We start from the raw sequence: 56,240 nt of genomic DNA, 5'->3' as shown, positions 1-56,240 counted from the left end.
ACTTTGCCGTGGCCAACGGCTGCAACGTCATGGTCACCCCGCTGATGAAGGGCGACGAGGAAGTGCTGGACCTGAAGAACAAGTTCCAGGCCGCCCTCGACAACAACCCGGACGTGCCACGCCCGCGACTGATGGTGCTGCGCCACACCCACGTGCACAGCCCGTCGGAGCCGGAAGGCTGGAAAATCGGCGCCCAGGCCATCTCGCGCTTCTACCGCACCTTCGATGCCTGGTTCGGCAACAAGACCACCCCGGTCAACGGCTTCCTCGAACCGAGCCCTGAGTCGAAGTTCGCCGAAGTGCCGGCGTTCCAGCTGGAGAACATCCGCAAGAACACCATGATCGGCACCCCGGAAGAGATCATCGCCCGTATCAAGTACTACCAAGAGCTCGGTGTCGACGAGTTCAGCTTCTGGTGCGACAACAGCCTGCCCCACGCCGAGAAGAAGAAATCGCTCGAGCTGTTCATCAAGGAAGTGGTGCCGGCCTTCGCCTGAATTCCCATTGCCTGAGACATTGCGGGACGCGCCCGCTCCCGTGGGCCCCTGTGGCCCGCGTGAGCGGGCTTTTTTTTGAAACCTGCACGGGCCCTGCAGGAGCGGGCTTGTGCCGCGAAGAGGCCAGTACAGACACCCCTGAATTCAAGGGATCAGGCCACCTTTCGTCCCCCCGCAAGAGAAATTTCAAGCCACCTCTTGCACAACAAATATTATGGTATACCATCAGACAACAAGAGCTGATAACCCTCACCAGGAGCCACCCATGAGTTTCGAAATCCGCAAGATCGTCACCTACTCCGAAGAGACCCGCATCGAAGGCGGCAAGTCCACCGACAAGCCGGTGACCATGGTCGGCCTGGCCGTCGTGATCAAGAACCCATGGGCCGGTCGCGGTTTCGTTGAAGATCTGAAGCCGGAAATCCGCGCCAACTGCTCGGAGCTGGGTGCCCTGATGGTCGAGCGCCTGACCGCAGCCATCGGCGGTGCCGACAAGATCGAAGCCTACGGTAAAGCTGCAGTGGTCGGCGCCGACGGCGAGATCGAGCACGCCTCGGCGGTGATCCACACCCTGCGCTTCGGCAACCACTACCGCGAAGCGGTACAGGCCAAGAGCTACCTGAGCTTCACCAACAAGCGCGGCGGCCCAGGCACCTCGATCCAGATCCCGATGATGCAGAAGGACGACGAAGGCCTGCGCTCGCACTACATCACCCTGGAAATGCAGATCGAAGACGCCCCCCGCGCCGATGAAATCGTCGTGGTCCTGGGCGCTGCCGACGGCGGCCGCCTGCACCCGCGCATCGGCAACCGCTACATCGACCTGGAAGAACTGGCTGCCGAAAAAGCCAACGCTCAATAACAACAACCAAGACGGGCCGGGGCGTGGCGTGCTTACCCGCCGCGCCCGACCTTCAAGGAGCGCCCTCCATGATTCAGCCTGTCGCTGAACGTACACCTGCCGGCACCAGCTACCTGTCCGTCGGCCAGGGCCAACCCGTGGTACTGATCCACGGCGTGGGCCTGAACAAGGAAATGTGGGGCGGGCAGATCGTTGGCCTGGCCAACGACTACCGCGTCATCACCTACGACATGCTCGGCCACGGCCAGAGCGCGTTGCCGGCCGCCGACACCGGCCTGGAAGGCTACGCCGCCCAGCTCGCCGAACTGCTCGACCACCTGCAGATTCAGCAAGCCAGCGTGATCGGCTTCTCCATGGGTGGCCTGGTCGCCCGTGCATTCGCCCTCAACTACCCGCAGCGTCTGGCTGCACTGGTAGTGCTCAACAGCGTGTTCAACCGCACCCCCGAGCAGAGTGCCGGCGTCATCGCCCGCGCCGCCCAAGCTGCGGAGCTCGGCCCCGACGCCAACGTCGACGCTGCCCTCGACCGCTGGTTCAGCCGTGAATACAAGGCCGCCAACCCGGCCCAGGTCGCTGCCATTCGCCAGGTGCTGGCGAACAACGACCCACAGGGTTACCACACCACTTACTCGCTGTTCGCCACCCAGGACATGTACCGCGCCAGTGACCTGGGCAACATCCAGGTGCCGACACTGATCGCCACCGGCGAACTCGACTCGGGCTCCACCCCGGCCATGACCCGCCAGCTCGCTGCCAGCATTCCTGGCGCACAAAGCGTGGTCCTCGCCGAGCAACGGCATATGATGCCCGTGGAAGCCCCGCGTGAAGTCAACAAGATGCTGCTGGACTTCCTCGCCCAAGCCCGCACCCTCACCGAATCCGCCAAGGGGATTGTTGCATGACCCTCGTTCGTTTCCAGATGTGCATCGACGGCCAATGGCTCGATGCCCAGAGCGGCAAGACCTTCGACAGCCTCAACCCGGCCACCGCCCAGGCCTGGGCGCAACTGCCCGACGCCGCCGAAGCCGATGTCGAACTGGCCGTGCAGGCCGCCCAGCGTGCCTTCGACAGCAAGGAGTGGCGCAGCATCACCGCCACCGCACGCGGCAAGCTGCTGCGTCGCCTGGGTGACCTGATCGCCGAGAACAAGGAACACCTGGCCCAGCTGGAAAGCCGTGACAACGGCAAGCTGATCCGCGAAACCCGCGGCCAGGTCGGCTACCTGCCGGAGTTCTTCCACTACACCGCGGGCCTGGCCGACAAGCTCGAAGGCGGCACCCTGCCCCTCGACAAGCCAGACCTGTTTGCCTACACCGTGCATGAGCCGATCGGCGTGGTCGCCGCGATCATCCCGTGGAACAGCCCGCTGTACCTGACCGCGATCAAGCTGGCCCCGGCCCTGGCTGCCGGCAACACCATCGTGATCAAGCCTTCCGAGCACGCCTCGGCAACCATTCTCGAGCTGGCCCGCCTGGCCCTCGAAGCCGGCTTCCCACCGGGCGTGGTCAACGTGGTCACCGGCTACGGCCCAAGCACCGGTGCGGCGCTGACCCGCCACCCGCTGGTGCGCAAGATCGCCTTCACCGGCGGCGCCGCCACTGCCCGCCACGTGGTGCGCAGCAGTGCCGAGAACTTCGCCAAGCTGTCGCTGGAGCTGGGCGGTAAATCGCCGAACATCATCTTCGCCGACGCCGACCTGGACAGCGCCATCAACGGCGCCGTGGCCGGCATCTATGCTGCCTCCGGGCAGAGCTGCGTGGCCGGCTCGCGCCTGCTGGTGCAGGACGAGATCTTCGACGAATTCGTCGAGCGCCTGATCGCCCGTGCGAAGCGCATCCGCATCGGCAACCCGCAGGACGACGCCAGCGAAATGGGCCCGATGGCCACCGCACAGCAGCTGGCCGTGGTCGAAGGCCTGGTCGCCGCCGCCAAGGCCGAAGGCGCCAAGCTGCACATGGGCGGCAAGCGTGCCGAGGTCGAGGGTGACGGCTGGTTCTACGAGCCGACCCTGTTCGAGTGCGACAGCAACTCGATGACCATCATGCAGGAAGAGGTATTCGGCCCGGTCGCCGCAGTCATCCGCTTCAAGACCGAGGAAGAGGCCCTGGCCATCGCCAACGACTCGCAGTTCGGCCTCGCCGCCGGCATCTGGACCCGCGACCTGGGCCGTGCCCACCGCCTGGCCCGCGACGTGCGTTCGGGGATCATCTGGGTCAACACCTACCGCGCGGTATCGGCCATGGCACCGATCGGCGGCTTCAAGAACAGCGGCTACGGCCGTGAGAGCGGCATCGATTCGGTGCTGGCCTATACCGAGCTGAAGACCGTGTGGATCAATCTGTCCACCGCGCCGATGCCCGACCCGTTTGTGATGCGCTAAGAGGTAGCACGAGATGATCGAACCTGGCATCTACAAAGACGTGATGGGCTCGTTCCCGTCCGGCGTCACCGTGGTCACCACCCTGGACGCCGACGGCGGCATCGTCGGCATCACCGCCAGCGCGTTCAGCGCGCTGTCGATCGAGCCGGCGCTGGTGCTGTTCTGCCCCAACTACGCATCGGACACCTACCCGATCCTGCGTGACAGCAAGCAGTTCGCCATTCACCTGCTGTCCGCCGACCAGACCGCCGAAGCCTATGCTTTCGCCGGCAAGGGCAAGGACAAGGCCAAGGGCGTCGAATGGCAGCTGAGCGAACTGGGCAACCCGCTGCTGACCAAGGCCACGGCGATCATCGAGTGTGAACTGTGGCGCGAATACGACGGCGGTGACCACGCGATCATCGTTGGCGCGGTGAAGAACCTGGTGCTGCCGGCCGAGCCGGTGACCCCGATGGTCTACCACAAAGGCAAGCTGGGCGCCCTGCCGCCCTTGGGCTGACCTTGAGACCGCCGGGGCTGCTGTGCAGCCCCCGTTTCACCCCTTTTTTCAGGGGCCGCACTAATCGTCTCACCCTCGGTTGCGGCCCCTTTTTATTCCGGAGTACTGCGCATGAGCAACGAAAAGTACGAGAAAGGCCTGCAGATCCGCACCCAGGTGCTGGGCGAGGAATACGTCAACCGCTCGATCCAGAACGCCGACGACTTCACCAAGCCGCTGCAGGAACTGGTCACCGAGTACTGCTGGGGCCACGTCTGGGGCCGCGAAGGCCTCTCGCTCAAAGAGCGCAGCATGATAAACTTGGCCATGATTTCCGCGCTCAACCGGCCCCACGAGCTCAAGCTGCACATTCGCGGTGCATTGCGTAATGGCCTGAGCCGTGAACAGATTCGCGAGATCCTGCTCCAGGTCGGCATTTATTGCGGCGTGCCCGCGGCGGTGGACAGCTTCCGCCTGGCCCGCGAGGCGTTCGCCGAAGCCGATGCGGAGTCAACCCGTTAACAACGGGCTGTTCGAACCACTGCAAGGAGTGCCTCGGTTCAGGGGGCTCCGTGATGTTGGCGCAACAGCCTCATAAAGAGCGCACCTGATGAAACGCCAGCCACTCGACGACAGCTTCAAGGTCAACCGCAACCCCGTTACCCTGCGCGAAATCGTGCTCGACAAGCTGCGCGGCGCGATCATGAACTTCCACCTGCTGCCCGGCGACCGCCTGGTCGAGCGCGACCTCTGCGACCGCCTGGGGGTCAGCCGTACCTCGGTGCGTGAGGCCCTGCGCCACCTTGAGTCCGAAGGGCTGGTGGAGTTCGCCGACGCCAAGGGCCCGCGCGTGGCCATCATCACCCTGGAAGACGCCCGCGATATCTACGAGCTGCGTTGCGTGCTTGAAGGCCTGATCGTGCAGCTGTTCACTCTCAACGCCAAGGCCAAGGACATCCGTGCCCTGGAGCGTGCGCTCGAGGTCAACCGCGAAGCCCTCGAAGAAGGCGAACTGCAGCAGGTGCTGGACTCGGTGCAAGGCTTTTACGACGTGCTCCTGGAAGGCTCCGGCAACCAGGTCGCCGCCCAGCAGCTGCGCCAGCTGCAGGCACGCATCAGCTACCTGCGCGCCACCTCGGTGTCGCAGGAAAACCGCCGCGGCGCCAGCAACCGTGAAATGGAAAAGATCGTCGAGGCGATCAAGGGCGGCGACCCGCTGGTGGCGCACCAGGCGTCGGTCGATCACGTGCGCGCCGCCGCCAAGGTGGCCCTGGACTACCTGCGCCAGAAGCAGGACGACAACAGCAAGGTGCGCGACATGGTCGAGCCCCTGGCCCTGAAAGAGCCACGCATAGAACCCCGCATAGGCCGCTGACATGCCCAACGCCCCGCGCTACTGCCCGCACTGCACCCAGGAACTGGCCCGGGGCGTTCCCACAGGCGACACCCACGAACGCCTGCATTGCACCGGCTGCGGCTATATCCACTACATCAACCCGAAGATCATCGCTGGCTGCATCATCGAGCGCGATGGCAAGTACCTGCTGTGCCAGCGCGCCATTCCGCCGCGCCCCGGCACCTGGACATTGCCGGCCGGGTTCATGGAAGCTGGCGAGACCACCGAACAGGCGGCCTTGCGCGAGGTCTGGGAAGAAAGCGGCGTGCGCGCCGACATCGTCTCGCCCTACTCGATCTTCAGCGTGCCGAAAATCAGCGAGGTGTACATCATCTTCCGCGCCATCGTCACCGAAGAGACCGGGCAGTACGGGCCGGAAACATTGGCATACAAGTTCTTCGAACCAGACGAGATCCCCTGGGACGAGATCTATTACCCGGCGATCCGGCAGATTCTCGAGCGTTACATCCTCGAACGTCAGGCCGGGGTTTATGGCATCTACATGGGCAATGACGACACCGGCAAGGTGCATTTCATGCGCTGAGGCACCGCTGCCCTCGCCAACCGTCTATTCTCGGTGCAATCTAGAGGCCTCGAGCAAACGGACCGGCACTGCACATGGCAAACTGGCTAGACGGCGGCGGGCTGATGGCCGGGCGCATTCGCAACCACGACTGGGCTGCCACCCCCCTGGGGCCGCTCGACCAATGGCCTGAAACACTCAGGACCTGCGTGGCCCTGTGCCTGGATTCGCGTTTTCCCCAGGCCGTGCTCTGGGGCCCGGAGCTGATCACCCTGCACAACGACGCCTTCGCCCGGATCCTCGGCGACAAACCGTTGGCCCTGGGCAGCCCCTTCAGCGTGATATGGCAAGAAGCCTGGCACGAGATCGGTGACATGGCCGAGCGGGCACTCGCTGGCGAGGCGGTGTTCATCGAGGACTTCCCCCTGCTTATCGACCGCTGCGGCAGCCCGGAAAAGGCCTATTTCACCTTCTGCTACAGCCCCATCCGCGGTGAGAATGGCAGTGTGCTGGGGATGCTCGACACGGTCATCGAAACCACCGCCGGCGTGGTCACCAATCAGCGCCTGAACTTTCTCGACAACCTGGGCCGCGCCGTTGCCAATGCCACCGACCCGGACCACATCATGGCGATCACCACGCGCATGCTGGTGGAGCACCTGGAGCTGTCGAGTTGCGCCTATGCCGTGATGGAAGCAGACGAAGACGGCTTCACCATCTGCGGCGACTGGGTGGCACCGGGCTCGCCGCGCCTGCTCGGCCAGTACCGCCTGGCGGATTTCGGCAGACTGGCCGTCAGCCGCCTGCGCGCCGGGCAGCCCTTGGTGATCAACGACAACCTCAAGGAACTGGCCGCCGAAGAGGCGGCCACGTTCCAGGCCATCGGCATCACCGCCACCGTCTGCATGCCGCTGATCAAGAATGGGCGGCTGACGGCGCTGATGGCCATCCATGACCGTCAGCCACGTACCTGGACGCTCTACGAGCAGGCACTGATCAGCGAAGTCACCGAACGCTCCTGGGCGCATATCCAGCGCATCCAGGCCCACGCCGAAGTGCGTGAGGCAATGGCCGCCCTGGAAGCGCTCAACGCCACACTGGAACACCGGGTCGAAGAGCGTACCGCGCAGCTGCTGCACACCGAGGCCGTGTTGCGCCAGACGCAAAAGCTCGAAGCCATCGGCCAGCTGACCGGCGGAGTGGCCCACGACTTCAACAACCTACTGACCATCATCCGCTCGTCGCTGCACTTTCTGCAGCGCCCAAACCTGGACGAACAGCGTCGTGAACGTTACCTCAAGACCATGTCCGACACAGTCGACCGCGGCGCCAAACTGACCGGCCAGTTGCTCGCCTTCGCCCGTCGCCAGGCACTGAGCCCGCAAGTGTTCGAGGCCGGGCCACGGCTGGAAGCGATGGCCGACATGCTCGACACGGCCACCGGCGCACGAATCCACGTCGAGCTGCAGCTGCCGCCATCGCCCTGCCATATCCGCGCCGACCTCAGCCAGCTGGAAACCGCAGTGATCAACCTGATGCTCAATGGCCGCGACGCCATGGCCGGTGAAGGCACCCTGCGCCTGCGCCTGCAGGCCGATCAGCAGATGCCCGGCCACGACGGACTATTCGCGGCGATTTCGGTGAGTGACAGTGGGGTCGGCATTGCCCCCGAGTTGCTGGAGCGCATCTTCGATCCGTTTTTCACCACCAAGGCGCCGGGTGAAGGCACCGGGCTGGGCTTGTCCCAGGTTTTTGGCTTTGCCAAGCAGTCCGATGGCGATGTCAAGGTCGATAGCGTCCAGGGCCAGGGCACCCGTTTCACCTTGTACCTGCCACAAGAGCCGGCACCAGCCAGCGACGCACATGCCAGCGACCCGCACAACGGGCCTCAACCCAGTGGCCAGCGGCGGCGCATCCTGGTGGTCGAGGACAATCCCGATGTGGGCAGCTTTACCGCGCAAATCCTTGAAGACCACGGCTACCAGATCCGTTGGGCCAGCTCGGCCGAAGATGCCTTGGTGCAGCTTGCCAGCGCGCCCGAAGGCTTCGATGCCGTGTTTTCCGATGTCGTCATGCCAGGCATGGGCGGCCTGGCATTGGCCAGGCAACTGCGCCGCCAGCGGCCGCAATTGCCGGTAATCCTCACCTCCGGCTACAGCGAAGCGATTGCCGAAGGCGGGCACCAAGGGTTTGCCTTCCTGGCCAAACCCTATTCGGCCGAACAGGTGTGCCAGCTGCTCGGCAAAGTACTAGGCGTGTGAAGACATAAACACCACATTTTTTGCGCTGAGCTTCAGCTGTCGCTCAACGGCGACCTTCAGCCAGCATGCGCACGGCCAGGCCCGCCAGCACCGTGCCCATCAGCCAACGCTGAACCTGCTGCCACAGGGGCCGACCGGCGAGGAACACGGCGATAGAGCCGGCCATGACCGCAATCAGCGCGTTGACCGTGACACTGATGGCGATCTGCGTCGAGCCCAGTACCAGCGATTGCAACAGCACGCTGCCATGGCCCGGCTCGATGAACTGCGGCATCAGCGACAGGTACATTACGGCAATCTTGGGGTTGAGCAGGCTGGTGGCAAACCCCATGGCGAACAGCCGCCGCGGGCTGTCGGCAGGCAGGTTCCGCACCTGGAAAGGCGAGCGGCCACCGGGGCGCAGTGCCTGCCAGGCCAAGTACAACAGATAAAGTGCGCCACCAATGCGCAGTGCGTCATAGGCAAAGGGCACAGCCATAACCAGCGCGGTGATGCCCAGTGCAGCGCAGGACATGTAGATGACAAAGCCCAGCGCCACACCTCCAAGGGAAATCAACCCGGCCTTGCGGCCCTGGCAGATCGAGCGGGAGATCAGGTAGATCATGTTCGGCCCCGGGGTCAGGACCATGCCCAGGCAGATCAGGGCGAAGGTAAGCAGCTGGAGGGTATCGGGCATGGGGCACATCCTGGGCGCGCGGGCATGCGGCGAGTGTATCCGAAGCTGTTCGTAACCGCTGAAATCAGTGGATCTGCCCGGCTATCAAACCCAAGGCCACGGTAATCATCGCTACCCCCGACACCCGTCCGACCAGCTTTGCCGCCCCTGGCCGGGTACTTAGCACAGCCTTGGCGCCAAAGCCGACCAGCGAATAGATCACCAGCGAGCTGCACAGGTGCACCAGGCCCAGCAGCAAGATCTGCAACGGTACCGGCCAGCTCGACTGGGGGTCAGTGAATTGCGGCAGCAGGGCCAGGAACAGCAGGAACACCTTGGGGTTCAGCCCACTCACGCAAAAGCCTTTCAATGCCCAGCGCGAGCCCGACTCCCCCGCCCCGCCCTGCCCGGCCGAAGGCAATGCCGGGCTCAGCAACAGATTACCCCCCAGCCACAGCAGATAGCTGCACCCCGCCAGGGTCAACAAGGTCAACGCCAGCGGGTGGCCCGCCAGCAGGCTGCCGACCCCGCCCGCCACCACCAGGGTGGCGAGGAAATGCCCCGACAACATCCCGGCCACTGCGGGCATAACCCAACGCCCGCGCATGCCCGCCGAGATGGCATAGGCCCAGTCTGCTCCGGGGGTCATCACAAACAGCATCGACACGGCCCAGAACGCCGTCAGCACACTGATAGCCACTTGAATCTTCCTTATCTACTGCCTTGGGATGAGGAAAGATTACGGATTCCGCCCGGGGATTTTCTTTCGTATATTCCCTAACAGCATTCACTTATTGGAAGATTCTTCCCAATGGACAGAACTGATCGAAAAATCCTTGCCGAGCTGCAAAAAGACGGTCGGCTGTCGGTCACCGAGCTGGCCGACCGCGTTGGGCTCAGCCTGTCGCCCTGCCACCGGCGCCTGAAGGCGCTGGAGGAGGCCGGGGCGATTCTGGGCTACCACGCTCGCCTGGCGCCGAGTGCGTTGGGGCTGAACTTCGCCGCGCTGGTGTCCGTGACCCTGCGCGAAGTGACCCGCCAGCCCGTGGCGGACTTCGAAGCGGCATTGGCCGAGATCCCGCAGATTGTCGAGGCCCAGCGGCTGTTCGGTGATCCGGATTACCTGCTGCATGTGGTGGCCAAGGACTTGCCGGCATTTCAGAAGCTGTATGACGAGCACTTGACCAGCATTCCCAATGTGAAGCGCTTGAGTTCGACCCTGGTGATGAAAGAGGTCATTCAGGATCGACTGCTACCCATGTAGATTTTCTCTCCCGCGAAGAGGTCAGCACAGACAACTGTTTAAATTGCCCTGCCAATGCGCACTGCGCACCAACACAGCCCACCCCATCTGCTCCCGGCAACCGCCAAGCCCCCTACCTCGGTGCCTCCAGCCCACTGGCACCCTCCTTGCTACCGTCCACCGCTTAACCTTTTGTCAGCCTTAGGTTTTTTAAGGTTTATGGGCACATATTTACTAATTTCTCGTTATCCCCGCGCCCCGCATCATCGCTCCAACAAGAACGCGTCGCCCTTCGCCGGCACGCATCCGGGCAGCACCCGATGCCCCACCTTGCCTTGGAGTCAGTCATGACCAGTGCAGCCAATTCGGCACCCCTGATAGAAAAACACACGATCGGCTATGTGCCGCCGGAAGACCGCCATGGAAAGGTGAGGGATCTGTTCACACTGTGGTTCGGCGGCAATATCGCGCCGCTGCCCATCGTCACCGGCGCACTGGGCGTGCAGCTGTTTCACCTGAACCTGATATGGGGCATCGTCGCCATCCTGGTTGGCCACCTGGTCGGCGGCGTGCTGATGGCGCTGCACTCGGCCCAGGGCCCGCAGATGGGCATCCCGCAGATGATCCAGAGCCGCGCCCAGTTCGGCACCCTCGGCGCGTTGCTGGTGGTGGTGATCGCCGGGGTGATGTACATCGGCTTCTTCGCCTCCAACATCGTGCTGGCCGGCAAGTCGCTGCATGGCGTGGTCGAGGCCGTCCCGGTGCCGGTGGGCATCATCATCGGTGCGCTGGGTTCAGGCATCATCGGCATCATCGGCTATCGCTTCATCCACGTGCTCAACCGCATCGGCACCTGGGTGCTGGGCATCGGCATCGTGGTCGGCTTCGGCTACATCTTCAGCCATGTGCAAAGTGACGACTTCCTCACCCGCGGCGGCTTCAACCTGGCCGGCTGGCTGGCCACCGTGTCGCTGGCAGCGCTGTGGCAGATCGCCTTCGCCCCGTACGTGTCGGATTACTCGCGCTACCTGCCGGCCGACGTGAAGGTCAGCTCGACCTTCTGGACCACCTACCTGGGCTCGGCCCTGGGTTCGAGCCTGTCGTTCGTCTTCGGCGCCGTGGCGGTGCTGGCGATCCCGGCCGGCATGGACACCATGGACGCGGTCAAGCTGGCCACCGGCACCCTCGGCCCGATCATGCTGGTGCTGTTCCTGCTCAGCGTGATCAGCCACAACGCCCTCAACCTGTATGGCGCGGTGCTGTCGATCATTACCCTGGTGCAGACCTTCGCCTACCGCTGGATCCCGACCGCCAAGAGCCGTGCAGTGCTGTCGCTGATCGTGCTGTCGGCCTGCTGCGTGGTGGCGGTGTTCGCCTCGGCAGACTTCATCGGCCACTTCGTGGACATGGTCCTGGTATTGCTGGTGGTGCTGGTGCCGTGGACAGCGATCAACCTGATCGACTTCTACGCAATCCACAAGGGCGACTACGACATCCAGTCGATCTTCCAGGTCGATGGCGGCATCTACGGCCGTTACAACCCGCAGGCGCTGATCGCCTATGCGGTGGGTATCGTGGTGCAGATCCCGTTCATGAACACCCCGCTGTACGTTGGGCCGATCTCCGAGCACATCAACGGGGCCGACCTGTCGTGGCTGGTAGGCCTGGCAGTGACCTCGCCGCTGTACTGGTGGCTGGCCAGCCGTGACAGTGCTTACCGTCGTCGCCAGACCAGTGCCAAGTTGGCCATGGGGCACTGATTCAGCAGTGATGGACGGCGAAGCCTATCGATCAAATGATCAGCAGGCTACGCTCGCCGGACGGCTGTAACGGCACACGCTCAACTGGCGTATTTTTGCATGGTTCGTTCTGCACAATACGCACGCTGGGAAATCGGGCTTCCTTCGTAATTTTCAACCAGGCAAGCCCGATACTCGGATTTATAGCCTTCGAACAACACGGCGGCCTGTTCAGGCGACACGGCTGCGAGCTGTTCGACGAAACTGCGCGGTGCAATTTCAAAGTGCTGGTAATCCACTGGGAAGTTCCAGTATCCGCCCCAATTGATGAAGCCGTGCCTGGCGAAAACATCGACAACCGGCTCGGCCAGCCCTGCCCGCTCAGTTTTCCCGGGGCGATAGTCCAAGCGATTGACATAGCTTCTCGCCGCCGCCACAGGATCGATCAACGCGGCACCGTCCGTGCTTATCGAAATGAAAGGGTTCTGCAGCGGGTTCAGGTCTATGGCCACGCCATACGCATGCAATGACAACCGAGATCCACCTGTTACAGCCCTCGCGTTGAACGCGGAAGTGTTGTTATCCGCCATCGAGGCAGCATCGCGACCTTCGTATTGCTCGATGCCGACCGCTTTGTTCAGCGGGAAGCGCTGTTGCCTGAGTTCCTGGAAAATTTGCAGCACCGAGGGTGCCACGACGTCAAGCACCGTCACTTCTCCCTGGCTACTTTCGCCCATGAAACCGACATAGTTGAAGGTCACTGCACGCAAGCGGTCACACCCCACCGGGTTACTTGGACTGATGACGCCTTTTTCTTCCAGCAATGCACATCGCTGTGCATCAATTGGTTTGATCGAATCTGGCTCTGCCGCACAAGCCGAGGACGCAAATAAAGGCAATACAAACAACACACCTGATTTCATTCTGGTCGTTCCTGGCGCTAGGTTGAGGGAGCAAAAATGCCCGCTCGCCAGATACGTTCGAAGTGTGATGGGCTTCCCCCTGACAGATATCACCGCGCTCATTGGGCAGCCGTTGCCGGGGGTGGGATACAGGGCCGCAAAGCGGCCCCGATCCTTGAATCAGTACTGGGCCTGGCCCGGTACCCAGGCGGTGCCGGCCAGCGGCACCCGCGCCATAGCGGCGGCTTCGACGGTCAGTGCCACCAGGTCCTCGGGGTCGAGGTTGTGCAGGTGTGACTTGCCGCAGGCGCGAGCCATGGTCTGCGCTTCCAGCACCAGCACCCGCAGGTAGTTGGCCAGGCGCCGGCCCGCCTCTTCCGGGTTCAGACGCTTGGCCAGCTCCGGATCCTGGGTGGTGATGCCGGCCGGGTCGCGGCCGTTCTGCCAGTCGTCGTAGAAGCCGGCAGACGAGCCGATCTTCTTCAGCTCGCCGTCCAGACGTGGGTGGTTGTCGCCCAGGGCAATCAGCGCCGCCGTGCCGATCGCCACGGCATCGGCGCCAAGGGCCATGGCCTTGGCCACGTCGGCGCCGTTGCGGATGCCACCGGAGACGATCAGCTGCACCTTGCGGTGCATGCCCATCTCCTGCAGTGCCTGCACCGCCTGTGGAATGGCCGGCAGAATCGGGATGCCGACATGCTCGATGAACACTTCCTGGGTGGCCGCGGTGCCGCCCTGCATGCCGTCGAGCACGATCACGTCGGCGCCGGCCTTCACCGCCAGCTTGACGTCGTAGTACGGGCGGCTGGCGCCGATCTTCACGTAGATCGGTTTCTCCCAATCAGTGATCTCGCGGATCTCGGCAATCTTGATCGCCAGGTCGTCCGGGCCGGTCCAGTCCGGGTGGCGGCAGGCGCTGCGCTGGTCGACGCCGATCGGCAAGGTGCGCATGCCGGCGACGCGCTCGGTGACTTTCATGCCCAGCAGCATGCCGCCACCGCCGGGCTTGGCACCCTGCCCGAGGACGATCTCGATGGCATCGGCCTTGCGCAGGTCATCGGGGTTCATGCCGTAGCGCGACGGCAGGTACTGGTACACCAGGTGCTGCGACTGGCCACGCTCTTCCGGGGTCATGCCGCCGTCACCGGTGGTGGTGCTGGTGCCGGCAATGGTCGCACCACGGCCCAGGGCCTCCTTGGCGTTGGCCGACAACGCACCGAAGCTCATGCCGGCAATGGTCACCGGGATCTTCAGGTGGATCGGCTTCTTGGCGAAGCGGTTGCCCAGCACCACGTCGGTGCCGCATTTTTCGCGGTAGCCTTCCAGCGGATAGCGCGACACACTGGCGCCCAGCAGCAGCAGGTCGTCGAAGTGCGGCACGCGGCGCTTGGTGCCGCCGCCGCGGATATCGTAGATGCCGGTTTCGGCGGCACGCTGGATTTCCTGGATGGTCAGGCGATCGAAGGTGGCCGACTCACGCAGTACCGGGGGGAATTGCTCGCTCATGGGAATGCTCCTGGATCAGTACGCGCTGGCGTTGTCGACTTTGAAGTTGTACAGCTGGCGGGCCGAGCCGTAGCGTTTGAAATCGGCGGCCTTGTGCTCCAGCCCCGCCTTGTTCAGCAATTCCTGCAGCTCTTGCAGGTGCTCGGCGCGCATCTCTTTCTCGATGCAGTCCGAACCCAGCGACTGCACCGAACCCTTGACGTAGATGCGCACCTCGTACAGCGAATCGCCCAGCGCATCACCGGCATCGCCACACACCACCAGGCGCCCGGCCTGGCCCATGAAGCAGCTCATGTGGCCGATGCTGCCGCCGACCACGATGTCCACGCCCTTCATCGAGATGCCACAGCGCGCGCCGGCATCGCCCTCGATCACCAGCAACCCGCCATGGGCGGTGGCACCGGCAGCCTGGGAGGCGCTGCCCTTGACCCGCACCGAGCCGGACATCATGTTCTCGGCCACGCCCACACCGACATTGCCGTGCACGGTGACGCTGGCCTGCTGGTTCATCCCGGCGCAGTAGTAGCCGGCATGGCCTTCGATATCCACCGACACGGCGGCGTTGATGCCCACCGCCAGGTTGTGCTTGCCGTCGGGGTGGGTCACCCGCCATTCGCGGTCCTGCACCTCGCCATGCAGGGTCTGGTTGAGCATGCGCACCGAGGCGCTGGAAAGGTCGATCGTCTTCATGAGTGTCTCCAGTGATTCGGTGGGGGGTCAGGCGCTTTCGCGTTCCCAGACGTACAGGGTGGCCGGCGCCGGTTCCCAGACCTTGGCCTTTTCGATGCCCGGCAGGCTGGCCAGGGCCTGGTATTCGGAGGCCATGGCCACGTAGTCGTCGGTCTCGGCCAGCACGGCCGGCTTGCAGGCGATCGGGTCGCGGATCACGGCAAAGCCGTTGCGGGTGCCGATGGCGAAGGTGAAGAAACCGTCCAGGTCTTGCAGCGCGCCATCCAGGGCCTGGGCCAGGGTGTCGCCCTGTTGCAGGCGCCAGGTCAGGTAGCCGGCCGCCACCTCGGTGTCGTTGTCGGTCTCGAAGCTGATGCCTTCACGCTTGAGCGCCTGGCGCAGGCGGAAGTGGTTGGACAGCGAGCCGTTGTGCACCAGGCACAGGTCGGCGCCGGTGGAAAACGGGTGGCTGCCTTCCATGGTGACGGCGCTTTCGGTGGCCATGCGGGTATGCCCGATGATGTGGCTGCCCTTCATGCCGGCCAGGCCGAAGCGGCTGGAGATTTCTGCCGGCAGGCCCATGCCCTTGAGAATCTCGATGCTCTGCCCGGCGCTCATGATGCGCACGCCCGGTGCCAGTTCGGCGAGCGCGGCGCGGGCGCTGGCTTCATCGGTATGCACCTTGAGAACCGCCGCGCTGGCGTTCTGGAACCAGTCCAGCGAGCACCCCAGGCGCCCTTCCAGCTGGCCCATCAGGGTCGCCCAGGGGTAGTTGATGTCCGTTGCCTGCAGGGTCAGCTTGACCCAGCCATCGGCCACCTCGTCACCGTAGATGGCGAAGCCGGCGCTGTCCGGGCCACGGTCCGTCATGGCTTCGAGCATGGGTTCGAAGAGCTTGCCGAGCTGGGCTTCCAGCGCCGGCTTTTTCAGGTACAGACCTACGATTCCACACATGGTGATACTCCTTCTAGGCAGTGGGTAGCCGCTGCTGTTGCCGCTACCCCGGGATAGGGTGGCGATCAGAAGAATTCGGTGTAACGCTGGATTTCCCAGTCGGAGACGTGGCGGCAGTACTCCACCCACTCCATGCGCTTGAGCTTGATGAACTCGTCGACGATCTCGGCGCCGAGCACCTCGCGGAACAGCGGGTCGGCCTCCAGGGCGTCGGCGGCTTCCTTGAGCGACTGCGGCAGGGTCTTGATGCCGCGTGCGGCGATTTCTTCGAGGCTGAGGTTGTAGAGGTTCTCGTTGCACATCTCGCCCGGCTCCAGCTGGCGGTCGATGCCATCGAGGCCGGCAGCGATGATCGCGGCGGTGACCAGGTACGGGTTGCAACCGGCGTCCGGCAGGCGGAACTCCAGGCGGCCATAGGGGATGCGCACCATCGCCGAACGGTTGTTGGCGCCGTAGGCGACAAACGCCGGGGCCCAGGTGGCGCCGGACAGCGAGCGGCCGACCACCAGGCGCTTGTACGAGTTGACCGTGGGTGCGGCGAAGGCACACAGCGCCGGGCCGTGGGCCAACAGGCCGGCGGCGAAGTGGTAGGCCAGTTTCGACAGGCCCATGCCGCTGCTGTCGGAGGGGTCGTGGAACAGGTTCTTGTTGCTGCTACTGGCCAGCGACAGGTGGAAATGCATGCCATTGCCGGCGCGCTTGGGGTCGGGCTTGGGCATGAACGAGCAGATCATGCCCAGGTCGTTGGCGATCTCGCCGGCGGCCATGCGGAAGAAGGTGAAGCGGTCGGCCGACTCCATGGCGTCGCTATAGGTGTAGTTGATCTCAAACTGGCCGTTGGCGTCTTCGTGGTCGATCTGGTAGATGTCGAAGCCGACCGGCTGCAAGGCCTCGGTAAGGCGTTCGAGGAACAACCGCGAGCGCGACAGGCCCTTGTAGTCGTAGCAAGGCTTGTCGAGGTTGTCGGAGGCATCCACCAACTGCAGCTTGCCGCCTTCGTCACGGCGGAACAGGCTGAACTCGGGCTCAAGCCCGGTATTCAAGGTCCAGCCCTTGTCGGCGAGGCGCTGCACCTGCTGCTGCAAGACGTAACGGCTGTCGTAGGGCCACGGCTGGCCGTCGACATGACCCACGCACACCACCCGCCCATAGCCCGGCTGCCAAGGCACCGGGATCAGCGTGGAGAGGTCGCCACGGGCCATGAAATCCGGGCCATGGGGCTCCATGCCCATGCCGCAGATGGCGAACCCGGCGAAGCCGGCGCCCTCTTCAGCCACCATCTTGAGGCCCGATACCGGCACCGACTTGGTCTTCGCCGAACCGTGGATATCGACGAACTGCGCCAGCACATACTTGATGCCGTACTGGTCGAGGGTGCGCTGGGTTTCTGCTGGCAACATGGGTTGATCACTCCTGGGTGAGGGGCACTAATTCCACATGAGAAACTTAATTTCCTCACAGGAATGCAACGTGCTTGCCAACTCTGCTCAGGGTGATGGTCTTGTGTTGCCTGTGCCGGCCTCATCGCCGCTAAAGCCGCTCCTACAGGAAGCGCGCAATCCCTTGTAGGAGCGGCTTTAGCCGCGATGAGGCCGGCACAGTTGGCACAAAACTCAGGCAGATTTTTTCACTGTATTTATGTGAAACTTGTTTTCACCAGAGGAAAACGGCGGCCAACGCAGCCCCATGTCGCACTTTCCCAGTGCGAAAACTTTATTCTTGAACTGAAACCGTGCAGGACATTAGATGCCAACCGAAACCCAACCGCGTCTTCGCCTGGAGCAGTACCTGGGCCTGCAGATCAAGCGCCAGCGCCAGGCCCAGTCGCTCAAGCTCGCCGATGTGGCGCGCATTGCCGGCATCAGCCAGGGCATGCTCAGCAAGATCGAGAACGCCCAAGTATCCACCAGCCTCGATACCCTGAGCCGCCTGTGCGATGTGCTGGGCATGCCGATGGCCAAGCTGTTCAGCCAATACGACCAGCCCGATGGCAATGCCTTGCTGGTCAAGGCCGGTGAAGGGCTGGAGGTTGTGCGCCGCGGCACCGAGAAGGGCCATACCTACCATTTGCTCAATCACGCCAGGGGGCCGAAGAAGCACTTCGAGGCGTACATGGTGACCATGGATGACGCCAGCGAAGAGTTCCCGACCTTCGCCCATCCCGGTACCGAGTTCCTTCACCTGCTGGAGGGGGAACTGGTCTACCGCCACGGCAACCAGCTCTACCACATGCAAGCTGGCGACAGCCTGACCTTCGATGGCGAAACCCCGCATGGCCCTGAGCAGTTGGTACAGGTGCCGATCCGCCTGCTGTCGATCATGAATTACGGAGAGGAATAAGAAGGCGCTGCAAGGCAACAGCCGATGTCGCGATCAGACAAGCACACGTCGCCCGCAATCGGCTTCCAAACCGTGTCTACAAAAATAATACACACATCGACCAGCCCCGCGCCGTGGGCTGATCGGTGCGGTATTCGCGAGTAAAACAGCCTCGCTTCACAATTCCAACGCTGTGGCGCCTTTTTGCACCGGGCAGTTCGTCCGGGCTCATAACGATAAAACTCCCAGTATTAGAGACCCGCGCCGCGCCAATCGGGAGTGTTTGCGCGCGCCACATTGTGAAGACTTGACTGCCATGATCGCGACTTCAATTCCCGTAGCCGGTGCTGCCACCGGCCACCGTAACGCCCTGTGCGTTGCCCACATCGCCGCGGTGCTGTTCGGCCTGACCGGTATCCTCGGTCACCTGATCGACGCCGACGCCAGCATCATCACCTTCGGCCGCGCCACCTTCGCCTTCATCGCCCTGGGCTTCGTCGCCGGGCTCAAGGGCACCCGCCTGCTCGACGCCCTGACCCTGGGCAACCTGCCGGTGTTGGGCCTCACCGGCGCCCTGCTGGCCACACACTGGGTAACCTTCTTCATCGCCGTCAAAGTCGGTGGCGTGGCCGTGGCCACCCTCGGTTTTGCCAGCTTCCCGGCCTTCATCGCCATGATCGAACGCGGCGTGTTCGGCCAGCGCATCGGCGCCGTGCAGGGCTTGCTGCTGCTGATGGTGACGGCGGGCCTGGTGCTGGTGGTGCCGACCTTCGACCTGCTCGACAAAGGCACTGTCGGCCTGCTCTGGGGCCTAGGCTCGGGTCTGGCGTTCGCCCTACTGACCGTGGCCAACCGCCGCAACGGCTCGAACATGAATGCCATGCAGGTGGCGTTCTGGCAGAACGTGGTGGTGGCTGCGCTGGTGGCGCCGTTCGCCTTCAGCCACCTGGGCAACACCAGCCTGGGCAGCAACGACTGGATCAACCTGGCACTGCTGGGGGTGTTCTGCACCGGGCTGTCGCAGTTCCTGTTCGTCAAGAGCCTGGAAGGGCTGGAGGCGCGTACAGCCGGTATGATCATCGCCTTGGAGCCGGTGTACGCGATCCTCGGGGCGTGGTGGCTGTTCGGTGACCAGCCGAGCCTGCGCATGGCGGCGGGGGCTGCACTGATCGTGCTGGCGACCATTCTGGCGGCGGCGCGCAAGGCCCCGGCCGAGCAGGGCGATACCAGTCGCTGCGCGCATTAAATTGAAGTGGCCGCTAGATCTAAGACATCGGTCTTGAGATAAGTGGCCACTTTTTTAATGTGAGCGGGGATCAATGACTATTTTTTGTAGCTTCTTCGTACGATGGTGGTTGATCAGGCTGACGAACTGTCGCAGCGACTGAAGTAATAGAAACAGACGTTGCGCCGCCCTGCCAGGTAAACTTCGCATCACGATAGTGATCCGTCGACACCTTAGGATTCACTTTAACGGAAAGTTTGTCACGCACATACTCATACCTCACACCATGCGCCGTCGACTTCTGCAAAGCATACTCCACACCTTTCTCACCCCGGAATATAAATTTATCAGAAGTAGGATGAACATCATCTTTCACAGGAAAAATTAACTTATACTCCCGCGAATCAAAAGACCCAACTGGCAGACCAGCCCCACTTGTGCGCCTTTGCTTGGAACCAATAAAGCCATATTCCAGCGATGGGTCAGCCTCAATTGTTTTCTTGATGATATTCTTAAATTCCATCGGAACTTTGTGTCTGTTGAGCACTTTTGTAAGGCCAGTACGCGCGCGACCAGAGCGATCTTGGAAATTCACTGGATCACTTTCGCAATAAGCATAGGCGTTGATTGACCCAGCACCAAAGGGACTTAAACCATCAGCGCTTAAAAGCCTTTGAATACCTGAACTGTACCAGCGATTCCCCTGACCTAAAGAATAAAGCCCGGTCAAAGTGTCGCGCCAGCACCCGTTGAACGCGACAATCACAGGTAAATTGCAAACGGGCGAAAAACCGTAAGGTGTATAAGCCTCGCCACGCGTGCGCCCATGTTCCAGCATGCCAATCACGGTGTTTTGATTTGCTGTTTGGAGCAAAGCTGCCCGGTCGTGCATCTGGGCCAGAAGCCGATTGGCACCGAGCAATAAACGCGTTCTCGCCCCACCCAACTGAGCGACTAATTCTCTATTGCCTGCATAAAAAAGATGCCTCATCAAAGCCTTGGAACTGGCGGCGCTCATAAATAACCTCCAGTTGATATAAACGTATCCTAGGTTGGCTATTCATGATGGGAAACTAGCATTTTTACCAGGTTAACTTCAGCTCACCCGCCTTCCGGCAACAGGCTACGATCAAACATGAACACCCGCTCCCCCTGCGGAGTGTGCTGATACAACTGCTGCGGCCGGCCCAACCTGGGCTGGTTCTTCTCCCCGGTATGCCTCACCCACCCCAGCTCGCGTAGGCGCTCCAGGCGCTTGCGCAGCGAGGTGTTGTTCACCGCCTGCCCCAGGCACGCCTGCACCGCCCCCAGCGCATCGAGCACGGTGAATTTCTCCTCCAGCAGGTACAACGGCAAGCTGCTGTACACCGTCTTTGCAGCCAAGCGCTCGCGGGCCCGGTCTACCAGCAGGTTATGGTCGAACGGCAGCAGGACCTTGCGGTCAATCACGCTGTCCAGGTCGAAAAACGCTAGTTGCTCACCTTCGACCTGCTGCTGCGGGTCAAGCAAGGCCAGATAGTAGGTACTCAACGACCACCCACGCGGGTCACGGAAGGCATTGCCTTCGGTACCCACCTGTTCGAGGTAGCGCGGCAGTACCTGGGCTTTCTCGCGCAGGGCGCGTTCGGCAGCGCCCTCCAGGCTGGTGTCCGGGGTGCGACCGTTGACGATCACACCAGGCAAGGCCCACTGGCCGGCATGGGGCTCGCGCTCACGACGGTGCAACAACACTTGCAGATGCTGGGCATCAGGGGCCAGGCGCAGGGCAACGATATCGACACTGGCCAGGACTTCGACTGTACTCACCGGGAACTCCTTGTTCATCAGCATAATAATCCACCAGAGCTTCTAAGTATGGCAACCCGCAAACGCATAGCAGCTCTCACTTGACACACTTAATGCACCAGGTGAATTATATAGCCATTCCAGCGAGGATACGTGCCATGAAGATCGCCAGTTTCGATGTCGACGCGCAGAACGGCTTCACCGCCAACGCCCCTCAGGAGCTGCCGGTACCGGAAGGCAACGAGATCGCCCCGGACCTCAACGCCATGGCCTTGCGCGCCGACCTGCGCCTGGGCAGCAAGGACGCACACCCGGCCAATGCGGCCTGGGTGGTAGCCGAACCCGGCCAGATGCTGCAACCGCTGACCCTGGCCAACGCCGACCTGACCTGGGTCAGCCACTGCGTCCCCGGCACCCTCGGCTTCGAGCTGCTGCCCGGCCTGCCTGCCCCGATCGACTACGACTACTTCGTCTGGAAAGGCGTCGAGCCCGACCTGCACCCCTACGGCGCCTGCTACCACGACCTCGCCGAGCGCCGCTCCACCGGGGTCATCGAATTTCTCAAGGTGCAACAGGTCGGCGCCGTGATCGTCGGCGGCCTGGCCCTGGACTACTGCGTCAAGACCACCGCCCGGCAGTTGCGCCAGGCTGGCTTCCAGGTGCTGCTGTACCTGCCGGCCTGCCGCGCCCTGACCCAGGAAGGTGCCATCAGCGCCTGCGGTGCGCTGGCCGCCGAGGGCGTGATCCTGTGCGGCGATGAAGCCGCGCTCGACTACCAGCTCTCTCTGATCAAGGAAGACCGCCCATGAGCGAAAGTGTTTTCGGCCCACGGATCATCCAGAACCTGCTGGACACCGACTTCTACAAGATCACCATGATGCAGGCGGTGCTGCACAACTACCCCAACGCCGAGGTGGAGTGGGAGTTCCGCTGCCGCAACAATGAAGACCTCTCCCCTTACCTGGCGGAGATCCGCTACCAGATCGAACAGCTGAGCGAGGTCACCGTCACCCATGACCAGCTGGCCTACCTGGAAAAGATCCCGTTCCTCAAGCCGGACTTCATCCGCTTTCTCAGCCTGTTCCGCTTCAACCTGCGCTATGTGCAGGTCGGCCTGGACGCCGCCGGGCAGTTGGCGATCCGCGTGCGCGGGCCATGGCTGCACGTGATCCTCTACGAGATCCCGTTGCTGGCGATCATCAGCGAGGTGCGCAATCGCTATCGCTATCGCGACGTGGTACTCGAACAGGTGGGCGAGCGCCTGTACCAGAAGATGGACTGGCTCAAGGCCGAAGCCAGTGCCGACGAGCTGGCCGGTTTCCAGCTGGCCGACTTCGGTACCCGGCGGCGGTTTTCCTATCGGGTGCAGGAAGAAGTGGTGTACCTGCTCAAGCACGACTTCCCCGGCCGCTTCGTCGGCACCAGCAACGTGCACCTGGCCCGCGAGCTCGAACTCAAGCCGCTCGGCACCATGGCCCACGAATGGTTCATGGCGCACCAGCAACTCGGCCCGCGGCTGGTCGACAGCCAGGCCGCCGCGCTGGAAGCCTGGGTACGCGAGTACCGTGGCTTGCTGGGTATCGCCTTGACCGACTGCATCACCATGGACGCCTTCCTGGGTGATTTCGACCTGTACTTCGCCAAGCTTTTCGACGGCCTGCGCCACGACTCAGGGGACCCACTGGTGTGGGCGGAAAAGGCCATCGCCCACTATGAGCGGCTGGGGATCGACCCGAAGGGCAAGACGCTGATCTTCTCCGACGGCCTGGATTTCGCCAAGGCGCTGGGCCTGTATCGGACATTGCACACGCGGATCAACGTGAGCTTCGGCATCGGCACCCGGCTGACCTGCGACATCCCGGGGGTGGAGCCGATGAACATCGTGATCAAGATGACCGACTGCAATGGCGCGCCCGTGGCGAAGATTTCCGACAGCCCAGGCAAGACCCAGTGCCGAGACGAGAACTTCGTGGCTTACATGAAGCATGTGTTCAAGGTGAACTGACCCGCCTGTGCAGGCACCGGGGCTGCGTCGGAAAAGCACCGTTCTGCATGCCCATTGCCTGCACCGGGCCTAAGGCGCTGTTCTGTCAGCTTGTGCTTTTTCGCTCACTGTTCGAGAGCAAAAAACACACCGGCTAGCGCCTTGCCCTGCCCCTAGGCGCTGCTTAAATGAGTTCGCTATCCAAGCCTCTTCGGGCCTCTGGGTAGTTACTTGCAGGCACGCCCCGCGCCTGCGCAAGGAACCTGCCTCACACACAACGCCCCCGACAATCAGCACCGGTCGATCGGTCACTGTTCAAGGAGAAGTGTCATGGATGCACTGAAGAAACAGTTTTTCCCGTTCACCCTCAACCCCCTGTCAAACGTCGTCAGCATCGCCGCGCTCGGCAGCGTCCCCGCCGCACTGCGGGCGTCCAACGACCTGCCCATCGATCAGCAACTGGCAGATGCCTTCAATGCCAACAACGATGTGATGGCCTACGTGCTCGGCATCACCAACACCCAGCTGCCGACCATCACCCCAGCCCCCTCCTGGTACAGCACGTTCCAGACTGCCTTCAGCAATGCCCAGATCCACGCCAACGCCTGGTACGGGATATCCGCGAACCTGGTGAGCATCCCCAACGCCATTGCCGGCTATGGCATTGCCTTCAACGTCAGCATGTCGACGATCAACTCGCTGATTGCGGTGCTGCAAGTGGACCCGGGCAATACCCAGGCCATCAACTCGCTCAAGCAGCAGTTCACCGGGCTGATTTCGCAGCTTCGTGCGTTCAGCCAAAGCGCCGTGTCGGTGCACCAGTCGATCACCGACTATTCCAACAACCTGATCCAGGACAGCCAGATACTCGCCAAGGCCGTCGCTGACTCCACCCAGCAACAGGACGTCAACCGCGACCAGGTCCGGCAGTATCAAGCCAAGATCGAAGAGATGCGCAAGCAGATCAAGACCTGGCAAGTGGTGGAAACCGCCTCGGCCATCGGTGCTGGCGTCGCCTTCTTCGCCGGTGCCGTGATCGCGATCTTCAGCCTTGGATTTGGCCTGGCCTTCGGCATAATCGGCGCAGCTGCGGGGATTGCGACCATGGTCGCCGCGGAGGTCAAGATCAAGCAGCTGCGCAGCGAGATCGAGGCCGATACAACGCGCATGAACGCAGTTACCCAGCAATCTGCCAGCCTGGCGGCATTGAATGATCAGCTGAACAAGCTGATCCAACTGTCCCAGGCTGCGGGTTCGCTGATCGGCCTGCTATTGAAGGTGTGGGAGGAACTTGAGGGCGAACTGAATACCGTCCTGACCGACCTCGGCAACTGCAAGGGCAATGTCGACAACCTCAACCTGCCCGAGCTGCAGCGCAACCTGAACCTGGCCAACCAGGACTGGCAGACGCTGGTCGGGCTGTGCAACAGCGTAGCGTCGATCAAGTACAACCAAGCCACGCCGGCCAAGGCCAATATCCAATAGCCCCCTGACCCGCCCCTGCTACCGGCAGCAGGGGCGGGTTACCGGGCCCCGGTGCCCTGGCCCACGCACAGTTCCATGAACCGCGCGGCTGCCCGCGACGGCGTGGCGGCATGGGGCAAGAGGATGGAAAAGCGCCGCACCAGCGGTTCAGGTTCAATTCTCAGTTGTCGCAGTACGCCATCCTCGTGACGGATCGACATGGCCGAGACAAAGCCGATACCCATCCCGGCCCGCACCGCCTCCTTTACCCCTTCCACGCCGGCGATCTCCAGCGCCACGCGCATGGCTACACCGTGCCGGGCAAATGCCCGCTCGACGATCTGACGCACCCCCGAACCGCTCTCACGCAGCACCAGCGGGTACTCTCCCAGCGCCTGCAAGCCTTGCTGTTCGCCACCTGCCAAGGGATGGTCGCGCGGTACGATGGCCACGATCTCGTCCTCGCGCCATGCTGTCACTTCGGTGCCCAGCGGCAGCTCCTGCCCTGGCGGGCCTTCGATGAGGGCGATATCAACGCTGTCCAGCGCTGCGACGATTTCCGCCGTATTGCCGTGGGACGTGGTCACCAGCACCTCCGGATAGCGCCCATGGAAGTCGGCAATCAGGTACGGCAACAGGTAGCTGGCCGGCGTGGTGCTGGCGCCGATGCGCAAGGTGCCGCGCTCCAGCCCGCGCATGGCTTCGCACAGGGCCTGGGCCTGGCGAAAGGTGTCGCGCAGGCGCTGGGCATGGGCCAGCAGTTGCTCGCCGGCAGCGGTCAGGCGCACGCCACGGCCGGCACGCTGGTACAGGGGCTCGCCAAAGTCCTCCTGCAGCAACTTGAGCTGGCCGGAGACCGCCGGTTGCGAGAGATGCAGGGCCTGGGCTGCATGGCTGATGTTGCCGTGCTCGGCTACGGTGGCGAAGGTTATCAGCTGTTCTGGGGTCATATCTTCAAAGTATCAGCTAGACAGATATTTGCCATCCTAAATTACGATTTTTTATAAGCTTATAACCAGATTAACGTAGGCCATGTCGAAACACTTTCCCGGAGGACTCACATGGCCACGGCAACTTCCAACCCTGCGTTGGCGCCCACCCTCTCTACCCGAGGGCGGCTCAACGGCATCCTGTTCGTCGCGCTGTTCGCGCTTGCCGTCACCCAGCTGGCGGCCCTGCCCGCCATTGCCAGCCTGGGCATCAGCCCGCTGATCGTCGGTATCGTCGCCGGCGCCCTGTACGGCAACGCCCTGCGCGATGGCGTGCCGGCCAGCTGGGCGGCCGGTATCAACTTCTCGGCCCGCGGCCTGCTGCGCATCGCCGTAGCCTTCTTCGGCCTGCGCGTGAGCCTGCAGGAAATCGCCGAAGTCGGCTGGTCCGGCTTGACCGTATCGCTGCTGGTGGTGACCAGTACCTTGCTGATCGGCCTGTGGTGCGGCACCAAGCTGTTCAAACTCGACCGCGACACCGCCCTGCTCACCGCAGCCGGCAGTGCGATCTGTGGCGCCGCCGCCGTACTGGCCTTCGAATCGGCGCTGCGCAACGCCCCGCACAAGAGCGCGATGGCGGTCGGCAGCGTGGTGCTGTTCGGGACCTTGTCGATGTTCCTCTACCCGCTGGCGATCAATGCCGGCTGGCTGCCCCTGGACACCATGGGCGCAGGCCTGTTCCTCGGCGGTACCATTCATGAAGTGGCCCAGGTGGTAGGCGCGGCCAGCAACGTCAGCCCCGAAGCCACGCACATCGCCACCATCGTCAAGATGACCCGGGTGATGCTGCTGGTGCCGGTGCTGCTGGTGGTCGGCCTGTGGATCAGCCGTTCGCGCCAACCGGGCCAGGCCCAAGGCAATGGCCGCATCGCCATGCCCTGGTTCGCTTTCGGCTTCCTCGCCCTGGTGCTGGTGAACTCGCTGCAGGTACTGCCAGGCAGCGTGACCCAGACCATCAACAGCCTGGACACCTTCGCCCTGACCATGGCCATGACCGCGCTGGGCATGGAAACCCGCTGGGGCCAGATCCGCCAGGCCGGGCCCAAGGCGCTGATCACCGGGGCGATCCTCAACCTGTGGCTGGTGGGTGGCGGCATGGCGATCACCCTGAGTGTCCAACGCCTTTTAGGTTGACGTGCATTGATCGGTATGGTGTTGTCTTGCAAGGATGTTTTTACCTGCACAGGAACGACTTAGATGCCTCAACGCCATGTCATCAATGCATCCGTCAGCCCCAAAGGCAGCCTGGAGACGCTGTCGCAACGTGAAGTCCAGCAACTGAGTGAAGTCGGTACCGGAAGCCTCTACACCTTGTTCCGCCAGTGCGCCCTGGCCATTCTCAATACCGGCGCCCATGTCGACAACGCCAAGACCATTCTCGAGGCGTACAAGGACTTCGAAGTCCGCATTCACCAGCAAGACCGCGGCGTGCGCCTGGAGCTGCTGAACGCTCCAGCCGACGCCTTCGTCGATGGCGAAATGATCGCCAGCACCCGCGAGATGCTGTTCAGCGCCCTGCGCGACATCGTCTACACCGAAAGCGAGCTGGCCAGCCAGCGCATTGACCTGGAAAGCTCCCAGGGCATCACCGACTACGTCTTCCACCTGCTGCGCAACGCCCGCACCCTGCGCCCTGGCGTGGAACCGAAGATGGTGGTGTGCTGGGGCGGCCACTCGATCAGCAGCGAGGAGTATCAGTACACCAAGAAAGTCGGCCACGAACTGGGCCTGCGCAAGCTGGACATCTGCACCGGCTGCGGCCCGGGCGTGATGAAGGGCCCGATGAAGGGCGCGACCATCGCCCATGCCAAGCAGCGCATGCACGGCAGCCGCTACCTGGGCCTGACCGAACCGGGCATCATCGCCGCCGAGGCGCCGAACCCGATCGTTAACGAACTGGTGATCCTGCCGGACATCGAGAAGCGCCTTGAAGCCTTCGTCCGTGTCGGCCACGGCATCATCATCTTCCCCGGCGGCGCCGGTACTGCCGAGGAATTCCTCTACCTGCTCGGCATCCTCATGCACCCGGACAACCAGGCCCTGCCCTTCCCGGTGGTGCTCACCGGGCCGCGCAGCGCCGAACCGTTCCTGCAGCAGCTGCATGCGTTCGTCGGCGCCACCCTCGGCGAGGCGGCGCAGCGTCACTACCAGATCATCATCGATGACCCGGCCGAAGTGGCCCGGCACATGGTCGAGGGGCTCAAGGAGGTCAAGCAGTTCCGCCGCGAGCGCAACGACGCCTTCCACTTCAACTGGCTGCTGAAGATCGACGGCGGCTTCCAGCACCCGTTCGACCCGACCCACGCCAACATGGCCGAACTGGCCCTGCGCCGGGATTTGCCAGCACATGAACTGGCAGCCAATTTGCGCCGGGCGTTTTCCGGGATCGTGGCGGGTAACGTGAAGGACAAGGGGATCCGGCTGATTGAAGAACACGGGCCGTATCAGATCCGCGGTGATGCGGCGGTGCTGGAGCCGCTGGGGCGCCTGTTGCAGGCGTTTGTCGACCAGCACCGGATGAAATTGCCGGGTGGCGCGGCGTATGTGCCTTGCTATCAGGTCGTGACCTGAGATTGCCGGGGCTGCGTTGCAGCCCTTTCCGACCGGTCCGGCGCCCCGGCAAGGCCGCTCCTACAGGAGACCGCGATCCCTTGTAGGAGCGGCCTTGCCGGGGCGCCGGACCGGTCGGAAAGGGCCGCAAAGCGGCCCCCTGCTATTTCACAGGACTGACCATGGTCCGGTCCACCAGGCGAATGCTGTCACGCCCACCCCGCTTGGACTGGTACAACGCCACATCCCCCTGCTCGATCAACGCTGCCAGGCTGGCCGGCGGCTGGTCGAAAAGGTTGGCGCCGATACTCAAGGTCACCGCCTGCGGGGTCGGCATCGCCTCCCGGGCAAACTGTTGGAACTGGTCGCGCAGCTGGCTGCCCAGCGCCACCACCTGCTCGGTGCTGGCACCGCTGAGCAGGATGACGAACTCATCGCCGCCCAGCCGGGCAGCCAACGACCGCTCCGGCAGTACGGCACGAATCATCTCGCTCAATGCGATAAGCAGGCGGTCACCCGCCGCATGGCCATGCAGGTCGTTGACCAGCTTGAAGTTGTCGATGTCGATCAGCAGCAGCGCCCCAGGCTGGGCCGGGCTGACCGCCTTGAACAGGTGCGTGGCCCGCACTTCCAGGGCACGGCGGTTGTACAGCGCGGTCAGGGGGTCGCGAGCGGCGAGCCGGGCGATCCGTTCCTCACGGCGATAGCGCACGGTGCCGGTCATCGACAGCGCGATCAACATGATCGCCATCGCCCCTTCGACCAGGGAAATCTGGATGATCAAGCCGCCAAAGGTCGCCAGGTCGATCAGCGCACCCGGCGTCACCGCCACGATCGCCTTGGCCACATAGAACAGGCCATGGATCAGCAGCACGTAACGCAACTGTGCTGCGCCTACGCTCAACGAATTGCCATGGGGGCGCAGCAGGAAGCTGGCCTTGAGCGTAAGCAATGCCACCAGCAGCGAATTGACCATCAGCATCACTTTCGACCACTGCGGCCCCACCGGCAGCAGCAACAAGCCGAACCATACCAGCACGATCAGCAGCCATGCCCGCGACAACCGGGCCTGGGTGAAGCGCACCACGCCCAGCAGAAAGAACGCGTGAGCGACCACCAACAAGCCGTTGGCGAACCAGATACCTATCAGCAGCAGGCCGATACCGCGAAGCAACGCCAGGGTCGAACCGACAGTGATGGTGGCGAAACCGGCGCTCCAGAACAGCAGCGAGGGTTCGCGGACACTGCGCCACTCGATCGCCAGGTAAAGCGCAGCCGCGGCTGCAAGGGCGATGGTGATTGTCAGCATCGTGGGTGGATCAAGCGCCATATAAGGATTGGCCTATCTGGTTAACATGGAAAAGGCGTGATTGTATGCGCTTGAGATGACTTTTCAGAGGGGCGAACCGTCGCGTTGGATGCAAATGAATGTAACCGTTCAAGGCACGACACGATCCGTGGTCTTCGCCGCCTCCATCAAACGCACCAACGCCTGGTTTTCCACCGGTTTGCTGAGCAGGAAGCCTTGTACCTCGTGGCACTGGTCATCGCTGAGCAGCGCCAGCTGTTCCTGGGTCTCGACGCCCTCGGCAGTGACCGTCATGCCCATGGCGTTACCCAGGTTGATGATAGCCTGAACCACGCTGCGGTCACTGTCGCTTTTGCCCAGCGACTGCACGAAGCGCTTGTCGATCTTGATGCTGTCGAACGGGTAGGTACGCAGGTAGCCGAGCGACGAATAACCGGTGCCGAAATCGTCCATGTTCAGGCGAACCCCAAGCTCCTTGAGCGCATTCATGGTATGCAACGCGCCTTCGACATCATTGAGCATCACATTTTCGGTAATTTCCAGCTCCAGGCGGTGGGCCGGCAGTCCGGTAGACTTCAGCGCCTCGGCGACGTCGCGCACCACATCGCTGCGGCGGAACTGCGACGGCGACATGTTCACCGAGACCATCACCGCCAGCGGCCAGGTGCGGGCACGGCTGCAGGCTTCGCGCAGTACCCAGTTGCCTAGCTGCACAATCAGGTCCGACTCTTCTGCCAGCGGGATGAAACGGTCCGGGCGCAGCAGCCCGAGCGTCGGGTGGCGCCAGCGTACCAGCGCTTCGGCGGACGCTACCGTGGTGCCATCGACCTTGAAACGTGGCTGGAAATGCAGCACCAGTTCGCCGCGCGCAATACCCTCGCGCAATTCACCCTCGAGCGTGCGTTTTTCCAGCAGCGCCGCGTTCATCTGCGTCGAAAAGTAGCGCCAGGTGTTCTTGCCAGCCTGTTTGGCACTGTACAGGGCGACGTCGGCATAGCGGATCAGCTCGCCTGCCGTACCGGGGTAGTCGGCCGAAAGCACCACGCCCAGGCTCGCGCCCACATGCACGCTATGGCCATCGAGCCGGATCGGTTGGCGCAGCGTCTCGATCAGCCGTGCGCAGAAGCGGTCCATGTCCTCGCGCTGGCCGGGCCGGGTCAATACCACGATGAACTCGTCCCCCCCCAGGCGCGCCACCAGGTCGCTGTCACGGGTCACCTGGCCCAGGCGCAGGGCCACTTCGATCAGTACCGTGTCACCGGCGGGGTGGCCGAGGCTGTCGTTGATCGGCTTGAAATTGTCCAGATCGAGCATCATCAACGCCAGCGGCATGGGCTGGTCCTGTTCGAGAAACCGGAACAGCTTGTTGCGATTGGGCAGCCCGGTCAGCGCATCGTGCTGCGACAGATGCTGGATCTGCGCGTGGGCGGCCACTTCGTCAGTGATATCGCTGCAGGTGCCGCGAAAGCCTTTGCAGATGCCCTGCTCGATGATCGCCCGCGCCGCGATGCGACATTCACGCAGCTGCCCCAGGCGGTCACGGTACTGGCAGCGCAGGCTGCCGGTCGATTCGGTGGCGGCCAGGCCATGCAGCCAGGTTTCGATGTGGCTGGTATCGCATTCGAGTAATTGCTTGAGGGAACGCTGCAACCAATGTTCCACAGGGTGCCCGGTCAGCTCGGCGAAGCGCGCCGACAGGTAGGTGAGGTGCTGTCGGGCATCGGTTTCCCAGATCCAGTCCGACGCCGCCTCGGCCACTGCCTTGAACCGTGCCTCGCTGGTTTCCAGCGCGTTCTTGGAGGCCGCCAGCTGGCGGTGGCTGCGGTCGATACCGGCACTGCTGCGCATCGCGTGGCGGGCAAACCCCGCCATGAACAGGGCGATGACCAGCAAGGCCAAGGCCAGCGGCAGAACCACTTGGCGGATCAGTTCAATGCCGGGCTGCTCGATGTGCCACGTCAAAGTGTAGCCACTGCCTTCGAGCGGCAGATAACCGCGGTTACCTGTGAAGCTCGCTGCGGTGGAAACGGCAAAATCCGACAGGCCCACCGTCTTGCCCAGGGCGTCGAGCATGGCCGGGTCGAGTTCGCGCACGAACAGCAGCACCGCAGTGGGCGCAGGCAGATGATGTGGCATGGACGGTGGCCGAATCACCGCCGCCGTGAACAATGCCGGCTGACCACGGAACAGCAAGTAACCGGAAGCGGCGTGCTCCTGCTCGCCCGCCTTGCGCGCCTGCTGCAACACCCTGCCGCTGCTGGCGCTGTGGCGCTCGAAACCCTGCGCGCTCAGTTGCCCGTCGAGCACGGCGTAATGGGTGCCATTGTCATCCAGCACGAACACGCCTTCGTAGCCATCTTCGCTATAGAGCGTCTGGCCGACGTTGTCTTCATCGTAGGCCCAGTGGCTGTTCACCGGGCCGGCCAGGTGGTCGTAGGCTGCCTGCCAGAAAGCATGGGTCAGCAAATAGCTGCGCTCGTTTTTCTGCAGTTGGACCAGCGCCGACTCGGCCAGGAAGCGGCTTTGCGCCTGCTCCCGGTCATCCAGGGTCTGGGCTATCCGATACAACGAGACCAGGCCGAGGACCAGGGTCAGGATCAGCAAACCAGAAAATGCCAGGATAAGCTGGCGCACTACATGGCTGCGCGGCGAGCCATTGCCAAGGATTGCATCCATTCAGGGCGAGCCTTTTGCCAGGGGTTCATCGAAGTTGACTGGCAAAGGCTGGCGATGATCGCAACAACTGACGACTGGTGCGCTGCGGATGTCGGTTTCACAGCACCCGTTTGATCAGGGGCTCCAGCCGACTGTAGCGCAGGCGCCGCAAGAACTTGCGCACTTCCTTGGGATGCTCGGCCTTCTCGCCCAGCTCAGCCGCTGTGCCGATCTGCGGCGCATGCCGGCGAATGCCCTCAAGCTCCACCGCCCGCGGCACCAACCATTGCCCATGGGGGTCATCGATCAGCAACCCGTTTTCCAGGTCCAGGTTGAAGCCGCGCGGGTTGAGGTTGTTGCCGGTCAGCAGCGAATAGCGCTGGTCCACCCACACCCCCTTGGCGTGAAAGGTATGCCCCGGGTCGTTCCAGATACGTATCTGCAACTGGCCACTGGCAATCGCGGCGTGGCGACGCCGGGCGAAGGCGCGCAGGTTGTCTTCGTACAGGTACGGCAATGCGCCGCTTGCGCTGAACGGCTCGCCCGGCGCGATGTAGAAGTCGTTGGCGGTGCGGTGGCCGACGATCAGCTCGATGCGCACGCCACGGTCCAGGGCATGGTCGATCTCGCGCATCACCACCCGTGGCGGGTTGAAGTACGGCGTGCTGATGATGATCTGCGCGCGCGCCGCCGCCAACAGCGCGCACAACGTGCGGTTGAGCGGGTTGCCACGGCCGACGCCGAGCAGCGGGATCACCCGCAGCCCCTGCCCCGCCACGGCGATGGGTGCGTCATAGGCCATGCGCCGCAGGCGCGCGCGCAGGCGCCGGATATCGCCACGCAGGCTGCGGGTGGCCGGTGGCGCGGGCAGGTCCAGGCGCGGCGTGGCGGTGTGGTGCAACAGGCGCCGGACCATGTCGACCATGGCGTCGGCCAGGGCCGGTGACTGGAACAGGTGGTAACGGTCCAGCCGATACCGCTCGAAGCGGTGCAGGTAGACGTTGTTCAGGCTGGCGCCGGTATAGATCACGCAATCGTCGATCACGCTGCCCTTCAGGTGCAGCACGCCAAACAGCTCGCGGGTCTGCACCGGCACGCCATGGATCACCACGTCGAGCCCACGCAACTGGCGCTGGGCCTGGTACCAGGCCGCGTTGCCCGGCTGGCGCCCGGCCCCGAGCAGGCCACGGCGGGCACGGAACCAGTCGACCACGACGACAATCTCCAGGCCCGGCCGCTCGGCCTTGGCCTGGTACAGGGCATCGAGCACTTCCTGGCCGGCCTCGTCCTCCTGCAGGTACAAGGCGACGATAACGATACGCCGGGTCGCGCTGGCGATGCGTTCGAGCAGGCAGGTACGGTAGGCCGCGGCATCGGGCAGTACCTGGATCGCCTCAGGGGCGATGGCGAAACCTGGCAGCGCCGCCAGCATGGATTCGGGGTTCACGTACGATCACCTTCTTATTCTGCAATCAGGTCCATTCCTGGCCGTTGTGCCCGGGGTGTAAGATCAACCCGCAACGACCCATAACAACAAGAAACACGCGAGGCCTGTTTAGCCACTGCCCCTGACGAACGACGCCTCAGCTTGCACAGGAAGATCGCAATGGTCCACCCCGCTTCCATCAGCGTAACGCCTTGCCCAACCAGAACCTTCGGTTTTCTGGTGTTGCCCAACTTCACCACTATCGGCCTGGCGTCGGCGGTGGAAACCCTGCGCATGGCCAACCTGGCAGCGCGCCACCCCTTGTACCGTACCGTGCTGATTGCCGCCAGCCCGGAGCCGGTGATAGCCAGCAATGGCATGCGCGTGCTGCCTGACCACAGTATCGCCGACGCCCCGGCGCTGGATGCCCTGTTCGTAGTCGGCGCCAACCCGATCGACCGCAGCCGTGGCAACACCCGGCCACTGATCGACTGGCTGCGCCAACTGGCACGCCAGCACCTACCGTTGGGCGGGATCTGCACCGGCAGCTACCTGCTGGCCAAGGCCGAGCTGCTCAATGGCTACCGCTGCACCATTCACTGGGAAGACCTGCAGACCCTGCAGGAACACTTCCCCGACATTGTCATCTCCAGCCAGCTGTTCGAGCTGGACCGCGACCGTTTCACCTGCTCCGGTGGCGTGGCGGCCATGGACATGATGTTGCAACTGGTCGCCCGCCAGGCCGGCGGCCAGGCCATCGCCGCCAAGGCCGCCGAGTTGTTGCTGTGTGACCGCGTGCGGGGTGAGCGCGAGCGCCAGCGTGTGCCGTTGCGCACGTTGCTCGGCAGTGGCCAGCCCAAGCTGAGCCAGGTGGTAGCGATCATGGAAGCGAACCTGGAGGAGCCGCTGGGGCTGGAGGAGCTGGCCAGCCTCAACGAAGTGACCGTCCGCCAGCTGGAGCGCCTGTTCCACAAGTACCTGCAACGTACCCCCAGCCAGTATTACCTGGAGTTGCGACTGTCACGGGCACGGGAACTGCTGTTGCGCAGTGATGTGCAGGTGCGCGAAGTGGCGCTGGCCTGCGGGTTCAGCTCACCGGCGCACTTTTCCAAGAGTTACAGCCGCTTCTTCGGCCTGTCACCGTTGGGCGAACGGCGCCAGGCCTCATTGCACTGAAGGCAGCGGCTCAGTCCTGCAGGGCTGAATGCGCCGTTTCCCGGCACATCAACATGGCCAACAACGCGACCAGCGCTGCCGCCAGCAGGTAGCCTGCCGGGGCCAGCTTGCTACCTGTGGCCTGGATCAACCAGGTGGCGATAAACGGCGCGGTCCCGCCAAACAGCGCATTGGCCAGATTGAAGCTCAAGGCGAAGCCGCTGAAACGCACCTGGGTCGGGAAGATTTCCGCCAGCAGGCACGGCAAGGTGCCGTCGTTCATCGCCAGCATTGCGCCGAAGAGAATCTGGATGGTCAGAATCACCAGCAACGGCTGCCCGTCGAGCAATTTGAACAAGGGTACGGTCAGGCCGAGAAACAGCAGCGAAGCCACCACCAGCATGGTCTTGCGGCCGAACTGGTCGGACAGCCTCCCCATCAGAAAGATCAGCCCAATGTAGGTTGCCAGCGATACCGTGGAGGCAATGAACGAATCGCGCTCGCTCATGCCCATTTCGTTGGACAGGTAGGTCGGCATGTAGCTGAGCAGCAGGTAGAAGGCCACGGCGTTGAGGCAGGTGACACCGAGGCCGATGGCCAGGCTGCGACGATGCCGCGCCAACAGCTCGCGGATCGGTGCCGGGGTCATGCAGGCCTTGTGTTCCAGGCGCTGCTCCATCTCCAGAAACTTCGGTGTGTCCTGCAGGCTCATGCGGATGTAACGGCCAACCAGGCCGAACGGTGCGGCCAGCAGGAAAGGCAGGCGCCAGCCCCAACTGTGCAAGTCCTCGCTGCTCAGCAGTTCATGCAGCACCGCGACAAATGCCGCACCAAACAGCAGCCCGGCCGCCGTGCTGGCCGGGACGATGCTGGTGTACAGGCCCCGCCGGCCGGGTGGTGCATACTCGGCAAGAAACGCCGCAGCTCCGGCGTATTCACCCGAGGCGGAGAAGCCCTGGACCAGGCGGATCAGCAACAGCAGGCCGGGCGCCCACAGGCCGATCTGCGCATAACCTGGCAGCAGCCCGATACAGAAGGTTGAAATCGACATGATCAGGATCGACCAGGACAGGGCGTTGCGCCGGCCATGACGATCGCCGAAATGCCCCCAGACCACGCCGCCCAGCGGGCGGACCAGAAATGACAGGGCAAAGACGGCGAAGGTCGCCAGCAGGCCGCTGGTCTTGTCGGTCTGTGGGAAGAAGGTGGCGGCAATGATGGTGGCGAGGTAGCCGTAGGCGGCGTAGTCGAACCATTCGACGAAATTGCCCATGAAACTGGCGCGCGCGGCCTTGCGCAGGGCCTGACGTTCGGCGTCGGGTGCGGCGCCGTCGAGGGAGGGAGCGTTGAAGGTGGTGCTGGACATGACGGGTACCCTCTGATTCTTCTAATTGGCGGCAGGGTCTGGTGGTCATACAGTTGTTTTTTTGTTGTCGGGGCCGGCCTCTTCGCGGCTGAAGCCGCTTCCACAGGTATTTCACCGGCCTTCAGGGTGGCGGTAACTCTGTGGGAGCGGCTTCGGCCGCGAAGCAGGCGACGCCGGTGCTTATTTGCGAATGATGTTGTGCTCCGGCCCATAGGGGAATTTGGTGATGTTCTCGGCCCCGTGCTCATTGACGATCAGGATGTCATGCTCGCGGTAACCGCCCGCCCCTGGCCGCCCTTCGGGCAGCATGATCATCGGCTCGATCGACACCACCATGCCCGGTTCCAGCACGGTGTCGATGTCTTCGCGCAGTTCCAGCCCGGCTTCCCGGCCGTAGTAGTGGCTGAGCGTACCGAACGAGTGGCCATAGCCAAACGTGCGGTACTGCAGCAGGTCGTGACGCAGGAAGATCTCGTTGAGTTCACGGGCGATGTCGCAGCAGCGCATGCCCGGTCGCACCAGCCTGAGGCCCGCTTCATGCACTTCGACGTTGGCCTGCCACAAGCGCAGGTGGTCGTCCGGGCAATGGTCGAGGAACAAGGTGCGCTCCAGCGCGGTGTAATAGCCGGCGATCATCGGGAAGCAGTTGAGGCTAAGGATGTCGCCCTTGTTGACCTGGCGGCTGGTGACCGGGTTGTGCGCGCCGTCGGTGTTGAGCCCGGACTGGAACCAGGTCCAGGTGTCCATCAGCTCGCCGTCCGGGAAGCTTCGGGCGATCTCGCGGACCATCGCCTGGGTGGCATGCAGCGCCACTTCATATTCCGGCACCTGGTCGCGCAGGGCCTCGACCACCGCCGCCCCACCGATGTCGGCAACCCGTGCGCCATGGCGGATCAGCGCCTGCTCCTCGGCCGACTTGATCATGCGCATGCGCATGCACGGGGCACCGATGTCCAGCAGGTCGGCCTTGGGGTAGCAGGCCGCGAGCTTGGCGTGGTTCTGCAGGTTGAGGTGGTCGTATTCGACGCCGATGCGCGAGGCCAGGGGCAAGGCCTGCTGGATGGCGACGAAGTAGTTGTCGCGCTGCCAGTCGGTATAGACGATGTTGTCGGTGCCCACCGTGCGCCGCCAGGGCTGGCCGCCGTCGATGTTGGCGCTGATCGACACCACCTTGTCCTGGGTGATCACCAATGCGTAGGGGCGGCCGAACGAGCAGTAGAGGAAGTCGCTGTAGTAGTTGACGTTGTGGTACGAGGTGAAGATGGCTGCCTCGATATCCTGCTCGGCCATGTAGGCTCGCAGGCGGGCATGACGGGCGGCGTACTCCTGTGCGGAGAAGGTCGGCTTGACCTTGTCGCCATTGCGGATTTTCAGGGTCTGGGGCATTTGCATGGTCGGTGTTCCTTGTCGTTGTGAGCACGCTGTTCAGGCCGGCCGCCTGAGAAGCATTGCAACAGAACGAACGAGGACGCTTTTGTATCTATCCGACCTGGAATTGGCGCTATGGCCACTGGCCGTGGGGCTGCTTTGCAGCCCATTCGCGGCACAAGGCCGCTCCTACAGGTATCGCGCCGTCTGCAAAGGTGGCGCTGTCCTGTAGGAGCGGCCTTGTGTCGCGAAAAGGGCGCAAAGCGCCCTCGATTCATTTCAGGTCAAAGCGATCCAGCTCCATGACTTTTTCCCAAGCGGCGACGAAGTCTTTGACGAACTTGTCCTTGCCATCGCTGCTGCCATACACCTCGCTCAACGCCCGCAATTGCGCATGCGAGCCAAACACCAGGTCGACCCGGCTACCCGTCCACTTCACCTGCCCGGTCTTGCGATCGCGGCCTTCAAAGCTTTCGTTGTCCGCCGACGTCGGCTTCCATTCCACGCCCATGTCCAGCAGGTTACGGAAGAAGTCGTTGCTCAGGGTGCCGGGCTTGTCGGTAAACACACCGTCCTTGCTGCCACCATGGTTGGCGCCGAGCACGCGCAGGCCGCCAATCAGCACGGTCAGTTCGGGCGCGGTGAGGGTCAGCAACTGGGCCTTGTCCAGCAGCAGCTTCTCGGCCTTGACGCTGTAGCGGGCCTTGCTGAAGTTGCGGAAGCCATCGGCCAGCGGTTCCAGCACGGCAAACGACTCGACGTCGGTCTGCGCCTGAGAGGCATCGACCCGGCCCGGGCGGAAGCCCACGCTGACGTTGTGCCCGGCGTCCTTGGCGGCCTTTTCCACGGCGGCTGAGCCGGCCAGGACAATCAGGTCGGCCAGGGAGACCTTCTTGCCACCGGCGTTGAATTCGCCCTGGATCTTCTCCAGCGCCGCCAGCACCTTGCCGGTGCCCTGGTTCGCCGCCCAGTCCTTCTGCGGTGCCAGGCGCAGCCGGCCACCGTTGGCGCCACCGCGCTTGTCCGAGCCACGGAAGGTCGAGGCCGCCGCCCAAGCGGTGGAAACCAGTTCGGCGACGCTCAGACCCGAAGCGAGAATCTTGGCCTTGAGCCCGGCAATATCCTGCTCACCCAGCACGGGCTGGTCGGCTTTTGGCAGCGGGTCTTGCCACAGCAGTTCTTCGTTGGGCATTTCCGGGCCCAGGTAACGCGCCAGCGGGCCCATATCACGGTGGATCAGCTTGTACCAGGCACGGGCGAAGGCATCTGCCAGCTGGTCGGGGTTGTCCTTGAAACGCTTGGCGATCGGCCCGTAGATCGGGTCGAAGCGCAGGGCCAGGTCGGAGGTGAGCATCGAAGGCGCATGGCGTTTGCCCGCGTCATGGGCATCCGGCACGGTACCCGCACCCTTGCCATCCTTCGGTCGCCACTGGTGGGCGCCGGCCGGGCTCTTGGTCAGTTCCCACTCGAAGTTGAACAAGTTGTTGAGGTACTCGTTGCTCCACTGCGTCGGCGTTGACGTCCACGTCACTTCCAGGCCGCTGGTGATGGTATCGCCGCCCGTGCCGCTGCCGAACTTGTTCGGCCAGCCCAGGCCCTGCAGTTCCAGGCCTGCCGCTTCGGGCTCTGGGCCCACGTTGTCGGCCGGGCCGGCACCGTGGGTCTTGCCAAAAGCGTGGCCGCCCGCGATAAGCGCCACGGTTTCTTCGTCGTTCATGGCCATGCGGCCGAAGGTGTCGCGGATGTCCTTGCCCGACGCCACCGGGTCAGGGTTTCCTTCCGGGCCTTCCGGGTTGACATAGATCAGGCCCATCTGCACGGCAGCCAGCGGGTTTTCCAGGTTGCGCTCGCCACTGAGATCGCGGCTTTCTTCTTCCGGATGCTTGGCCGGCTCCGCGACCAGGTCACCTTGGCCCGGCGGCTGGGCCTTGAGCTGTTCCTTGCCGTAGCGGGTGTCGCCACCCAGCCAGACCTTTTCCGAGCCCCAGTACACGTCTTCGTCCGGTTCCCACACGTCGGCGCGCCCGCCCGAGAAGCCAAAGGTCTTGAAGCCCATGGATTCCAGTGCGACGTTCCCGGTAAGCACGATCAGGTCGGCCCAGGAGATCTTGTTGCCATACTTCTGCTTGATCGGCCACAGGAGGCGCCGGGCCTTGTCCAGGCTGACGTTGTCCGGCCAGCTGTTGAGCGGCGCGAAACGCTGCTGGCCAGAGCCGGCACCGCCACGGCCATCACCGATGCGGTAGGTACCGGCGCTGTGCCAGGCCATGCGGATGAACAACGGGCCGTAGTGGCCGAAGTCGGCTGGCCACCAGTCCTGGGAGTCGGTCATCAAGGCGGTCAGGTCTTTTTTCAGGGCCTGGAAATCGAGGCTCTTGAACGCCTTGGCATAGTCGAAGTCCGGGTCGGGGCTGGACTTGGACGAGTGTTGATGGAGAATCCTGAGGTTGAGCTGGTCAGGCCACCAGTCACGGTTGGTGGTGCCGCCACCTGCGGTTTGATGGAACGGGCATTTCGATTCGTTCGACATCTGCTGTTACCTTTGGGTCGGTTATCCAGATTTCCGGTCTATGCCAGGTGTTCTTTCAGCCGAGCACTTGGGCTCATGCCTACCCCTTCATCAGGTCTGGTCGGTCACGTGCCGACACGGGGCTTGCGAAGCTCTCACGCCACCCGCGGCGCGGTCTTGCACACAGGTGCTGACGCGCCGCCCGCAGCTGGATTTCGGTGGGCCAGAGGAAAGACTAGTCGAGCTTGGGCAGAGGTCTAATAGAGTGGCTCTTGCGGGTTGATAGCCCCGGCACATCCATACAAGGCACAACCGCCAGCGTCGTGCTTCAATACACCGCCAACCCCTCCAGCCCCCGTGAGCCAAGCCCCATGAACCGCAACGACCTGCGCCGCGTCGACATGAACCTGCTGGTGCTTTTCGAAGCCCTGATGATCGAACGCAACCTGACCCGCGTCGGCGAAAAGCTGTTCATCACCCAGTCCACCGTCAGCGCCGCCCTCGCCCGCCTGCGCGAGCTGTTCGACGACCCACTGCTGATCCGCAGCGGCCGGGCCATGGAACCGACGCCGCGGGCCATGCAGATCTTCGCCGAGCTGGGCCCGGCCATGGACGTGATTTCGTCGGCCATCAGCCGCGCCCGCGACTTCGACCCGGCCAACAGTTGCAACCAGTTCCGCCTGGGTCTGTCGGACGATGCCGAGTTCGGCCTGTTCCCCGCATTGCTGCAGGCGCTGCGCGAGGAGGCGCCGGACATCAGCGTGGTGGTGCGCCGCGCCAACTTCCTGCTGATGCCGGGCCTGCTGGCCAGTGGCGAGATCTCGGTAGGCGTGAGCTACACCACTGACCTGCCGGCCACCGCCAAGCGCCGCAAGCTGCGTGATATCGGCGTGCGGGTGCTGCGCGCCGACGACCGCCCGGGCCCGCTGACCCTCGACGAGTACTGCGCCCGGCCCCATGTGATGGTGTCGTTCTCCGGTGACATGAGCGGTAACATCGACCTCGACCTCGCGCGCATCGGCCGCTGCCGCAAGGTGGTGCTGGCCGTGCCGCAGTTCGGCAGCCTGCGCGCGCTGCTGCGCAACACCGAAATGATCGCCACCGTGCCAGACTACGCCGCCTGCGCCCTGGCCGACGATGGCAGCCTGCGCGCCGACCCCGCCCCCTTCGAGATCACCGAGGCCGAGCTGTCGATGGTCTGGAGCGGCGCCCATGACAACGACCCCGCCGAGCGCTGGCTGCGCGAGCGCATCCTGCAGTTCATGGCCCGCCCGAGCTGATCCATCGACCTCATCGATAGCCACCATGAATGCCATCAAGTTCCGCCGCAGCCACGGCAGGCGGAATATGGCTGCATTCACTGATCGATGAGGCTCTCCCCATGAAAACCGGCATGCTCGCTGCTTTGCTCGCCCTGTTCGCTGCCCTTGGCGGTTGTGCCGCGCCGGCTAGCCAGCAGGCTGCCCAGCCCTACGGGCATTTCTACTCAGCCACCGCCATTTCCAGCGTCGCGCTGGCCCCGGGGCAGCACGTGGCCGTGCTGCTCGGGCGCAATGCCGACAGCACCCTCAGCTACCTGCAGCAGCACCGTGGCAAGGCCGTGACCAAAGCACAGCCGCGCAGCATTCCAGTGGCCACCCTGCGCGGTGGCAGCCAGGCCTACGACTGGCTGGCGCACTCACTGGCCCAGCAGTTCGCCGAGGTGACCTTCTATGAAGACCTGGACAGCCTGCTGGCCGACCATCCGGACGTGATCGTGCTGCTGGACAGCGAAAGCCGCCTGGCCACGGCAGACGTTGAAAGCCGGGTGGTGGCGCGCTTCTTCGACAGCCAGCTGACTTACATCGGTCGCGCCGAAGGGCGTGCGCGCAAGGATGTCAGCAATGTGGCGCGGATGCTCGAAGACGAAAAGGCCGCCAAGGCCGATGCCCTGCGCGATTTCGACGCTTCGCTGCAGCGCTTGCTGGGCAGCGAGGTGTAAGGCACAACGACGGTGCGGCAGAAATCAGGGAACTACCGCCACTCACCCGCTTTCTTAATCACTGAGTGGTTTATTTCCTTGTGCTTCACGTTACTGGAGAACACGACATGCGCCACCTACTCCTCGCCCCTGCGCTGCTGCTCCTGCTGCCTGCCGGTGCGGCCCTGGCCCGCGTAGATGCGGGCGACGTCGCCACCTCGGCCGGTGTTTCCGCCTCGCTGTATTCGACCTTCAAGGATGACAAACGAATTATTCCTGCCCGTGACGAGCTTTCTGCGTTCGTCGCCAGTGGCGGGACCATCCGTGGCGCCTATGTGGAGTCGGCGCTGGAACAGGCCCGCAAGGACAATCCTGGGCTGCAGGCCAGTGACGAAGAGCTGGCCCGGGCAATTCTGTCCCAGGATGACCCGGTTGCCCATCATTGATGCACTGGCTTAGGTGGCACTTGGTTATTAATCAGGTGCCACCTAACCATGTGTTTGCGAAAGCGACGTGACCTGCATATCTCATATTGTCACTTCTGCTATTGCGCGATGCTCCTGCCCGGACTGCTCGCGACGCCGAGCTCAGGAACTACGCTAAAGGGTTTACGATAACAAGGAAGACCCCATGCCATTGCCTCGCCCTCCCCACGCCATCGCCCTGGCGCTGCTGATCGCCTGTACCCAGACACCTGCCGCTGAACCCACCCCCAAGGACCTGCTCAAGCAAGCCGAAAACGAACAGCCGGCGTACCTGCAAACCCTCAAGAGCCTGGTTTCGGTAGACACCGGCACCGGTACCGAAGCGGGCCTGACGCAAGTCAGTGCCGAACTGGTGAAGCGTCTCAGGGCCTTGGGCGCCGAGGTGCAGACGCACCCCGCCAAGCCTTCGGTCGGCGACAATATTGTCGGTACTTTCAAAGGCAGCGGCAGCAAGGACTTCCTGCTGATGGTGCATTACGACACCGTGTTCGTCCCCGGCACCGTCGCCAAACGCCCGTTCCGGGTCGATGGCCCACGCGCCTATGGCCCGGGGGTCGCCGATGCCAAGGGCGGCGTGGCGATGATCCTGCACGCGCTGAAGTTGCTGAACGATCAGCAGTTCAAGGGCTACCGTACGCTCACCGTGCTGTTCAACCCGGACGAAGAAATGGGCTCTGCCGGGTCCAGGCAGATCATTGCCGAACTGGCTCGCAAGCATGATTACGTGTTCTCTTACGAACCGCCGGACAAAGATGCAGTCACCGTCGCCACCAATGGCATCAACCGCCTCAAACTTGAAGTAAAAGGCCGTGCATCCCACGCCGGCTCCGCACCCGAGGAAGGCCGCAACGCGCTGACCGAGCTCGCGCACCAGCTGCTCCAGCTCAACGACCTCGGCGACGCCAGCAAGGGCACCACGGTGAACTGGACGTTGGCCAAGGCAGGCGAAAAGGCCAATATCATCCCGGCACTGGCCACCGCAGAAGCGGACATGCGCTATTCGGATCTGGGCGAGACTGACCGGGTGCAGGGCGACGCCCAGCGTATCGTGAAAAAGCAACTGGTGGCCGACACCCAGGCCAGTGTGGTGGTCGAGAAAGGTCGACCGCCGCTGGCACGTAACCAGGCCTCGAGCAAGCTGGCAGAGACAGCACAGCAGCTGTATGGGGAGGCTGGATACAAGATCGAGCCAATAGCCATGCGCTTCGGCACCGATGCCGGGTATGCCTATGTGCCGGGCAGCGACAAACCGGCGGTGCTGGAAACGCTGGGAGTGGTCGGGGCCGGGTTGCATGGGGACGATGAGTACATCGAACTGGGCAGCATTGCTCCGCGGCTTTATCTCACCGTAGCGATGATCAGGCACTTGGCCAACTGATGTATTGCCAGCACCGGCCTCTTCGCGGGCAAGCCCGCTCCCACAGGTACTGCACAGTATTCAAAGGCTGTGGCGTACCTGTGGGAGCCGGTTTACCCGCGAAAGGGCCGGCACAGGATGACCTCAACCCCAACCATCCATGCGCATGGTCGCCCTGACCAGCCGCTGCTCTTCCTGCTCGATCTCCCGCAAACTGTCGCGTATCCCGTTGATATGTTCACGCGCCGCCCGCTGGGCCTGCTCGGGCAACTGTTCCATCACCGCGTGATACAACCGCGCATGCTGACGATCGATCTGGCGCTTTTGCGCCGGGCGGCAATAGAGGTTGTTGACCGAGGCGAACACCGTGCTCAGGGTCAGGTCACTCAGCGACTGCAGGGTATGCACCAGTACCGGGTTGTGTGACGCCTCGCTGATCGCGCGGTGGAAGGCATGGTCACGCCGGGCGTGCTCGCGTGGGTCGAGCGCTTCGGCAGAGGCATGGGCGTCAAGCATGTCTTCGTAGCGCCTGCGGATCAGCAGGCGGTCAATGTCGGTGGCGCGCAAGGCCGCCAGGCGTGCTGACTCGGCCTCCAGCAAGGCGCGCACCTCCAGCAGGTCGAACAATGTGCGCGGCTGAGAGCTGAACAGGTGCATCAACGGCGTGGCACTGGCCTGCCCGGCAAGGTCGGCGACGAACGAGCCGCGACCCTGCTCGGTGTCGATGATGCCGCGTCCACGCAGAATGCGCAGGCCTTCACGCAGTGCCGAGCGCGAACAGCCAAGTTTCTCCACCAGGCGCCGCTCCGATGGCAAGGCCTGGCCGACCTTGAGCACGCCTTCGACGATCAGCCGCTCGACCCGCTCGGCCACCTGGTCTGCAACCTTGGCCTTGCCTTCAATGCCCATGCACGGACTCCAACTGGTAGGACCACTGCTGTCGATGGCTCCAATCTAGCCGCTTGAACCCAGAGATAACCAGTGCTTCGTGGAAAAACTGGTAGGACCAGTTCCCCGCACCCTCGACCACCCCCACTCAAGCGCGCAGGCTGCAGGGGTGATCGGTTTGCCAACAACAACAAAAACTGCCGCTGAGTGAGCCAGATGAACATCCTCTACGACGAACGTGTCGACGGAACGCTGCCCGCCGTGGACCTGCCCGCGCTGCTGCAAGCGTTGCGTGATGCCCTCCCCGACCTTGAGATCCTGCACCGCGCGGAAGACCTCAAGCCTTATGAATGCGACGGCCTCTCGGCCTACCGCACCGTGCCGCTGCTGGTGGTACTGCCCGATCGCCTGGAACAGGTGCAGACTTTGCTCAAGCTCTGCCACCTGCGTGGCGTGCCGGTGGTGGCACGCGGCGCCGGTACTGGCCTGTCGGGCGGCGCGCTGCCGCTGGCCAAGGGCATCCTGCTGGTGATGGCGCGCTTCAACCGCATTCTCGAAGTCAATCCGCAGGGCCGCTTCGCCCGGGTGCAGCCCGGTGTGCGCAACTTGGCCATTTCCCAGGCCGCCGCACCCCATGGCCTGTACTACGCACCCGACCCTTCTTCGCAGATCGCCTGCTCGATCGGCGGCAACGTCGCCGAAAATGCCGGCGGCGTGCACTGCCTGAAATATGGCCTGACCGTGCACAACCTGCTCAAGGTCGAGATCCTCACCGTCGAGGGTGAACGCCTGACCCTGGGCAGTGACGCCCTCGACACCCCGGGCTTCGACCTGCTGGCACTGTTCACCGGCTCCGAGGGCATGCTCGGCATCGTCACCGAAGTGACCGTCAAACTGCTGCCCAAGCCCCAGGTGGCGCGGGTACTGCTGGCCAGCTTCGACCGCGTCGAGGATGCCGGCCGTGCGGTGGCCGAAATCATCGCCGCCGGCATCATTCCCGGCGGCCTGGAGATGATGGACAACCTGGCGATCCGCGCCGCCGAGGACTTCATCCACGCCGGCTACCCGGTAGATGCGGCCGCCATCCTGCTGTGCGAGCTGGATGGCGTCGAAGCCGATGTGCAGGATGACTGCGAACGGGTCGCCGAGGTGCTGAAGCAAGCCGGCGCCAGCGAAGTGCGCCTGGCCTGCGACGAAGCCGAGCGCGTGCGCTTTTGGGCCGGGCGCAAGAACGCCTTCCCGGCGGTGGGGCGGATTTCACCGGACTACTACTGCATGGACGGCACCATTCCGCGCCGCGAATTGCCACGGGTGCTCAAGGGCATCAGCGAACTGAGCGAGGAATACGGCCTGCGCGTGGCCAACGTGTTCCACGCCGGCGACGGCAACATGCACCCATTGATCCTGTTCGATGCCAACCTGCCCGGCGAGCTTGAGCGCGCCGAGGCCATCGGCGGGCGCATCCTCGAGCTGTGCGTGGCGGTGGGTGGCAGCATCACCGGCGAACACGGCGTGGGGCGCGAGAAGATCAACCAGATGTGCGCGCAGTTCAACAGCGACGAAATCACCCTGTTCCATGCCGTGAAGGCGGCGTTCGACCCGCGTGGGCTGCTCAACCCGGGCAAGAACATCCCCACCCTGCACCGCTGCGCCGAGTTCGGCGCCCTGCACGTGCATCACGGGCAACTGCCCTTCCCCGAGCTGGAGCGCTTCTGATGAGCATGGACCGCGACATGAGCCAGGACCTGCTCGAACAGGTCAACCAGGCCCTGAACCTGGGCACGCCGCTGCGCATCCAGGGCGGCAACAGCAAGGCCATGCTCGGCCGCCCGGTGGCCGGCGAGATCCTCGATACCCGCAAGCACCGGGGCATCGTCAGCTACGACCCCACCGAGCTGGTGCTCACCGCCCGCGCTGGCACGCCGCTACTGGAGATCGAGGCGGCGCTGCACGAGGCCGGACAGATGCTGCCCTGCGAACCGCCGCACCTGGGCGCCGAGGCGACCCTGGGCGGCATGGTCGCGGCCGGGCTGTCCGGGCCGCGCCGGCCCTGGGCCGGGTCGGTGCGCGACTATGTGCTCGGCACGCGGGTCATCACCGGGCACGGCAAGCTGCTGCGTTTTGGTGGTGAGGTGATGAAAAACGTCGCAGGCTTCGACGTCTCGCGGCTGATGGCCGGCAGCTTTGGCTGCCTGGGGCTGCTGACCGAGGTGTCGCTGAAGGTGCTGCCACGCCCACGCGAATGCCTCAGCCTGCGCCTGCCGATGGACCGCCACCAGGCCCTGGCCGAACTGGCCGAATGGGGCCAGCAACCGCTGCCGATCAGCGCCGCCTGCCACGATGGCGAAACCTTGTACCTGCGCCTGGAAGGTGGTGAAGGCTCGGTGCAATCGGCCCGCCAGCGCCTGGGCGGAGACGTGCTCGACAGCTGCTTCTGGAGCGACCTGCGCGAACAGCGCCTGGCCTTCTTCAACGACCCGGCGCCGCTGTGGCGGCTGTCGGTGCCGACGGCCAGCGGTGAACTCGACCTGCCGGGGCTGCAGCTCATCGACTGGGGTGGCGCGCAGCGCTGGCTGAAATCGACGGCACCGGCGCAGCTGATCCGCGAACGGGTGGCCAAGGTCGGCGGCCACGCCACCTGCTATGCCCCCGGCGACGACAGCAGCGCGCCGCTCCCGGCGGCGCTGATGCGCTATCACCTCGCCCTCAAGCAGCAACTCGACCCGCAGGGCGTGTTCAACCCTGGCCGCCTGTACCCGGACCTGTGAGGCCACGCCCATGCAAACCAACCTGAGCGAGACCGCCAAGCGCCTGCCCCGTGGCGAAGAAGCCGAAAGTATTCTGCGTTCCTGCGTGCACTGCGGTTTCTGCACGGCCACCTGCCCGACCTACCAACTGCTCGGCGATGAACTGGACGGGCCCCGTGGGCGCATCTACCTGATCAAGCAAGTGCTCGAAGGCGCGCCGGTCACCGCCAGTACGCAACTGCACCTGGACCGCTGCCTGACCTGCCGCAACTGCGAGACCACCTGCCCGTCGGGGGTGAAGTACCACGACCTTCTGGACATCGGCCGCGCCGTGGTCGAGCAGCAGGTACCGCGCCCGCTCGGCCAGCGCCTCCTGCGCCAGAGCCTGCGCGCCGTGGTGCCACGCCCGGCGCTGTTCAAGGCCCTGACCCGCACCGGCCAGGCCTTGCGGCCGGTGCTGCCGGCCAACCTCAAGAGCAAGCTGCCGGCCCAGGTGACGCCGGCCGGCGAACGGCCCGCGCCTCGCCATGCCCGGCGCATCCTGCTGCTCGAAGGCTGCGTGCAGGCCGCCTTGTCGCCCAACACCAACGCCGCCACCGCGCGCCTGCTGGACCGCCTTGGGATCAGCGTGGAGCCAGCGTACGAAGCTGGCTGCTGCGGCGCGGTGGACTATCACCTCAATGCCCAGGAGCAAGGCCTGGATCGTGCCCGGCGCAATATCGACGCCTGGTGGCCGGCCATCGAAGCCGGCGCCGAGGCCATTGTGCAGACCGCCAGTGGCTGTGGTGCCTTTGTGCGTGACTACGGCCACCTGCTGGAAAAAGACCCACACTACGCCGCCAAGGCTGCACGGGTCAGTGCCCTGTCGCGGGACCTGGTCGAAGTGCTGCGCGACGAGCCGGTTGAACAGCTCGGCCTGTGCGCCGAACAGCGCCTGGCCTTCCATTGCCCATGCACCCTGCAGCATGCGCTCAAGCTCGGCGGCCAGGTGGAAAGCCTGCTGACGCGCCTGGGCTTCACCCTCACCCCAGTGCCAGACGGCCACCTCTGTTGCGGCTCGGCCGGCACCTATTCGCTGACCCAGCCCGCACTGTCGCGGCAATTGCGCGACAACCGCCTGAATGCGCTGGAAAGCGGCAAGCCGCAAGTCATCGCCACCGCCAACATCGGCTGCCAGACCCACCTCGACGGGGCCGGGCGCACGCCGGTGCGGCACTGGATCGAAATCGTCGAAGCAGCCTTGAACCAGGAGAACAGCCATGCATAGCAAGCCCGTGATCGGCCAGGCGGAAGTGACCCGCCTGCTCGCTGCTGCCCGCCAGGAAGCCCAGGCGCAACAGTGGAACGTGACCATCGCCGTGGTCGACGACGGCGGCCATCCGCTGGCCCTGGAGCGCATGGACGGCTGTGCGCCGTCCAGTGCCTACATCGCCGTGGAAAAGGCACGCAGTGCTGCCTTGGGGCGCAAGGAGACCCGCGACTTCGAACAGATGGTCAATGGCGGGCGTACCGCCTTCGTCACCGCGCCGTTGCTGACCAGCCTGGAAGGCGGCGTGCCGGTGCTGGTCGATGGCCAGGTAGTGGGCGCCGTGGGCGTGTCCGGGGTCAAGCCTGAGCAGGATGCCCAGGTGGCCAAGGCGGGCGTGGCCGCCCTTTAAAAATCTGCACGGTCCCCGTAGGAGCCGCGCTTGCCGGCGATGGGCCGCAAAGCGGCCCCGGCAATTTATGCAACAAACTTGAAATCGTGGGGCCGCTTTGCGGCCCATCGCCGGCAAGCGCGGCTTCCACAAGTACAGCGCACCCCTTGACGCGGCATATTTTCTGAAACCTGAACACCGAGCGAGAAGACAATGACTCATCCACTCAAGGTCGCCCCGATCCTGCAACGCTTCATCGAAGATGAAGTACTGCCCGGCACCGGAATCGACGCCGCCAGCTTCTGGCAAGGCTTCAGCACCCTGGTCCACGACCTCGCCCCGCGCAACCGCGAACTGCTCGCCGAACGCGACCGCCTGCAGCAAGAACTGGACATCTGGCACCGCCAGCACCCTGGCCCGATCAGCGACATGGCCGCCTACCAGGCTTTCCTGCGCAGCATCGGCTACATCGTTGAACACCCGCAGCAAGTGCGCATCAACACCACACAGGTCGACCGCGAAATTGCCGAGCAGGCCGGCCCGCAACTGGTTGTGCCACTGAGCAATGCCCGCTACGCGCTGAACGCCGCCAACGCACGCTGGGGCTCGCTGTATGACGCGCTGTACGGCACCGATGCCATCCCCGAAAGCGACGGCGCCGAGCGCGGCCAGGGCTACAACCCGGTGCGCGGCGGCCGTGTGATCGCTCTCGGCCGGGACTTTCTCGACCGCTCGGCGCCGCTTGCAGGCGCATCCCACACGGACGCCCAGGCCTACGCGATCAATCAGGGCAAACTGCAGGTGACCTTGAGCGATGGCCGCCAGGTCGGCCTCACAGCGCCTGCGCAACTGCGCGGCTACCAAGGCGAACCCCGCCAGCCAACAGCCATCCTGCTGCAACACCATCGCCTGCATTTCGAAATCCAGATCGACCCGGCCAGCACCATCGGCAAGGCCGACCGCGCCGGGGTCAAGGACATACTCGTCGAAGCTGCGCTGACCACCATCATCGACTGCGAGGACTCGGTGGCGGCGGTGGATGCCGTGGACAAGGTCAACGTCTACCGCAACTGGCTGGGCCTGATGAAAGGCGACCTCAGCGAACAGGTAAGCAAAGGCGGCAAGACCTTCACCCGTGCACTGGCCAGGGACCGCCAATACCACGGCGCGGACGGCCAGCCACTGACCCTGCCCGGCCGCTCGCTACTGTTCATTCGCAACGTCGGCCACCTGATGACCAACCCGGCGATCCACGACCGCGATGGCCGGGAGATCCCCGAAGGCATCCTCGACGCCGTGGTCACCAGCCTGATCGGCCTGCACGATCTCAAGCGTCGCGGCAACTCCCGCGAAGGCAGCCTGTACATCGTTAAACCGAAGATGCATGGCCCGGCCGAAGTGGCCTTCGCCGACCAGCTGTTCGGCCATGTAGAGGACCTGCTGGGCCTGCCCCGGCACACTTTGAAGATGGGCATCATGGACGAAGAGCGGCGCACCAGCGTCAACCTCGCGGCCTGCATCGCCAGCGCGGCAGCACGGGTGGTGTTCATCAACACCGGTTTCCTCGACCGCACCGGCGACGAGATGCACAGCGCCATGGAAGCCGGCGCCATGCTGCGCAAGGGCGACATGAAAGGCAGCGCCTGGATCCAGGCCTACGAGCGCAGCAACGTACTGGTGGGCCTGGCCTGCGGCCTGCGCGGCAAGGCGCAGATCGGCAAGGGCATGTGGGCCATGCCCGACCTGATGGCGGCCATGCTCGAACAGAAGATCGCCCAGCCCCGCGCCGGCGCCAACACCGCCTGGGTGCCCTCGCCCACCGCCGCGACCTTGCATGCGCTGCATTATCACCAGGTGGACGTGCCGGCGGTGCAGGCGCAACTGGAAAGCGTCGACCTGGGCGCCGAGCGCGAGCAATTGTTGCATGACCTGCTGAGCATCCCGGTAAGCCCGGACCGGCCCTGGAGTACCGATGCTATCCAGGCCGAACTGGACAACAACTGCCAGGGCATCCTGGGTTACGTGGTGCGCTGGGTGGAGCAAGGGGTGGGTTGCTCGAAGGTGCCGGACATCCATGACGTGGGGCTGATGGAAGACCGCGCCACGTTGCGCATCTCGGCCCAGCACATCGCCAACTGGCTGCACCATGGGGTGGTCGGCAATGACCAGGTCGAGGCGACCTTGCAGCGCATGGCCACAGTGGTGGACCAGCAGAATGCCGGGGATCCGGCGTACCGGCCGATGGCCGGGAATTTCGCGGGTTCGCATGCGTTCCGAGCGGCGCAGGCACTGGTGTTCAAGGGGCGTGAACAGCCAAGCGGGTATACCGAGCCGTTGCTGCATGGGTGGCGCTTGAAATTCAAACAGGAGGTTGAACAGTAACACCGGCCTTGTAGGAGCGGCCTTGCCGGGGCGCCGGACCGGTCGGAAAGGGCCGCAAAGCGGCCCTAGGCTTCTGGGCTAACGCAGATATCGCCGGGGCTGCTATGCAGCCCTTCCGACCGGTCCCGCGCCCCGGCAAGGCCGCTCCTACAGGAATGAGGCCAGCACGGGCAACCTCATTCGACCACCACCGCCTCGCCAATCGCATAGAAATGCCCACCGGCCACATAGTGCAGGCTGCGCCACTGCGGGTCGGCATTCTCGTACGCCCAATGCCCCTCTCGGAACACCCGGTCATCTGCCCACGCCGCCGCCACTTCACCAATGAACAGGTCATAGGTGCTCTGGTTGTGCGGCTCTTCGATCACCCGACACATCAACCAGGCCGAGCAGCCCTGGACCAGCGGCGCCACGTGCCCCTCCACCCGCGCCAGCTCGACGCCGATGCTGGCCAGCTTGTCCGGCTGGTCGAAAAGGCTGCGAGTCCCCACCTGATGGGTCAGCTGCGCCTGGGCAGCAGTCGGCACCTGGATGACGAACCAACCGCTGCCCTCGACCAGTTGCCGGGTGCGAGTACTTTTGTCCAGCACCACGGTGACCTTGGGTGGGTCGAAGTCCAGCGCACAGGCCCAGGCAGCGGCCATGACGTTATCCACCCCCCCATGGCTGGCCGACACCAGTACGGTCGGCCCGTGGTTGAGCAGGCGGTAGGCCTTTTGCAGGTCGACGGTTTGGAAGTGGCTGTTCATCGGGGTCCTCGCTCAGTGCAGAAATCAGGCGAAGATTGTGCCGCATCCATGTAGCGCAAGCACCCTCCTCGCAGAATTAGAAAGTTCCTACAGCACATAGAGAAGCGTCTTACTTGTCGCCTTAGGTCGGTGAAAACAAGATCGAGAGCTCGACCCAGAGGAGGCAGCGCATGCACCCAGATTCACGCACCAACGCCGAACTGCGCAGCACCCTGCGCGAACTGCTGGCCCACGACATCAACAACCCGGACGACGACCCGCACCTGTCAGGCGTGATGTTCTTCTGCGCCACCGACGAGCACACCCGGCAACTGGTCGAGCGCATCGAACTGCTGGCCAGCGAAATCTTCTTCGACCCTTGCGGGCGAGCCATCCCCCACCGTATGCGCGCCATCGGCGTCAAAGGTGTGTGCATCAAGCAAAAGCGCAAGGCGTCGGCGGATGAAACGGTGATACACATCGACCTGAACGACAAGGGCTATATCACGGTGAGCACCGCCCGGCTCTGATCCGCTATCCTCAGCACTCTCATGCTTCGGACAGTGATCATGGAACTGCATATCCGCCTGGACGGCCGCAAAGGCCTGGCCGACCAGCTCTACCAGCAACTGCGCGCCGGCATCGACAGCGGCCACCTGGCCGCCGGCACGCAACTGCCGCCGACCCGGCTGCTGGCCGAGCAACTGGGCGTGTCACGCAAGACCGTGGCCGAAGCCTACTCGCGGCTGACCTACGACAACCTGCTCAGCGGCGTGGTCGGCCGTGGCACGTTCATCACCCCGCGCCAACCGCTGCACAGTGGTGAAACGCAAACCGTGCCCCTGGCCGCTGCCGCATCACTGCAGCGCTGGCAACAGCGCGCCACGGTACTTGCCCGGCGCAGCCAGGAAGCCCCCTCGCGCTACGACTTCGTCGGTGGTGCCTCGAGCAAGGCGCAGTTCCCCTTCGACCAGTGGCGCAGCTGCCTGAATTACGCCCTGCGCCGTAGCCAGCGGCACCCCGAGCGGCAGTTTTCCGCACAGGGCCTGCCCGAACTGCGCGAGGCCATCGCCCACCACATCGCCTACGCCCGCGGCGTGCATTGCAGTGCGGCGGACGTGCTGGTGTGCAACGGTGCCCAGCAGGCGTTGGACCTGATCGCCCGGGTGCTGGTCGAGCCCGGCTGCCAAGTGGCCATGGAAGACCCCGGCTACCCGCCGGCACGCCAGCTGTTCCTGGCCCTGGGGGCAAAGCTGCAGTCGGTACCGGTGGACGATGAGGGGATGTGCGTGGCGCACATTGCCGAGGGCACCCGGCTGATCTACGTGACCCCTTCGCACCAGTTTCCGCTCGGCATGCCGATGAGCGAAGCCCGCCGCCATGCCCTGCTGGCACGGGCTGCCGAGCTCGGTGCATTGATCATCGAGGACGACTACGACTGCGAATTCCGCTACCAGGGCCCGGCCGCCGATGCCCTGCAGCGCCTCGACCAGCAAGGGCTGGTGGCGTATGTCGGGACGTTCTCCAAGACCCTGCTGCCGGAGCTGCGCCTGGGTTACGCAGTGCTGCCACCGGCGGTACTCAGCGCCGCCTGCGTGGCCAAGCACCTGAGCGACTGGCACAGCCCGACCTTGCTGCAGTGGGCGCTGGCGCGGTTCATTGGCGAGGGCCACCTGAACAAGCACATCCGCCGCTGCCATGACATCTACAGCGGCCGTCGCGAGCGCATCCTGGCGCGGCTGGGCGACGACCTGGCGCCCTGGTTCAGCGCCGTGCCCGCCAGTGCCGGGTTCCACCTGAGCGCGCTGGCGCGGCCGGGGGTGGATGTCGAGTTGCTGGCCAACCTCGCCCGCAAGGTGGAAGTCGGCCTGTACTCGCTGGCGCCGTTCTTCAGCGAAGCCCCGGTTCGCCAGGGGTTGCTGCTGGGCTTCGGCGCCATCGAGCTGCTGGATATCGACCCGGCACTGGACCGGGTCCGCGATACCCTGCAACGCCTCAGTTGACCAGCGCCGCCTGGCCACCCTGCTTGGGCCGGGCGATGGCCGCTGCATAGCCGCGCGGGGCGAAACAGGCCGTCACCAACAGCATCGCCAGCACCGTGACGGTCAGCAATGTCCAGGATGCCTGGAAGTCACCGCTGACATCGCGCAACCAACCGGTGATGTACGGGATGATGCCGGTGATGATGAAGCCGATACCCTGCACGAACGCCGCCAGGCTGCCAGCTTCAGCGGGCGTCCTGAGATGCTCCAGGGTCAAGGTCAGACTCAGGCTGAAGCAGGCGCCCAGGCCAAAGCCTATCATCGCTACCCACAGGCCCATGGCCAGTGTCGGAGCCAGCAGCAAGCCGAGGAAGCCAACGAGCTGGATCGACAGCGCCAACCACAAGCCCGGGCGACGGTCGGCCAGGCCGCGTAGCAACAGCGGCAGGCCCAGGGCACCGCAGACCTGGAAAATGGTCATCAGGCCGACCAGGTCGCCCCCGCCCTGCGCGGTGCCACCGTGTTCCAGGTGGTAGGCCGGCAGCCACGCGACCATGCTGGTATAGCCACCATTGATCAGGCCGAAGTACAGCGCCAGCAGCCAGGCCCGGCGCGTGCCGAACCAGTGCCCGCCCGTGGCACCTGCCAGCTTTGGCGCGCTGTCCCGAGGACGTAACACGGCCCAGGCCAGCACCGCCAGTACCGCCGGGATCGCCCACACGCCAAGCCCGACTTGCCAGTGGCCGAAGTGCCCGCTGATATGCGGGCCGAGCACCGCCGCCAGGCCACCGCCACTCATCAGCGCCGCCGAGTACAGGCCCATGGTCCCGGCCAGGCGGCTGGGGAACCAGCGATTGACCAGGCCCGGCATCATGCCCTGCACCACCGCCACGCCCAACCCGGCCAGCACTGCGCTGGCGATCAGCGCCCAGGCGCTGTCCAGTTGCAGCCGCCACAGGCAAGCCAGGGCAATGGCGCCGAGGCCACCAAGCATGCCACCGTGTTCGCTGATCCAGCGCCGCAGCCAAGGCTGCAGCAACGGCACAAGCCCCATGCACAGCACCGGCAACGCGGTCAGCAGCGCCGCCTGCTGGTAACCCAGCCCGGTGCTCGCGCGCATCGGCTCGAGCAACGGGCCGATGCTGGTCAGGATCGGTCTCAGGTTCAATGCCAGCAAGATCACCAGCAACAGGTTCAACGCCCCTCTCATCACGAATCGATACTCCCAAGCAAGACCCGGCCATTATCCTGTCCAGGCAGTCAGGGTAGAAATGAAGAGATTGGATGCAGGTCAGTGGCCACCTTAATGGCCCGATTGGCCTCCCGGGAAAGCGCTCGATTGGCTATCGGGCCAATGGGCGGTGGGCGCTATGGTAGCGCCATATCCACCACACATTCCCTGGAGCACAGCATGCACAACCGTATCGAATGGGCCAAACACTCGCCGGAAGCCTACAAGGCCATGGTCGGCCTGGAGCAGACCCTGGCCAAGAGTGGCCTGGAAAACTCACTGCTGGAGCTGGTGCGCCTGCGGGCTTCGCAGATCAACGGCTGCGCCTATTGCGTGAACATGCATGCCAATGATGCACGCAAGGCTGGTGAGACCGAGGCGCGCTTGCAGACCCTGTGCGTCTGGCAGGAAACGACTTACTTCACCCCGCGTGAGCGTGCTGCACTGGCCTGGGTGGAATGCCTGACCCGGCTGCCCGAGCGAGGTGCCCCGCAACCGGAATACGAAGCGCTGCAGCAGCATTTCGAGCCGGCCGAGGTGGCCAACCTGACCTTGGCCATTGCCACCATCAATGCCTGGAACCGCTTCGGCGTGGGGTTTGCCATGGTTCCGGCGTGATCGGTGGGGTGAGCCAGATCTGAGAGTTTTGGCGGCTGTTGGGGTGAGAGGAGGAC

Annotated in this window: 50 protein-coding genes (1 of these 50 running past the window's edge); 31 read left to right on the top strand and 19 right to left on the bottom strand. The window is 64.0% G+C overall.

What is annotated here, in order from left to right; all coding sequences use genetic code 11:
* From ACLEJU_RS21955 to ACLEJU_RS21915, 9 genes are all read left to right on the top strand, one after another.
* Window positions 1-497, top strand: the end of a protein-coding gene (locus tag ACLEJU_RS21955) for an LLM class flavin-dependent oxidoreductase (RefSeq protein WP_435425725.1). The gene continues 544 nt to the left of window position 1, outside the view; only the last 497 of its 1,041 coding nucleotides appear in the window; the start codon falls outside the window, past its left edge; the stop codon is at window positions 495-497.
* Window positions 498-762: 265 nt separating this feature from the next.
* Window positions 763-1,359, top strand: a complete 597-nt coding sequence (locus tag ACLEJU_RS21950) for an amino acid synthesis family protein (RefSeq protein ID WP_435425724.1) — start codon at window positions 763-765, stop codon at window positions 1,357-1,359.
* 68 nt (window positions 1,360-1,427) lie between these two features.
* Window positions 1,428-2,261: an alpha/beta fold hydrolase gene (locus ACLEJU_RS21945; protein WP_435425723.1), complete on the top strand. Its 834-nt coding sequence runs from the start codon at window positions 1,428-1,430 to the stop codon at window positions 2,259-2,261.
* Entirely contained in the window at window positions 2,258-3,739 is a 1,482-nt protein-coding gene (locus ACLEJU_RS21940) for an aldehyde dehydrogenase (protein ID WP_435425722.1), read from the top strand. Before ACLEJU_RS21945 ends, ACLEJU_RS21940 begins: the two co-directional genes overlap by 4 nt.
* A gap of 13 nt (window positions 3,740-3,752) precedes the next feature.
* Window positions 3,753-4,238: a flavin reductase family protein gene (locus ACLEJU_RS21935; protein WP_060513325.1), complete on the top strand. Its 486-nt coding sequence runs from the start codon at window positions 3,753-3,755 to the stop codon at window positions 4,236-4,238.
* Window positions 4,239-4,349: 111 nt separating this feature from the next.
* Window positions 4,350-4,739: a carboxymuconolactone decarboxylase family protein gene (locus ACLEJU_RS21930; protein WP_060513326.1), complete on the top strand. Its 390-nt coding sequence runs from the start codon at window positions 4,350-4,352 to the stop codon at window positions 4,737-4,739.
* Between the two features lie 88 nt (window positions 4,740-4,827).
* The gene (locus tag ACLEJU_RS21925; protein ID WP_159411114.1) at window positions 4,828-5,592 is read left to right on the top strand and encodes a GntR family transcriptional regulator; all 765 of its coding nucleotides are present in this window, start codon (window positions 4,828-4,830) and stop codon (window positions 5,590-5,592) included.
* Window position 5,593: 1 nt separating this feature from the next.
* Window positions 5,594-6,157 carry an NUDIX hydrolase gene (locus tag ACLEJU_RS21920; protein WP_435425721.1) on the top strand — a complete coding sequence of 188 codons (564 nt, stop codon included), beginning with the start codon at window positions 5,594-5,596 and terminating at the stop codon, window positions 6,155-6,157.
* A gap of 74 nt (window positions 6,158-6,231) precedes the next feature.
* On the top strand, window positions 6,232-8,397 hold the full coding sequence (locus tag ACLEJU_RS21915; RefSeq protein ID WP_435425720.1) for an ATP-binding protein: 2,166 nt from the start codon (window positions 6,232-6,234) through the stop codon (window positions 8,395-8,397).
* A gap of 43 nt (window positions 8,398-8,440) precedes the next feature.
* Here ACLEJU_RS21915 and ACLEJU_RS21910 read toward each other — a convergent pair whose 3' ends face one another.
* Together ACLEJU_RS21910 and ACLEJU_RS21905 are read right to left on the bottom strand one after the other, a co-directional pair.
* Window positions 8,441-9,073 carry a LysE family translocator gene (locus tag ACLEJU_RS21910; protein ID WP_435425719.1) on the bottom strand — a complete coding sequence of 211 codons (633 nt, stop codon included), beginning with the start codon at window positions 9,071-9,073 and terminating at the stop codon, window positions 8,441-8,443.
* 64 nt (window positions 9,074-9,137) lie between these two features.
* Window positions 9,138-9,752 carry a LysE family translocator gene (locus ACLEJU_RS21905; protein ID WP_435425718.1) on the bottom strand — a complete coding sequence of 205 codons (615 nt, stop codon included), beginning with the start codon at window positions 9,750-9,752 and terminating at the stop codon, window positions 9,138-9,140.
* A gap of 111 nt (window positions 9,753-9,863) precedes the next feature.
* Between ACLEJU_RS21905 and ACLEJU_RS21900 the strand changes: the two genes are divergently transcribed.
* Window positions 9,864-10,316 carry an Lrp/AsnC family transcriptional regulator gene (locus ACLEJU_RS21900; RefSeq protein WP_435425717.1) on the top strand — a complete coding sequence of 151 codons (453 nt, stop codon included), beginning with the start codon at window positions 9,864-9,866 and terminating at the stop codon, window positions 10,314-10,316.
* Window positions 10,317-10,642: 326 nt separating this feature from the next.
* Window positions 10,643-12,055 carry a purine-cytosine permease family protein gene (locus ACLEJU_RS21895; RefSeq protein WP_435425716.1) on the top strand — a complete coding sequence of 471 codons (1,413 nt, stop codon included), beginning with the start codon at window positions 10,643-10,645 and terminating at the stop codon, window positions 12,053-12,055.
* An 80-nt stretch (window positions 12,056-12,135) separates the two neighbouring features.
* On the opposite strand, the gene ACLEJU_RS21890 is transcribed toward ACLEJU_RS21895, so the two are convergent.
* The 5 genes from ACLEJU_RS21890 to glnT form a co-directional block, all read right to left on the bottom strand.
* Window positions 12,136-12,957: a M15 family metallopeptidase gene (locus ACLEJU_RS21890; protein WP_435425715.1), complete on the bottom strand. Its 822-nt coding sequence runs from the start codon at window positions 12,955-12,957 to the stop codon at window positions 12,136-12,138.
* A 159-nt stretch (window positions 12,958-13,116) separates the two neighbouring features.
* Complete coding sequence (locus ACLEJU_RS21885) at window positions 13,117-14,442, bottom strand: FMN-binding glutamate synthase family protein (RefSeq protein ID WP_103446883.1); 1,326 nt, start codon at window positions 14,440-14,442, stop codon at window positions 13,117-13,119.
* Between the two features lie 15 nt (window positions 14,443-14,457).
* Window positions 14,458-15,132: a protein glxC gene (locus ACLEJU_RS21880; protein ID WP_435425714.1), complete on the bottom strand. Its 675-nt coding sequence runs from the start codon at window positions 15,130-15,132 to the stop codon at window positions 14,458-14,460.
* A gap of 27 nt (window positions 15,133-15,159) precedes the next feature.
* On the bottom strand, window positions 15,160-16,065 hold the full coding sequence (locus tag ACLEJU_RS21875; protein WP_435425713.1) for a class II glutamine amidotransferase: 906 nt from the start codon (window positions 16,063-16,065) through the stop codon (window positions 15,160-15,162).
* Window positions 16,066-16,130: 65 nt separating this feature from the next.
* Window positions 16,131-17,465, bottom strand: a complete 1,335-nt coding sequence (gene glnT, locus ACLEJU_RS21870) for a type III glutamate--ammonia ligase (RefSeq protein WP_435425712.1) — start codon at window positions 17,463-17,465, stop codon at window positions 16,131-16,133.
* 346 nt (window positions 17,466-17,811) lie between these two features.
* Between glnT and ACLEJU_RS21865 the strand changes: the two genes are divergently transcribed.
* Window positions 17,812-18,405 (top strand): helix-turn-helix domain-containing protein, encoded by a 594-nt coding sequence (locus ACLEJU_RS21865; protein ID WP_400724832.1) that lies wholly within the window; start codon window positions 17,812-17,814, stop codon window positions 18,403-18,405.
* Window positions 18,406-18,700: 295 nt separating this feature from the next.
* Window positions 18,701-19,630, top strand: a complete 930-nt coding sequence (locus ACLEJU_RS21860; RefSeq protein WP_435425711.1) for a DMT family transporter — start codon at window positions 18,701-18,703, stop codon at window positions 19,628-19,630.
* Between the two features lie 70 nt (window positions 19,631-19,700).
* On the opposite strand, the gene ACLEJU_RS21855 is transcribed toward ACLEJU_RS21860, so the two are convergent.
* Both ACLEJU_RS21855 and ACLEJU_RS21850 read right to left on the bottom strand, forming a co-directional pair.
* Window positions 19,701-20,627, bottom strand: coding sequence for an RHS repeat-associated core domain-containing protein (locus tag ACLEJU_RS21855; protein ID WP_435425710.1), 927 nt, complete (start codon window positions 20,625-20,627; stop codon window positions 19,701-19,703).
* Between the two features lie 83 nt (window positions 20,628-20,710).
* Window positions 20,711-21,415, bottom strand: coding sequence for an NrtR DNA-binding winged helix domain-containing protein (locus ACLEJU_RS21850; protein WP_435425709.1), 705 nt, complete (start codon window positions 21,413-21,415; stop codon window positions 20,711-20,713).
* A gap of 137 nt (window positions 21,416-21,552) precedes the next feature.
* Between ACLEJU_RS21850 and ACLEJU_RS21845 the strand changes: the two genes are divergently transcribed.
* The 3 genes from ACLEJU_RS21845 to ACLEJU_RS21835 all read left to right on the top strand — a co-directional run bounded on the left by ACLEJU_RS21845 (window position 21,553) and on the right by ACLEJU_RS21835 (window position 24,863).
* Window positions 21,553-22,203, top strand: coding sequence for a nicotinamidase (locus tag ACLEJU_RS21845; protein ID WP_435425708.1), 651 nt, complete (start codon window positions 21,553-21,555; stop codon window positions 22,201-22,203).
* Window positions 22,200-23,399 carry a nicotinate phosphoribosyltransferase gene (gene pncB / locus ACLEJU_RS21840; RefSeq protein WP_435425707.1) on the top strand — a complete coding sequence of 400 codons (1,200 nt, stop codon included), beginning with the start codon at window positions 22,200-22,202 and terminating at the stop codon, window positions 23,397-23,399. The genes ACLEJU_RS21845 and pncB overlap by 4 nt, the downstream gene beginning before the upstream one ends.
* 309 nt (window positions 23,400-23,708) lie before the next feature.
* Complete coding sequence (locus ACLEJU_RS21835) at window positions 23,709-24,863, top strand: HBL/NHE enterotoxin family protein (protein WP_435425706.1); 1,155 nt, start codon at window positions 23,709-23,711, stop codon at window positions 24,861-24,863.
* 38 nt (window positions 24,864-24,901) lie between these two features.
* Here ACLEJU_RS21835 and ACLEJU_RS21830 read toward each other — a convergent pair whose 3' ends face one another.
* Window positions 24,902-25,792: a LysR family transcriptional regulator gene (locus tag ACLEJU_RS21830; RefSeq protein ID WP_435425705.1), complete on the bottom strand. Its 891-nt coding sequence runs from the start codon at window positions 25,790-25,792 to the stop codon at window positions 24,902-24,904.
* Between the two features lie 111 nt (window positions 25,793-25,903).
* Between ACLEJU_RS21830 and ACLEJU_RS21825 the strand changes: the two genes are divergently transcribed.
* Window positions 25,904-26,965: a YeiH family protein gene (locus ACLEJU_RS21825; protein WP_440776746.1), complete on the top strand. Its 1,062-nt coding sequence runs from the start codon at window positions 25,904-25,906 to the stop codon at window positions 26,963-26,965.
* A 63-nt stretch (window positions 26,966-27,028) separates the two neighbouring features.
* Window positions 27,029-28,402 carry a nucleotide 5'-monophosphate nucleosidase PpnN gene (ppnN, locus tag ACLEJU_RS21820; RefSeq protein ID WP_060513345.1) on the top strand — a complete coding sequence of 458 codons (1,374 nt, stop codon included), beginning with the start codon at window positions 27,029-27,031 and terminating at the stop codon, window positions 28,400-28,402.
* Between the two features lie 142 nt (window positions 28,403-28,544).
* Here the strand turns inward: ppnN and ACLEJU_RS21815 are convergent, their stop codons facing one another.
* The 3 genes from ACLEJU_RS21815 to pssA form a co-directional block, all read right to left on the bottom strand.
* Window positions 28,545-29,711 carry a GGDEF domain-containing protein gene (locus ACLEJU_RS21815; protein WP_435425172.1) on the bottom strand — a complete coding sequence of 389 codons (1,167 nt, stop codon included), beginning with the start codon at window positions 29,709-29,711 and terminating at the stop codon, window positions 28,545-28,547.
* Between the two features lie 108 nt (window positions 29,712-29,819).
* Window positions 29,820-32,366, bottom strand: coding sequence for a bifunctional diguanylate cyclase/phosphodiesterase (locus ACLEJU_RS21810; RefSeq protein ID WP_435425171.1), 2,547 nt, complete (start codon window positions 32,364-32,366; stop codon window positions 29,820-29,822).
* Between the two features lie 97 nt (window positions 32,367-32,463).
* Window positions 32,464-33,792 (bottom strand): CDP-diacylglycerol--serine O-phosphatidyltransferase, encoded by a 1,329-nt coding sequence (gene pssA, locus ACLEJU_RS21805; RefSeq protein ID WP_435425170.1) that lies wholly within the window; start codon window positions 33,790-33,792, stop codon window positions 32,464-32,466.
* Window positions 33,793-33,951: 159 nt separating this feature from the next.
* Here pssA and ACLEJU_RS21800 point away from each other — a divergent pair, with 159 nt between their 5' ends.
* Window positions 33,952-34,947, top strand: coding sequence for a GlxA family transcriptional regulator (locus ACLEJU_RS21800; protein ID WP_435425169.1), 996 nt, complete (start codon window positions 33,952-33,954; stop codon window positions 34,945-34,947).
* A 10-nt stretch (window positions 34,948-34,957) separates the two neighbouring features.
* On the opposite strand, the gene ACLEJU_RS21795 is transcribed toward ACLEJU_RS21800, so the two are convergent.
* The 3 genes from ACLEJU_RS21795 to katG form a co-directional block, all read right to left on the bottom strand.
* Window positions 34,958-36,292 (bottom strand): MFS transporter, encoded by a 1,335-nt coding sequence (locus ACLEJU_RS21795; protein ID WP_435425168.1) that lies wholly within the window; start codon window positions 36,290-36,292, stop codon window positions 34,958-34,960.
* Between the two features lie 180 nt (window positions 36,293-36,472).
* Window positions 36,473-37,684, bottom strand: coding sequence for a M24 family metallopeptidase (locus tag ACLEJU_RS21790; RefSeq protein ID WP_435425167.1), 1,212 nt, complete (start codon window positions 37,682-37,684; stop codon window positions 36,473-36,475).
* A gap of 250 nt (window positions 37,685-37,934) precedes the next feature.
* Window positions 37,935-40,190 carry a catalase/peroxidase HPI gene (gene katG, locus ACLEJU_RS21785; protein WP_435425166.1) on the bottom strand — a complete coding sequence of 752 codons (2,256 nt, stop codon included), beginning with the start codon at window positions 40,188-40,190 and terminating at the stop codon, window positions 37,935-37,937.
* Window positions 40,191-40,540: 350 nt separating this feature from the next.
* Here katG and ACLEJU_RS21780 point away from each other — a divergent pair, with 350 nt between their 5' ends.
* From ACLEJU_RS21780 to ACLEJU_RS21765, 4 genes are all read left to right on the top strand, one after another.
* Complete coding sequence (locus ACLEJU_RS21780) at window positions 40,541-41,449, top strand: LysR family transcriptional regulator (RefSeq protein WP_152957707.1); 909 nt, start codon at window positions 40,541-40,543, stop codon at window positions 41,447-41,449.
* Window positions 41,450-41,562: 113 nt separating this feature from the next.
* Entirely contained in the window at window positions 41,563-42,150 is a 588-nt protein-coding gene (locus tag ACLEJU_RS21775) for a hypothetical protein (RefSeq protein ID WP_435425165.1), read from the top strand.
* 107 nt (window positions 42,151-42,257) lie between these two features.
* The gene (locus ACLEJU_RS21770) at window positions 42,258-42,575 is read left to right on the top strand and encodes a DUF2388 domain-containing protein (protein ID WP_435425164.1); all 318 of its coding nucleotides are present in this window, start codon (window positions 42,258-42,260) and stop codon (window positions 42,573-42,575) included.
* Window positions 42,576-42,759: 184 nt separating this feature from the next.
* Entirely contained in the window at window positions 42,760-43,992 is a 1,233-nt protein-coding gene (locus ACLEJU_RS21765) for a M20/M25/M40 family metallo-hydrolase (RefSeq protein WP_435425163.1), read from the top strand.
* A gap of 123 nt (window positions 43,993-44,115) precedes the next feature.
* Here the strand turns inward: ACLEJU_RS21765 and glcC are convergent, their stop codons facing one another.
* Window positions 44,116-44,880 (bottom strand): transcriptional regulator GlcC, encoded by a 765-nt coding sequence (glcC, locus tag ACLEJU_RS21760; protein WP_060513357.1) that lies wholly within the window; start codon window positions 44,878-44,880, stop codon window positions 44,116-44,118.
* 195 nt (window positions 44,881-45,075) lie between these two features.
* Here glcC and glcD point away from each other — a divergent pair, with 195 nt between their 5' ends.
* The 5 genes from glcD (at window position 45,076) to ACLEJU_RS21735 (ending at window position 51,625) form a co-directional block, all read left to right on the top strand.
* Window positions 45,076-46,575 carry a glycolate oxidase subunit GlcD gene (glcD, locus tag ACLEJU_RS21755; RefSeq protein ID WP_435425162.1) on the top strand — a complete coding sequence of 500 codons (1,500 nt, stop codon included), beginning with the start codon at window positions 45,076-45,078 and terminating at the stop codon, window positions 46,573-46,575.
* Entirely contained in the window at window positions 46,575-47,627 is a 1,053-nt protein-coding gene (gene glcE, locus ACLEJU_RS21750) for a glycolate oxidase subunit GlcE (protein WP_435425161.1), read from the top strand. The genes glcD and glcE overlap by 1 nt, the downstream gene beginning before the upstream one ends.
* 10 nt (window positions 47,628-47,637) lie before the next feature.
* Window positions 47,638-48,873 carry a glycolate oxidase subunit GlcF gene (gene glcF / locus ACLEJU_RS21745; protein WP_435425160.1) on the top strand — a complete coding sequence of 412 codons (1,236 nt, stop codon included), beginning with the start codon at window positions 47,638-47,640 and terminating at the stop codon, window positions 48,871-48,873.
* The gene (locus tag ACLEJU_RS21740; RefSeq protein ID WP_294324283.1) at window positions 48,866-49,264 is read left to right on the top strand and encodes a heme-binding protein; all 399 of its coding nucleotides are present in this window, start codon (window positions 48,866-48,868) and stop codon (window positions 49,262-49,264) included. Before glcF ends, ACLEJU_RS21740 begins: the two co-directional genes overlap by 8 nt.
* Before the next feature lie 192 nt (window positions 49,265-49,456).
* Window positions 49,457-51,625 (top strand): malate synthase G, encoded by a 2,169-nt coding sequence (locus ACLEJU_RS21735; protein WP_435425611.1) that lies wholly within the window; start codon window positions 49,457-49,459, stop codon window positions 51,623-51,625.
* Window positions 51,626-51,801: 176 nt separating this feature from the next.
* On the opposite strand, the gene ACLEJU_RS21730 is transcribed toward ACLEJU_RS21735, so the two are convergent.
* Complete coding sequence (locus ACLEJU_RS21730; protein ID WP_435425612.1) at window positions 51,802-52,374, bottom strand: flavin reductase family protein; 573 nt, start codon at window positions 52,372-52,374, stop codon at window positions 51,802-51,804.
* A 170-nt stretch (window positions 52,375-52,544) separates the two neighbouring features.
* Here ACLEJU_RS21730 and ACLEJU_RS21725 point away from each other — a divergent pair, with 170 nt between their 5' ends.
* Both ACLEJU_RS21725 and pdxR read left to right on the top strand, forming a co-directional pair.
* Entirely contained in the window at window positions 52,545-52,883 is a 339-nt protein-coding gene (locus tag ACLEJU_RS21725; RefSeq protein WP_435425613.1) for a hypothetical protein, read from the top strand.
* Between the two features lie 39 nt (window positions 52,884-52,922).
* Window positions 52,923-54,356 (top strand): MocR-like pyridoxine biosynthesis transcription factor PdxR, encoded by a 1,434-nt coding sequence (gene pdxR / locus ACLEJU_RS21720; RefSeq protein WP_435425614.1) that lies wholly within the window; start codon window positions 52,923-52,925, stop codon window positions 54,354-54,356.
* Here pdxR and ACLEJU_RS21715 read toward each other — a convergent pair.
* Window positions 54,349-55,545 carry a CynX/NimT family MFS transporter gene (locus ACLEJU_RS21715; protein WP_435425615.1) on the bottom strand — a complete coding sequence of 399 codons (1,197 nt, stop codon included), beginning with the start codon at window positions 55,543-55,545 and terminating at the stop codon, window positions 54,349-54,351. The two genes, pdxR and ACLEJU_RS21715, sit on opposite strands and share 8 nt — an antisense overlap.
* 201 nt (window positions 55,546-55,746) lie before the next feature.
* On the opposite strand from ACLEJU_RS21715, the gene ACLEJU_RS21710 reads away from it, so the two are divergent.
* Entirely contained in the window at window positions 55,747-56,184 is a 438-nt protein-coding gene (locus ACLEJU_RS21710; RefSeq protein ID WP_435425616.1) for a carboxymuconolactone decarboxylase family protein, read from the top strand.
* Window positions 56,185-56,240 lie beyond the last annotated feature (56 nt).

It is taken from the genome of Pseudomonas sp. SMN11 (assembly GCF_052041945.1).
Classification (GTDB): Bacteria; Pseudomonadota; Gammaproteobacteria; order Pseudomonadales; family Pseudomonadaceae; genus Aquipseudomonas.
Note: the sequence above shows the minus strand (reverse complement) of the source record. Positions and strands in the feature narration are given on the sequence as shown.

Excerpts from the sequence above, each read along its gene's own strand:
- pdxR (WP_435425614.1), top strand. The coding sequence starts at position 52,923 with ATGGAACTGCATATCCGCCTGGACGGCCGCAAAGGCCTGGCCGACCAG.
- ACLEJU_RS21940 (WP_435425722.1), top strand. The coding sequence starts at position 2,258 with ATGACCCTCGTTCGTTTCCAGATGTGCATCGACGGCCAATGGCTCGAT.
- ACLEJU_RS21920 (WP_435425721.1), top strand. The coding sequence starts at position 5,594 with ATGCCCAACGCCCCGCGCTACTGCCCGCACTGCACCCAGGAACTGGCC.
- ACLEJU_RS21875 (WP_435425713.1), bottom strand. The coding sequence starts at position 16,065 with ATGTGTGGAATCGTAGGTCTGTACCTGAAAAAGCCGGCGCTGGAAGCC.
- ACLEJU_RS21725 (WP_435425613.1), top strand. The coding sequence starts at position 52,545 with ATGCACCCAGATTCACGCACCAACGCCGAACTGCGCAGCACCCTGCGC.
- ACLEJU_RS21945 (WP_435425723.1), top strand. The coding sequence starts at position 1,428 with ATGATTCAGCCTGTCGCTGAACGTACACCTGCCGGCACCAGCTACCTG.
- ACLEJU_RS21910 (WP_435425719.1), bottom strand. The coding sequence starts at position 9,073 with ATGCCCGATACCCTCCAGCTGCTTACCTTCGCCCTGATCTGCCTGGGC.
- ACLEJU_RS21950 (WP_435425724.1), top strand. The coding sequence starts at position 763 with ATGAGTTTCGAAATCCGCAAGATCGTCACCTACTCCGAAGAGACCCGC.
- ACLEJU_RS21715 (WP_435425615.1), bottom strand. The coding sequence starts at position 55,545 with ATGAGAGGGGCGTTGAACCTGTTGCTGGTGATCTTGCTGGCATTGAAC.
- ACLEJU_RS21835 (WP_435425706.1), top strand. The coding sequence starts at position 23,709 with ATGGATGCACTGAAGAAACAGTTTTTCCCGTTCACCCTCAACCCCCTG.
- ACLEJU_RS21765 (WP_435425163.1), top strand. The coding sequence starts at position 42,760 with ATGCCATTGCCTCGCCCTCCCCACGCCATCGCCCTGGCGCTGCTGATC.
- glnT (WP_435425712.1), bottom strand. The coding sequence starts at position 17,465 with ATGTTGCCAGCAGAAACCCAGCGCACCCTCGACCAGTACGGCATCAAG.
- ACLEJU_RS21860 (WP_435425711.1), top strand. The coding sequence starts at position 18,701 with ATGATCGCGACTTCAATTCCCGTAGCCGGTGCTGCCACCGGCCACCGT.
- glcD (WP_435425162.1), top strand. The coding sequence starts at position 45,076 with ATGAACATCCTCTACGACGAACGTGTCGACGGAACGCTGCCCGCCGTG.
- ACLEJU_RS21730 (WP_435425612.1), bottom strand. The coding sequence starts at position 52,374 with ATGAACAGCCACTTCCAAACCGTCGACCTGCAAAAGGCCTACCGCCTG.
- ACLEJU_RS21885 (WP_103446883.1), bottom strand. The coding sequence starts at position 14,442 with ATGAGCGAGCAATTCCCCCCGGTACTGCGTGAGTCGGCCACCTTCGAT.
- ACLEJU_RS21900 (WP_435425717.1), top strand. The coding sequence starts at position 9,864 with ATGGACAGAACTGATCGAAAAATCCTTGCCGAGCTGCAAAAAGACGGT.
- ACLEJU_RS21710 (WP_435425616.1), top strand. The coding sequence starts at position 55,747 with ATGCACAACCGTATCGAATGGGCCAAACACTCGCCGGAAGCCTACAAG.
- ACLEJU_RS21790 (WP_435425167.1), bottom strand. The coding sequence starts at position 37,684 with ATGCAAATGCCCCAGACCCTGAAAATCCGCAATGGCGACAAGGTCAAG.
- ACLEJU_RS21935 (WP_060513325.1), top strand. The coding sequence starts at position 3,753 with ATGATCGAACCTGGCATCTACAAAGACGTGATGGGCTCGTTCCCGTCC.
- ACLEJU_RS21855 (WP_435425710.1), bottom strand. The coding sequence starts at position 20,627 with ATGAGCGCCGCCAGTTCCAAGGCTTTGATGAGGCATCTTTTTTATGCA.
- ACLEJU_RS21735 (WP_435425611.1), top strand. The coding sequence starts at position 49,457 with ATGACTCATCCACTCAAGGTCGCCCCGATCCTGCAACGCTTCATCGAA.
- pncB (WP_435425707.1), top strand. The coding sequence starts at position 22,200 with ATGAGCGAAAGTGTTTTCGGCCCACGGATCATCCAGAACCTGCTGGAC.
- glcE (WP_435425161.1), top strand. The coding sequence starts at position 46,575 with ATGAGCATGGACCGCGACATGAGCCAGGACCTGCTCGAACAGGTCAAC.
- ACLEJU_RS21740 (WP_294324283.1), top strand. The coding sequence starts at position 48,866 with ATGCATAGCAAGCCCGTGATCGGCCAGGCGGAAGTGACCCGCCTGCTC.
- ACLEJU_RS21800 (WP_435425169.1), top strand. The coding sequence starts at position 33,952 with ATGGTCCACCCCGCTTCCATCAGCGTAACGCCTTGCCCAACCAGAACC.
- ACLEJU_RS21890 (WP_435425715.1), bottom strand. The coding sequence starts at position 12,957 with ATGAAATCAGGTGTGTTGTTTGTATTGCCTTTATTTGCGTCCTCGGCT.
- ACLEJU_RS21780 (WP_152957707.1), top strand. The coding sequence starts at position 40,541 with ATGAACCGCAACGACCTGCGCCGCGTCGACATGAACCTGCTGGTGCTT.
- ACLEJU_RS21825 (WP_440776746.1), top strand. The coding sequence starts at position 25,904 with ATGGCCACGGCAACTTCCAACCCTGCGTTGGCGCCCACCCTCTCTACC.
- ACLEJU_RS21815 (WP_435425172.1), bottom strand. The coding sequence starts at position 29,711 with ATGGCGCTTGATCCACCCACGATGCTGACAATCACCATCGCCCTTGCA.
- ACLEJU_RS21895 (WP_435425716.1), top strand. The coding sequence starts at position 10,643 with ATGACCAGTGCAGCCAATTCGGCACCCCTGATAGAAAAACACACGATC.
- ACLEJU_RS21865 (WP_400724832.1), top strand. The coding sequence starts at position 17,812 with ATGCCAACCGAAACCCAACCGCGTCTTCGCCTGGAGCAGTACCTGGGC.
- ACLEJU_RS21915 (WP_435425720.1), top strand. The coding sequence starts at position 6,232 with ATGGCAAACTGGCTAGACGGCGGCGGGCTGATGGCCGGGCGCATTCGC.
- ACLEJU_RS21770 (WP_435425164.1), top strand. The coding sequence starts at position 42,258 with ATGCGCCACCTACTCCTCGCCCCTGCGCTGCTGCTCCTGCTGCCTGCC.
- glcF (WP_435425160.1), top strand. The coding sequence starts at position 47,638 with ATGCAAACCAACCTGAGCGAGACCGCCAAGCGCCTGCCCCGTGGCGAA.
- katG (WP_435425166.1), bottom strand. The coding sequence starts at position 40,190 with ATGTCGAACGAATCGAAATGCCCGTTCCATCAAACCGCAGGTGGCGGC.
- ACLEJU_RS21795 (WP_435425168.1), bottom strand. The coding sequence starts at position 36,292 with ATGTCCAGCACCACCTTCAACGCTCCCTCCCTCGACGGCGCCGCACCC.
- glcC (WP_060513357.1), bottom strand. The coding sequence starts at position 44,880 with ATGGGCATTGAAGGCAAGGCCAAGGTTGCAGACCAGGTGGCCGAGCGG.
- ACLEJU_RS21880 (WP_435425714.1), bottom strand. The coding sequence starts at position 15,132 with ATGAAGACGATCGACCTTTCCAGCGCCTCGGTGCGCATGCTCAACCAG.
- ACLEJU_RS21930 (WP_060513326.1), top strand. The coding sequence starts at position 4,350 with ATGAGCAACGAAAAGTACGAGAAAGGCCTGCAGATCCGCACCCAGGTG.
- ACLEJU_RS21775 (WP_435425165.1), top strand. The coding sequence starts at position 41,563 with ATGCTCGCTGCTTTGCTCGCCCTGTTCGCTGCCCTTGGCGGTTGTGCC.
- ppnN (WP_060513345.1), top strand. The coding sequence starts at position 27,029 with ATGCCTCAACGCCATGTCATCAATGCATCCGTCAGCCCCAAAGGCAGC.
- ACLEJU_RS21830 (WP_435425705.1), bottom strand. The coding sequence starts at position 25,792 with ATGACCCCAGAACAGCTGATAACCTTCGCCACCGTAGCCGAGCACGGC.
- ACLEJU_RS21845 (WP_435425708.1), top strand. The coding sequence starts at position 21,553 with ATGAAGATCGCCAGTTTCGATGTCGACGCGCAGAACGGCTTCACCGCC.
- ACLEJU_RS21925 (WP_159411114.1), top strand. The coding sequence starts at position 4,828 with ATGAAACGCCAGCCACTCGACGACAGCTTCAAGGTCAACCGCAACCCC.
- ACLEJU_RS21810 (WP_435425171.1), bottom strand. The coding sequence starts at position 32,366 with ATGGATGCAATCCTTGGCAATGGCTCGCCGCGCAGCCATGTAGTGCGC.